Consider the following 42,189-nt stretch of genomic DNA (forward strand, 5'->3'; position numbering starts at 1 on the left):
GTAGGGTGGATAAACGCAGTGCATCCACCCAAAACAATCATTGAGCAACCAAATTAAAAATGGTGGGCACAAAACCAGTGCTCACACTACCGGCGGATGCTCTACACTTATCCTCCCTACATTGGCTGAGTCAGATACGTCAGGTTGCCAAATACTGGCAACCCAACACCGGTGAGTTGTTAGAGATACCGACAACGATCACCGCGTAAAAACCCCTGCCATTCCAAAGGTAGGCCGCGAGAGAAGCCAATCACCTTAAACAACTCACCCATTTCTGCCGTTGACAGCAGTTTTTGCACCGCGTTGGCGTGGGGTAAATAATGGGTAATGTCCTCGGGATTGAACTGCGCCAGCTGGTCGAGAATGCCCGCGTTGATCAAATACTGTGCTTGCGTGGTATAGCCTTGCAAATCCAGCCCATGTTGCAAACCAATCTCGGCTACCGTGGTGAAGTCAATATGCGTGGTGATGTCCTGCAACCCCGGCCATAAAAAAGGATCAGCATGGGCGTGATGGCGATAGTGGCACATCAATGTGCCTTGCCGCCGTTGTGGGTGGTAATACTCATCACGGGGAAAGCCATAATCAAACAACAAAATCGCGCCACATTGCAAACGCTCGGCCAAGGTATGCATAAAACCTGCCGCCGCCAGTTGAACTTCACTCAAATAATCCGGCCCGGGTTCCAATAAGGCCACAGCAGCCTGTAAGCGTGGGTCTTGAATTGGTCGATCAGCCCAGACAAAACCATCTTCTGACCACGCCACCCCACGCTGCCAAGGCTGTTGGGTTGGGTCCCAATACACCAACTCACAGGGTATGGCATCAAGCACTTCATTCCCGATCACCACGGCTTCAATCTGTTCTGGCAACGAACTGAGCCAAACCACCCGAGATAATAATTCTGGGCATTGTTGCGTTAAATAATCACGCTGTCGGGCGGCCAGATCGGCGGACACCTCGACAATGTAATAGTGAGTGGGTAGCGCCTGTTGTTGTGCCAATGCTTTTAATAAATCTGCTGCCAAACGGCCACTGCCTGCGCCAAATTCAATCACTGTATTACCACTCAACGGCAACAACGGGGCAATGTCGGCAGCGATGGTAGCGGCAAAGAGAGGGGTAATTTCTGGTGCGGTCACAAAATCACCGCTGCTGCCAAATTTATAGCTGTGACCACTGTAATAACCGAGTTGTGGGGTATAGAGCGCGGCTTGCATATAGTCGGCAAACGAGATCCAACCACCCCGCTCGGCAATGAGTTGTTGGATCTGTTGCATTAAACGTTGGGAACTTAACAGCGCATCGTGGTCAGGAATAGGTAAAGCACTCACAGCAATCTTTCTGTTAGCAATTGGGCAAAGGGTGCATTATTACATTGTTTTTCGCGCCTTTTCGCAGGCACAATCTGCCGACAATTTTTTCATGGTGATAGGGATTTCAGATGACAGTGATGCCACAGGAAACAGCCCCTGTTGTTCTCATCACAGGTGGAGCAAAACGGGTGGGCGCGGCGATTGCGCGTCAACTGCATCAAGTCGGTGCGCGGGTGATGTTGCACTATCGCGCTTCAGCAACCGCAGCAGAAGCCCTCGCGGCTGAACTGAATCAACAGCGTCCACACTCGGCAGCCTGTGTGCAGGCCGATTTATTAGAGACTGCGCGCTTGCCCGATATGATCCATCACACCCTCAATTGTTTTGGGCGTTTAGATGGTTTGGTGAATAACGCTTCCAGCTTTTTTCCAACCGCACTGGGCAATATTACCGAGGCCGATTGGCATGATTTGATTGGTAGCAACCTCAAAGCACCGCTGTTTTTATCACAAGCCGCTGCGCCCTATTTACGGGCAGCAGGTGGAGCAATTGTTGGCCTGATTGATATTCACGCAGAACGCCCGATGCCGGGGCATGTGGTGTATAACTTGGCCAAAGCAGGGCATGCACAGTTAATTCGTACCCTTGCGATTGAGCTGGCGCCACAGGTACGAGTCAATGGTGTGGCCCCCGGTGCCAATGTGTGGCCTGAGGGAGAGTCGGTATTTTCTGACCCTGTGCGGCAACGAATCGAAGACAGCATTCCTCTACAACGAGTGGGAACGCCAGAGGATTTAGCAAAAACGGTGGCGTTTTTGCTGTTTGATGCGCCGTATATTACGGGGCAGATTATTGCGGTCGATGGTGGAAGAAGCATTTATTTACCCTAATAAAACGGCATGAAACCGTTTTATATGCAGCAAATAGGCCATTTTCGATCATATCCTGTCATAATGACAAAATGCCGTCACGGGTAGTCAAATGACAAGCGGCATCTCCAGCCCTGCCAACGGGGTGAATTTATGCTCTAAATTGGTGCATTGCAGCATCTTGAATTGGCATGGGCTTCCCGTTATATTCGATGGTTGCCTCTTAAATTTTCTTTTCGTACAGGCCGAAGCGTCGAGAACGACACTCGGCTTTTTTCGTCACTGGTCGTGAAACACAGGCCAGGCAATTTTGAAGGAATGCGTGTGATGGAACCGGCAGTACCAGAACGGCAGGGGTTGTACGACCCCGCCAACGAGCACGACGCTTGCGGCGTGGGCTTTGTGGCCCATGTCAAGGGTCAAAAGTCCCATAATATCGTCGAACAGGGTTTGTTAATCCTGAAAAACCTCGATCACCGTGGCGCCGTGGGTGCCGATCCACTGCAAGGTGACGGTGCCGGTATCCTGATCCAAATTCCGGATCAGTTCTATCGCGAGGACATGGCGAAACAAGGTGTGGAGTTGCCTCCAGTTGGCGAATATGGCGTGGGGATGGTGTTCTTGCCCCAAGAAGCCGCTTCTCGCCACGCCTGTATGGAAGAGATTGAGCGTTCTATCGCTGCCGAAGGTCAACGGTTGTTGGGCTGGCGCGATGTGCCGGTCAATCGTGATATGCCGATGTCGCCCACGGTGCGCGCTAAAGAGCCAGTGATTAAACAGGTGTTTGTCGGACGCGGTCCAGATGTCTTTGTGACCGATGCCCTAGAACGCAAGCTATATATCATCCGTCGCCGTGCCGCGAATGCGATTAAAACGCTCAACTTAAAACACGGCCAAGAGTTTTATGTGCCTTCGTTCTCGGCTCGTACCGTGAACTACAAAGGCTTGTTATTAGCCGATCAGGTCGGTGTGTACTACCTCGACCTGCAAGACAAGCGCACTGTCTCGGCTTTGGCCTTGGTGCATCAACGCTTCTCGACCAATACGTTCCCGACTTGGGATTTGGCGCACCCCTTCCGTTACATTGCCCACAACGGTGAAATCAACACCGTACGCGGCAACGTCAACTGGTTTAAGGCGCGTGAACAAGCCATTTCTTCACCGATTCTCGGCGAAGATCTGAAGAAAATTTGGCCATTACACTACCCTGGTCAATCCGATTCCGCTTCGTTTGATAACGCACTGGAATTGTTGGTGATGGGCGGCGGCTATTCATTAGCCCATGCGGTGATGTTGATGATTCCAGAAGCGTGGGAAAAACACGCGCTGATGGACGAAAATCGCCGTGCTTTCTATGAATATCACGCTGCGATGATGGAACCGTGGGATGGCCCTGCGGCGGTGGCCTTTACCGATGGTCGTCAAATCGGTGCTACCCTCGACCGCAATGGCTTGCGTCCAGCCCGTTATTTGGTCACCGATGATGATTTAGTGGTGATGGCGTCGGAATCCGGTGTGTTGCCGATTCCCGAGAAGAAAATCGTCAAAAAATGGCGTTTGCAGCCCGGCAAAATGTTCCTGATCGACATGGAACAAGGCCGCATTATTGATGATAAAGAGCTGAAAGATTCGCTGGCGAATTCCAAGCCTTATCGTGAGTGGATCGAAAAAATCCGCATCAAACTCGATGAAGTGCCGGCGCCAGCAGAAAAAGCCCCGACCCCACAAGCCTCGTTACTCGACCGTCAGCAAGCTTTTGGCTACACCCAAGAAGACATCAAAGTGATCTTGGAGCCGATGCTGCAAAATGGTGAAGAAGCCACCGGTTCGATGGGTACCGACTCGGCGCTGCCGGTGTTGTCGAAGAAAAACAAAACCCTTTACACCTACTTCAAGCAACTGTTTGCCCAAGTGACCAACCCACCTATCGACCCGATTCGTGAAGAATTGGTGATGTCGTTGGTGTCGTTTATTGGCCCGAAACCCAACTTGCTGAATACCGCTGATATCAACCCACCGATCCGCTTAGAAGTGGCACAACCGGTGTTGTCGTTCGGCGATATGGAAAAACTGCGTAATATCGAGCAGTACACCTCCGGCAAATTCCGTTCCTTTGAACTTGATATTTGCTATCCGGTGGCATGGGGCAAAGAAGGGATTGAAGCACGTTTGGCCTCGCTGGCAGCAGATGCTGAAGACGCGGTGCGTTCTGGTGCCAATATCCTGATTGTGTCCGACCGTAAGGTGGATGCTGACAATGTGGCGATTCCAGCCCTGTTGGCTACCTCGGCCATCCATCAGCATTTGGTGAAAAAAGGCTTGCGTACTTCGGCGGGCTTGGTGGTGGAAACTGGCTCGGCGCGTGAAGTGCATCACTTTGCCTTGCTGGGTGGCTATGGTGCAGAAGCGGTGCATCCGTTCTTGGCGTTAGAAACCATCGAGAGCTTGGCCAAGGGCGATGCAGAAAAAGCCGAGAAATACACGAAAAACTTCATCAAAGCCGTGGGTAAAGGGCTGTGTAAAGTGATGTCCAAAATGGGCATCTCGACTTATATGTCCTACACCGGCGCGCAAATTTTTGAAGCGATTGGTCTGCAAAAAGACTTCGTTGAAAAATACTTCACCGGCACGCCCTCGAACATCGAGGGGATTGGTGTGTTTGAAGTGGCAGAAGAAGCGATTCGTCTGCACAGCGACGCTTTCTCGCCCGATCCTGTGTTAGCCAATATGTTGGATGCTGGTGGTGAATACGCCTTCCGTATTCGCGGCGAAGAACATATGTGGACGCCCGATTCTATTGCGAAGCTGCAGCACTCCACCCGTTCTGGTAAGTACGAAACTTACAAAGAATACGCCAAGCTGATTAACGACCAGACCAAGCGTCATCTGACCTTGCGCGGCTTGTTCGATTTCAAATTTGCTGCTGAGTCGATTCCGTTAGAGGAAGTCGAACCCGCAAAAGAAATCGTAAAACGCTTTGCGACGGGGGCGATGTCCTTAGGTTCGATCTCGACCGAAGCCCATACCACCTTGGCGATTGCGATGAACCGCATTGGCGGTAAGTCCAACACCGGTGAGGGTGGCGAAGATGCAAAACGCTTCTTGCCATTAAAAGCCGGTCAAAAATTGTCGGAAGTGGTCGGGGTGTCCCGTATTGAGCGCGATTATGTGTTCAAAGAAGGCGATTCCCTGCGTTCGGCGATTAAACAAGTGGCATCGGGTCGCTTTGGTGTGACCACGGAATATCTGGTCAATGCTGACCAAATTCAGATCAAGATGGCGCAAGGGGCAAAACCGGGCGAAGGCGGTCAATTGCCGGGGCATAAAGTCTCGGAATACATCGGCTTCTTGCGTCACTCGGTGCCGGGCGTCGGTTTGATTTCGCCACCTCCACACCACGATATCTATTCCATCGAAGACTTGGCACAGCTGATTCACGATTTGAAAAACGCCAACGACCGCGCTTCTATCTCGGTCAAACTGGTGTCTGAAGTCGGTGTCGGTACGGTGGCTGCCGGTGTAGCAAAAGCGAAAGCTGACCATGTAGTGATTGCTGGTTTTGACGGGGGGACGGGCGCTTCGCCAGTGTCGTCGATCAAACATGCTGGGACACCGTGGGAACTGGGTTTGGCTGAAACGCAACAGACCTTGGTGCTTAACCGTCTGCGTTCGCGGATCCGTGTGCAAGTTGATGGCCAAATGAAAACCGGCCGCGATGTGGTAATTGGTGCATTGTTAGGGGCGGATGAGTTTGGCTTTGCCACTGCGCCGTTGGTGGTCGAAGGCTGCATCATGATGCGTAAATGTCACCTCAACACCTGCCCAGTCGGCGTTGCGACACAAGACCCTGAATTGCGTAAGCGTTTCACCGGTCAGCCTGAGCATGTGGTGAACTACTTCTTCTTTGTGGCTGAAGAAGTGCGCGAATTGATGGCACAACTGGGGATTCGTAAGTTTGATGATCTGGTGGGCCGTGTCGATCTGCTGGAAACCCGTGCTGGTATTGAACATTGGAAAGCCAAAGGCTTAGATTTCTCGAAAATCTTCCATCAGCCTGCAGTGCCTGCCGATGTCTCGCGCCGTCATACCGAAGTGCAAGACCACGGTTTGGACAAAGCGTTGGATCACAAGCTGATTGAACAAGCGAAACCTGCGCTGGAAAAAGGCCAAAAAGTTCAAATCGAAACCGCTATTACCAACGTCAACCGCACCTGCGGCACGATGTTGTCGGGCGAGGTGGCACGTCGTTATGGCCATGCAGGTCTGCCAGATGACACCATCCACGTCAAATTGACTGGTACAGCAGGGCAAGCGTTTGGGGCTTTCTTGGCCAAAGGCGTGACCTTGGAACTGACCGGCGAGGGTAACGATTACGTCGGTAAAGGGTTGTCCGGTGGTCGCATCGTGATCAAACCTCACCCTGATTTCCGTGGTGACACGCAACAAAACATCATTGTGGGTAACACGGTGATGTATGGCGCGACTGAGGGCGAAGCTTTCTTGTCGGGCGTGGGTGGCGAACGTTTCTGCGTGCGTAACTCTGGCGCGACGGCGATTGTCGAAGGTGTGGGCGATCACGGTTGTGAATACATGACCGGTGGCACCGTGGTGGTGTTGGGCATGACTGGCCGTAACTTTGCGGCGGGGATGTCGGGCGGTATTGCCTATGTGTTGGATGAAGAAGGCACTTTCAAACACCGTTGCAATATGGCGCAAGTGGCATTGGAAAAAGTCTTGCCAGCCAACCGCCATGCCCCTAACGAGCCATTGCATCGCGGCCAAGCTGATGAGGTGTTGTTGAAAGAGTTAATCACTCGTCACGTTGAACACACCGGCAGTGCTGTTGCCAAGCGCATTCTGGCGGATTGGGAGCTGTATCGCGAAAAATTCGTCAAAGTGTATCCACATGAATACAAGCGCGCCCTCACCGAGTTGGCCGCTGCTGCACAGAAGGAGGCCGCATAAATGGGCAAGCCGACTGGTTTCATGGAGTTTGAACGCGTTGAAGAGGCCTACGAGCCAGTTGAAGCGCGTTTGAAACATTACAAAGAATTTGTGATTACCCTGTCCGACGACGAGGCCAAAACCCAAGGCGCCCGTTGTATGGACTGTGGCATTCCGTTCTGTAACAACGGCTGCCCTGTGAACAATATCATTCCAGACTGGAACGATTTGGTTTACAAGGGCAACTGGAAGCAGGCGTTGGATGTGTTGCACTCCACCAATAACTTCCCCGACTTTACCGGTCGCATTTGCCCTGCGCCATGCGAAGCCGCTTGTACCCTCGGTATTAACGCTGCACCGGTGGGAATTAAATCCATCGAGCACGCGATTATCGACAAGGGTTGGGACATGGGCTGGGTGGTGCCGCAGCCTGCTTCGGTGAAAACTGGTAAGAAAGTGGCGATTGTTGGCTCTGGCCCTGCTGGTTTGGCTGCAGCGCAGCAGCTGGCGCGTGTCGGCCATGATGTTACCGTGTTCGAGAAATCGAGCCGCCTCGGTGGTTTGTTGGGGTTTGGGATTCCCGACTTCAAATTAAATAAAACCGTGATTGATCGCCGTGTGTCGCAGATGCAGGCCGAGGGGGTGAATTTCCGTACCAAGGTCATCATCGGCGATAAGCATGTCCCTGCTGGTATCAATAACGATGCTACGACGGTGATTCCTGCCGAGCAGCTGAAGAAAGATTTTGATGCGGTGATTTTGGCGGCGGGTTCGGAAGTGCCTCGCGATTTACCTGTTCCGGGTCGTCAGTTGAAGGGCATCTATGCGGCGTTGGAGTTTTTGATTCCGCAAAATAAAGAAGTGCAACAAGGCCTTACCAATCCAATCAATGTGGAAGGTAAGCATGTGGTGGTGATTGGTGGCGGTGATACGGGTTCTGACTGTGTGGGTACCAGCTATCGTCAAGGTGCGGCATCGGTGACGCAGTTTGAATTGATGCCGGCGCCGCCCGAGCAGGAAGATAAGCCATTGGTTTGGCCTTATTGGCCGCTGAAAATGCGCACCTCGTCTTCGCATAAAGAAGGTGAGACCAAACGTGAATTTGCGGTTGCGACCAAAGAATTCATTGATGATGGCGAAGGCAATGTGAAAGCGTTGCGCGCTGTGCGTGTGGAATGGAAAGACGGCAAGATGATTGAAGTCGCGGGTAGTGAGTTCGAGATTCCTTGTGATGCGGCTTTCTTGGCAATGGGCTTTACCAATCCGGTGGGCAGTTTGTTGGATGCTTTTGGTGTGGAACGCGATGCGCGGAATAATGCCAAGGCAACAACCGATGGTGAAGGCTGTTATCACACCAACGTCAATGGCGTGTTTGCTGCTGGCGATGTGCGTCGTGGTCAGTCGTTGGTGGTGTGGGCTATCCGCGAGGGCCGTCAAGCAGCGCGTGAAGTCGATGCGTTCTTGATGGGCGACAGCATCCTCCCCCGCTAACTTCTAGCACGCAAAATCCCCCACTGTGTGATGCGGTGGGGGATTTTTTTTGGGTGGTTGTTTGACCTTCATTCTTGCAATGTCAATTTGACATACATGGTAAGCATCTTATTTCTAACTTATACTGTACGGAAATAATCCGTACAAATGAGGTGTATTATGGCCACTGCTCGTTTAGATCTACGCATTGACGAAGAGATCAAAGCCAAAGCTGAAAAAGCATCGGCATTACTTGGCTTGAAAAGCCTGACTGAATACGTTGTCAAATTAATGGATGAAGATGCCTCAAAAGTCATTGCAGAACACGAGAGCATGACTGTTAAAGATGATATTTTTGATCAGTTTATGGCTGCTTGCGAACACGCTAAACAACCCAACAGCTCACTGAAAGCAGCTTTGGATTTCACTCGTGAGCAAGGGGTCAAGTAATGTGGTCTGAACAGTTTGTTGAGCTTGATAGATCTGTTCACGACCGAGAGGGTTTTGATTGTGGTGAAGTAGAACTCAACACCTTTATCCGGCAATTCGCTGTAAAACATATGCAAGCTGGTATCAGTCGTACCATGGTCTTGCCGGCAATCACGCCTTTACCAAATAACAAATTAGCTATTTGTGCATTCTATACAGTCGCGCCAAGCTCAATCAGTAGAGAAACATTGCCGGCAAATTTAGCAAAAAAACTACCACACTACCCTATTCCTATATTTTTATTGGCGCAACTTGCGGTTAATTCTCATCATCAGAAGAGTGGATTAGGAAGAATTTCACTGATTAAAGCGCTTGAATATTTGTGGCAAATCAGTCGATATCTGTCAGCTTATGCTGTTATTGTTGATTGTTTGAACGAAAAAGCAGAGCTTTTCTACAGAAAATATGGTTTTGAGTTGTTGTGTGAAAATAATGGTCGAAAATGCATGTTTATACCAATGAAAACTGTTAATCAGCTATTCAGTAATTCGTAGCCAGCTTAGAGTGCATGAAGATTGTGCATTTATCCAATCATTAAGCCAGTAGCGTGGGCACCGATTTTTTGCCCATCATTTTTAATTTGGTTACTTAATGATTGTTTTGGGTGGATGCACTGCGTTTATCCACCCTACTGTACTATCCATCTCCCCCAGCCACGCCCAACCTAAGCAGCTATGGCACAATCGCTCTCTTTAGCAAAACAAAGGTAATGATTGTGAATGCAGTTGACCTCAGCTTGTATTGGGTTGTCGATCCTGACCAATGTGGTGGTGCGCGGGCGACGGTGAATTTACTGCACAAACTCCTGCCGCACGGCATCAGCGTGGTTCAACTTCGTGCCCCAACGTGGAAAAAACGCGAACTCTTAGCCCTTGCGCAAGAAATGCGAACCCTGACACGCGAAGCCAATATCCCCTTTATTATCAATGATCATCTCGACATTGCCCTCGGTTGCGAAGCCGATGGTTTACATGTCGGACAACAAGATTTACCGCTGGCGGTTGCGCGCCGCTGGATGGGTGAGAAAGCGATTTTGGGTTTATCCGCTAACCAACCTGCCCATTTCCAAGCCGATGATGTGCTCCTTGCCGATTACCTCGGTGTTGGGCCGGTGTTTGCCACCAGTACCAAAAGCGACGCCGCGTCACCGCTCGGCGTGGAAGGCTTAAAAAAGTGCCTTGGCCTGACACGGCGGCCAGTGGTGGCGATTGGTGGGATTACGGTTGAGAATGCCGAACAACTGCGAGACAGTGGGGTGGCAGGGCTGGCAGTGGTGTCAGCGCTATGCCGTGCGGCAGATCCGGTACAGGCCTGTCATCAACTCAATCGCGCCTTTTTCCCTGAAATCCGTTTGTTCTAATGAGAGATATCCCATGGTCTATCAGGTATTAACCATTGCCGGTTCTGATTCAAGCGGCGGTGCGGGGATTCAAGCTGATTTAAAAACTTTCTCAGCTTTGGGTGTCTATGGGGCGAGTGTGATTACCGCGCTTACCGCACAAAATACCCAAGGCGTCAGCGCCATTCATACCCCACCGGCCAGCTTTATTAGCGCACAATGCGATGCTGTGTTCAGCGATCTCAATATCCATGCGGTGAAACTCGGCATGCTGGCGAATGCAGAAATTATTTACGCCTGCGCCGATGCGCTACAGCGTTGGCAACCGCCGTATGTGGTACTCGATACGGTGATGATTTCTAAAAGCGGCCATGATTTGCTTGCACCAGAAGCGGTTTCTGCTTTGCGCGATACGCTGTTGCCCTGCGCCGATTTACTGACACCCAATCTGCCCGAAGCTGCCGCTTTGCTTGATACCGCACCCGCGACGACCGTCGATGACATGATGGCACAGGGAAAAGCGCTGTTAGATTTAGGCGCGAAAGCGGTGTTGATGAAAGGGGGACATTTAACTGGTTTGGAAAGTCCAGACTATTTAATCCAAGCCGAAGGCATACATTGTTTTACTGGCATGCGCCTACCCACCCACCACACCCACGGTACTGGCTGCACTTTGTCTGCGGCGTTAGCTGCCTTGCGACCACAGCATGATAATTGGGTGGATACTGTCGCGGTGGCAAAATCCTACCTCAATGGGGCTTTAGCACAAGCCGATTGTCTCGCGATTGGTCATGGCATTGGGCCGGTGCACCATTTCCACCGCTGGTGGCCGCTCGGTTAGGGCTTATGGGGGTGATTCTGGTAAAATTCTTCGGTTGTCGTTGCCTTCTCGACACGAGAAGCGACTGCCACACCCCGCCCTCACTGGCTTAATAACAATGGAGAACGCTGCGCCATGACCGTGATTCGTCAAGAAGACTTCATCCAAAGCATTGCGGATGCCTTCCAATACATCAGTTGTTATCACCCCAAAGATTATATTGATGCGCTGTATCAGGCCTATTTGCGTGAAGAAAGCCCTGCGGCTAAAGACGCCATGGCGCAAATTCTGATCAATAGCCGCATGTGTGCCGAAGGTCGCCGTCCCATCTGTCAAGACACCGGTATTGCCGTGGTGTTCTTAAAAGTGGGTATGAAGGTGCAATGGGATGCCACCTTAAGCGTACAAGAGATGATCAACGAAGGCGTACGCCGCGCCTATCTGCATCCAGATAACACCTTGCGCGCCTCGGTCTTACTCGACCCCGCCGGCAAACGCCAAAACAGCAAAGACAACACCCCCGCCGTCGTGCATTACGAAATTGTTGATGGCGATGGTGTGGAAGTGATCTGTGCGGCAAAAGGCGGTGGTTCGGAAAACAAATCCAAATTCTATGCGCTGAACCCGTCCGACAGCATTGTCGATTGGGTGTTAAAAACTGTTCCAACCATGGGTGCTGGCTGGTGTCCACCCGGCATTTTGGGGATTGGGATTGGTGGTACACCAGAAAAAGCGATGTTGTTGGCAAAAGAATCGTTGATGGATCACGTCAATATCCATGAGCTGAAAGACAAAGCCGCCAGCGGCGCCAGCTTAAGCCGTATCGAAGAATTGCGTCTTGAGCTGTACGAAAAAGTGAACGCCCTCGGTATTGGCGCCCAAGGTCTTGGCGGTTTGACCACCGTGTTGGATGTGAAAATCCTCGATTACCCAACCCACGCCGCCTCGTTACCTGTGGCGATGATTCCAAACTGTGCCGCTACCCGCCATATTCATTTCCACCTTGATGGTTCTGGCCCTGCGGTGTTGGAAACCCCGAAACTGGAAGACTGGCCAGAAATCACCTACGACAGCAGCAGCGGCAAACGTGTCAACCTCGACACCATCACGCCAGAAGAAGTTGCCAGTTGGAAACCTGGTGATGTGCTGTTGTTGAACGGTAAATTATTGACTGGCCGCGATGCAGCGCATAAGCGCATGGTGGATATGCTCAACAAGGGCGAAACCTTGCCGGTCGATTTCACCAATCGCTTTATCTACTACGTTGGCCCAGTTGATCCAGTGCGTGATGAAGTGGTTGGCCCAGCCGGCCCTACCACTGCGACACGGATGGATAAATTCACCCGTCAAATGTTAGAACAGACTGGTTTGTTGGGAATGGTAGGTAAAGCCGAGCGCGGCCCAACTGCTATCGAAGCCATCAAAGACAACAAAGCAGTTTACTTAATGGCGGTGGGTGGTTCGGCCTATTTGGTCTCCAAAGCCATCAAAGCCTCGAAAGTGGTGGCGTTTGGTGATTTGGGCATGGAAGCCATTTATGAATTTGAAGTGGAAGACATGCCAGTGACTGTCGCTGTCGATTCCTGTGGTACTTCGGTTCACAATACCGGTCCAGCAGAATGGCGTGTCAAAATCGGTAAAATTCCGGTTCAAACCGCGTAATTTTTTACCCTGAGCTGTTGTCCCTCGGTGTGACAAACCGCACCGAGGGCATTTTTTATGGAACAACCGCAATGAGCATTAAATCTGACCGTTGGATTCGCAAAATGGCCGAACAACACGGCATGATCGAACCCTTTGAACCCCAGCAAGTTAAAGAAGTGAATGGCGAAAAAGTCATTTCGTTTGGCACCTCAAGCTATGGTTATGATATTCGCTGTGCTGATGAATTTAAGGTGTTTACCAATATCAACAGCACCATTGTTGACCCGAAAAATTTTGATCCACAATCGTTTGTTGAAGTGTCTGGCAAAGGTTTTTGCCTGATTCCGCCTAATTCATTTGCCTTGGCACGGACAGTGGAATATTTCCGCATTCCGCGTAATGTGTTGACCGTGTGCTTAGGGAAATCGACTTATGCCCGTTGCGGCATCATCGTCAATGTCACCCCGTTTGAACCTGAGTGGGAAGGTTATGTCACGCTAGAGTTTTCGAATACCACACCACTGCCAGCCAAAATCTACGCCCATGAAGGGGTGGCACAGGTGTTATTTCTCGAAGCAGATGAAGATGATATCTGCGAGGTATCGTATCGCGACCGTGGCGGTAAATACCAAGGGCAACGCGGTGTTACGCTACCGCGCCCATAATCCAAGTTTCAAGCGGCTGTTAACTCGGTTTCATCTCGCTGTAAACAGACAACGGCATGATGTCGGCCATCCAAAGCAGGATACCCAGGCGAGGTCGGGTCAATGGCCTCGCACCACATCCCCCTTTCCCCCTGTATCACACTCACCACTGGCCTAGTACCAACTCGGAAACCACGTGCGCAATTTTTGTGTGGTGTGTTGTTTGATGTCATCAGTAATATAGGCACTCACCGTCGCCAACGCCGCCACCAACACCCCCACATCATCGGTATACCCCACCGCAGGTAACAGATCGGGCACGCTGTCGAATGGCAAAATAAAGTAGCTCAATGCGCCAACAATCACCGTCTTGGCCCATTTCGGGGTTTCTGGTTTTTGCAAAGCAAAATACAGCCACAGCACTTTTTCAATCACTTCCTTACCTGCCGCCGCTGCAAAATGCTTTACCTTCTCCCATAACTTTTCGTCAGAAAATGTATGTGATTTCATGACAGCTTTCATTTTCAATTAAGGGTTAATCGGTATCCTAGAGACATTAGATGATGTTTTTATTTTGGAGGGAATCATGCGAAAGCATATGGTGTTATTAGCAGCAATATCCAGTCTTGGCTTTGCCAGCCAGTTCGCCCATGCCGATGTCGATTTAACCACGCTTGACTATCGGGCCCTCGGCATTGTCAGTCCAGACAAAGCCAAGCAAGCAGCACTGAAGGCCAAACCGGGCGCGATTACTGAGGCAGATTTGGAAAAACGGCCTTTGCGCGATGGACTGCAATATGAGTTTGAGATTTTAGATGCCCAAGGCAATCAGTGGGACATTAAGGTCGATGCCAAAAATGGCGAGGTATTGAGCGTTAAAAAAGAAATTTTGTAGTAAATCAGTAAATCCGCCTTCTGAGTCCCAGAAGGCGGCAGGGGAATGGGGCTTATTCGGCCCGTTCCCACACTTGGGTACGGCCTAACAATGCGACCCCGAGAAAACCACGTACTTCTAACTTTCTCCCACCTTCAATCGGCTTAAACTTGACGCTGTAGGTTTTGCCTTCTTTCGGGTCAAAGATTTTGCCACCTTCGTAGCTATCACCCGATTTTTTCACGCCCCACAGGATAGTCATGCCCTGAATCGGTTTATTGGCGCGGTCGCCCTCACATTTGTCGCAGGTGGCTTCGGGGTTTTGAAATAACTTCACCACTTTGCCGCTAAATTCTCCACCTTGTTCGGCAATTTGTACCAACGATTTTGCCTGACCGGTTTTGTCATCAATGGTTTTCCATGTACCGACTGGCGAAGCATCTGCCCAGACTGCCGCCGACAACAGCGTGGTGGCAAAAACCATAGCTTTCATTGCGTGACGCATGATGTGTTCCTCACTCGTTTGTTATTTTCCATTCAAACGATGGTTTGAATTCAACACAGCATGCAGAATTTCGCTATCAGCTGTCAAGCCACCCGCGTGTTGTTCTAGGGTTTCACGAGCTGTAATGCCAACAACGCCAAGCGTTTTCCCTGCGCCATCGCCAAGCGGCGTTCTTCTTCGCTGAGGGTGGGTTTGTTCTCTTGCCCTGCGACATGGGTAACACCATAGGGCGTACCGCCGGTTTGGGTAGTCGATAAATCGGCTTCAGAATACGGCACACCACATAACAGCATGCCGTGATGTAACAACGGCAACATCATGCTTAATAGAGTCGATTCTTGACCACCGTGTTGGCTGCTACTGCTGGTAAAGACACAAGCTGGTTTACCAATCAAACTACCTTTCATCCACTCGCCACTGGTGGAATCTAAAAAATATTTCATTGGTGCTGCCATATTGCCAAAGCGAGTTGGGCTACCCAAGGCTAAACCGATACACTCTTGCAAATCGCTGGCTTCGACATAGGGTGCGCCGTCTTCTGGCACCGCCGGCGCAGTGGCCTCGCATACGGTTGACACCGCCGGTACGGTACGCAAACGCGCTTGTGCCCCCGGCACGCTGTCGATACCGCGTGCGATTGCCCGCGCCAGCTCACGTACCGCCCCGTGGCGGCTGTAATACAACACTAAAATATCAGCCATGAAACATTCCTTCTTGCACAAGAAAACTCAATGATAACGACAAACCGCTCTTTTCTGCCCTATCCCCTCGCCTTATGGTTGCGATGGCTGGAGATGATGGGATTTTTACGCTTTATTGGCCGGCGGTTGTTGGCCGATCGCTGTATTGAAGTCGCCGCTAGCCTGACCTTTACGACCTTGCTGTCATTTGTGCCACTGATTACGCTGACGCTGATTGTTGCCTCGGCTTTTCCGGTGTTCTCGGCCTATAGCGACAGCTTTAAGCAATTTTTACTGGAAAATCTAGTACCCGACTCAGCCACACGGATTATTACCGTCTACATGCGGCAATTTAGCGACAATGCCGGCAAATTAACCGCTGCCGGTTTGGCCATGCTGGCACTCACCGCCATCAGTTTAATGTTGACCATTGAACGGACATTTAATGCCATCTGGCGAGTAAAAAAATCACGCCCCCTAGCGCGGCAAATGTTGTTGTATTGGACGGTGTTAACCCTTGGGCCATTGCTGTTGGGCTTGGGTTTATCACTCACCAATGGTCTGAGTTCACCATTTACCGGTAAATGGCGTTGGATTGATGAGTGGTTGAGTTTAGCGGGATCGGCTTCGTTATCTGCGGTGGTGTTGCTGATTGTATATGGCCTGATTCCCAATCGCTTTGTGCCGTGGCCGCATGCGCTGATCGGGGCCATCACCACCGCCATCTTATTAACCCTCGCCAAACTTGGCTTTGCCCTATATGTCGAGATGGCACGTTCTTACCAACTGATTTACGGTGCGTTTGCCAGTTTTCCGATTTTGTTATTGTGGCTACAACTGATGTGGCTGTTGGTGCTGTTTGGGGCAGAGCTAACCGCTGGTTTGGGGTATTGGCAACATCGCGCATGGCAACGCCCTGGGGGGCACCAGCAACGGTTTCAAGATGCGCTTAATGCGTTGGTCTGTTTAGCTCAAGCACAACAACACGGCCATGAACTGAAACAAGCCGATTTCCGCGTCCATCTCCACACCGGCTATGATGAAATCGGTCATATTCTTGACTGTTTAGAACAGGCTAAATTGATTACCCGCACCCAAAACGAGGGCTGGGTTTTGTTGCGGCAACCCGATCATATCCAGCTCGATGCTCTATATGATGTGTTTATGATGCCAACTTTGCATAAAGAATCCTGTGCACACGATCAAGCTCTGCGGGTCCGTCTCAACCAAGCGCGGGCAGCGTTGGCTGTGTCCCTACAGCACTTTATCAGCGAGAGCTCACAAACCAGCCGCCCGCAATAAACTTTGGGTATAGGGATGTTGCGGCGTGTGAAATACCTGTTGGGCAGGGCCATATTCGACAATGTGGCCCTGTTTTAACACCAACACATGATGCGCCACTGCCCGCACCACTGGCAAATCATGGCTGATAAACAAATAGGCCAGTTGGTATTTTTGTTGTAGCTGCCGCAGCAAAGCCAACACTTGCGCCTGAATTGACATATCCAAGGCCGAAGTCGGTTCGTCTAACAACAGCAATTTAGGTTGTAACACCAAGGCCCGCGCAATCGCCAACCGCTGCCGCTGGCCTCCGGAAAATTCATGCGGATAACGCGATAACATATCTGCTGTCAGCCCAACATCTTGCAAAATCGCCACAATCCGCGCCAAGCGTTGCGATTCATCCAACTGCGGTTCGTGCAGTTGCAACCCCTCTTGCAGAATTTCGCTCATCGTCATGCGTGGTGACAGGCTGGAATAGGGATCTTGAAATACAATCTGGGCATGTCGCCTCCATTGTCGTAACGCCTGTTTGGACAGCGCAGACACGGTTTGCCCTTGCATCACTACTTCACCTTGTGCTGCTAAGAGCTGCAACACCGCCAAACCCAAAGTGGTTTTGCCCGAGCCAGATTCGCCAATAATGGCGAGGGTTTCCCCTTGCGGTAACTGAAAATCGACGCCCTGCAAAATCGGTACCGCCTCGCGCCGCCACCACCGCTGCCGCCGTGATACGGTTACAGTCAGTTGTTTTGCTGTCAATAGAATCGGCGCATTAGCCTGTGGCACGTCGTCCAGCGGTTGCGGTGTGCAGTTCAACAGATTTTTGGTGTAAGGATGTTGTGGATAGTGAAACAGATGTTCACAAGCTGCACTTTCGATTAACTCGCCCTGCTGCATCACTGCCACTCGATCAGCAAAACGCTGTACCAGCGAGAGATCGTGGGTAATCAACAACACCGCCATCCGCCGCTCGGCCTGTAGTTCGCTTAATAAGGCCATGATTTCACCGCGCATACTGACATCCAGCGCAGTGGTTGGCTCATCGGCAATCAATAATTCCGGCTCACCAGCCAACGCCATCGCAATCATCACCCGCTGCCGTTGACCACCCGATAATTGATGGGGATAGCGTTGGGCCAAGGTGGTTGGGTCGGGTAATTTCACCCGTTCTAATAATTCAATCGCTTGCGCCCACCCTTGGCGTGGAGATAAGCCGAGATGAATCCGTAACACTTCATAGATTTGCTCACCGACAGTATGCAAGGGATTGAGCGCAGTCATCGGCTCTTGAAACACCATCGCCACTCGTCGGCCACGAATTGTCCGCAATTGCGCTTCGTTGTAGCGCAACAAAGGTTCATCTTTTAAAAAAATCTCGCCTTCGTAACGGGCATCCGGTTGTAGCTTGAGAATCGCTTGTGCGGTTTGGGTTTTGCCAGATCCCGACTCACCAACCAAGGCCAATTTTTCACCCGCATACACACAAAGATTGACCGCTTTAACCACCTGCTGTTGGCCAAAAAATACCGATAGGTTGTCAATCCGCAGCAGCGGCAATTCAGCAAAACTCATCCTGCCGCCTTTCGGGTATCCAGCGCATCGCGCAGTCCTTCGCCAATAAAAATCAGCAGCAGCAAAGTGAAGGTCAACACCGCAAAAGTCGGCAAGGCAATCCACCACGCATCTAAGTTTTCTTTGCCTTGCGCCAGTAATTCACCCAAGCTCGGCGTTGAGGGCGGCACGCCCAAGCCTAAAAAGTCCAAGGACGTTAAAGCCAAAATAGCGCCGGAAATCCGAAACGGTAAAAAGGTAATCACTGGCGTTAATGAATTGGGTAACACATGGCGCCAGATAATTTGACGATGAGACAAACCCAAGGCACGGGCGGCAAGGACATATTCCATTTGGCGATTTTTCAAAAACTCTGCCCGCACATAGTCAGCCAAGCCCATCCAGCCAAACAGCGACAACAAGACAAATAACAACCACAGGCTAGGGGTAAACAGAGAGGCAAATAAAATCAGTAAATACAACTCTGGCAACGAGCCCCAAATCTCAATCAGACGTTGTAACCATAAATCCAAACGCCCAGCAAAATAACCCTGTATTGCGCCTGCCACAATGCCTAACAGTGTTCCAACCACAGTTAATGCCAAGGCAAACACCACACTGAGCCGAAAACCATATAACAAGCGCGCTGCAATATCGCGCCCCCGATCATCTGTCCCTAGCCAATGACGGGCATCGGGCGCGGCAGGGTTAGCGTATTCAGCATAATAATCAAGCGAATCAAAACGGTAGCGATTCGGCGGCCACAGTGCCCAATTATCGGCTTGCTGCAGCTGTTGTTGCACAAAAGGATCGTGATAGTCGGTGGGCGTGGCAAATTCACTGCCAAAAGTGGTTTCTGGATAGTCTTGCCACAGTGGGAAATACCATTGTTGTTGGTAATACACCACTAATGGCCGGTCATTCGACAGCCATTCAGCCCCTAGGCTGACCACAAACAACAGCATGAATAACCACAGGCTGTAATAGCCACGTTTATGTTGCCGAAAACGCAGCCAAGCACGGCGAGAAGGGGAAACAGAAAGCGGCAATTCACTCATCGGCCATGCCCCACCTGTTCAAATTGCACACGCGGATCGACCCAGACATAACAGAGATCAGATAACAACCGCGCCACCAGACCAATCAAGGTAAATAAGTACAGCGACCCCAGCACGACCGGATAATCACGCCGAATCACCGAGGTATAGGACAACAGCCCCAAACCATCGAGTGAAAACAGGGTTTCAATCAATAAGCTGCCGGTAAAAAATGCCCCTAAAAAAGCCGCTGGAAAACCAGTCACCAAGGGAATCATCGCATTGCGAAACACATGGCGATAAAGAATGGCATTTTCGGTCAGTCCTTTGGCGCGGGCAGTTAACACATATTGGCGGCGGATTTGTTCCTGAAAAGTGTGTTTGGTCAACAAAGTCATCACCGCCAAATTACCTACCACCGAAGCCGTAATCGGCAACACCATATGCCATAGGTAATCAACAATTTTGCCGCCCCAACTCAATTCTTCCCAATGGTCGGAGACCAAACCGCGCAACGGAAAAATCTGCCAAAAACTGCCACCACCAAACAACACCAACAACGCCAACCCCAATACAAACCCAGGGATGGCATAGCCAATCAAAATCACCGTGCTGCTGACCACATCAAACGCCGAGCCATCGCGTACCGCTTTGCGGATGCCGAGAGGAATGGAAATAAGATAAGTCAGAAAAAACGACCATAACCCCAAACTCATCGACACCGGCAATTTTGAAACGATCAATTCCCACACCGATTGGTGATGATAAAAGCTGTCGCCAAGGTCGAATTGCAGATACCGCCACACCATATCTAAAAAACGCTGTGGCGCTGGTTGGTCAAAACCATATAACGCTTTCAACGCCGCCAGTTTTTCTTCATCCAAGCCCCCTCGCGCCGAATATAGGCCGCTGCCGCCACTGTTGGCTTCACCTGCTGCGGCGCCTTTGAGTTCTTGCGCCAGTTGTTCAACTGGCCCACCCGGGACAAATTGGATAATGGCAAAGCTGAGCAATAAAATCCCCAACAACGTGGGGATCATCAACAGCAGCCGTTTGGCGATATAACGACCCAAGGACATGCGGTGTTATCCTGCAATGCGTGGGGTGGAAACCTGCACATCGCCACATTGGGCACGATGGCGCAAGGCATGATCGATTAACACCAAGGCCAGCATTGCCTCGGCAATCGGTGTTGCACGCAAACCAACACAAGGATCGTGGCGGCCGTGTGTTTCCATCAAAATCGGATTGCCTTGTTTATCAATCGAACGGCGAGGTTGAGCAATACTCGAGGTAGGCTTAATCGCCATCGACACTTCAATCGCCTGCCCAGTGGAAAGGCCACCCAAAATACCGCCGGCGTGGTTACTTAAAAAACCATCGGGGGTCAGTTCGTCGCCATGTTCGCTACCGCGTTGGGTCACCGAGGCAAACCCCGCGCCAATTTCCACCCCTTTGACAGCGTTAATGCTCATCATGGCGTAGGCAATATCAGCATCTAAACGATCAAACACTGGCTCACCCCATCCCACCGGCACCCCTTCCGCCACCACCCGCAAACACGCACCAATAGAATCTTGCGATTTACGGATGCTATCCATATACGCTTCCAGCTCAGGGACTTTGCTTTGGTCAGCGGCAAAGAAAGGATTATTCACCTCGTCCCACGAGACAAAAGGAATCTCAATGTCGCCGATTTGCGTGATATGACCACGAATCACGATACCGTATTGCTCGGCTAACCATTTCTTCGCAATCGCCCCCGCCGCCACTCGCACCGCCGTTTCCCGCGCCGAAGACCGCCCACCACCGCGAGGGTCGCGAATGCCGTATTTGTGCCAGTAGGTGTAATCAGCATGTCCGGGGCGGAAGGTATCAGCGATATTGCCATAGTCTTTGCTGCGTTGGTCGGTGTTACGAATCAGCAGGGCAATCGGGGTGCCGGTGGTTTTTCCTTCGTACACGCCGGATAAAATTTCTACGGTATCGGGTTCACGGCGTTGTGTGACATGGCGACTGGTGCCGGGTTTGCGGCGGTCGAGTTCGTGTTGAATATCCGCTTCGGACAAAGCCATGCCGGGAGGACAACCATCAACAACGCAACCAATCGCAGGGCCATGCGATTCGCCAAAACTGGTGACTGTGAACAATAAACCAAAGGTATTACCAGACATGGGGCACTTTCCGGAAATCAGAGATAGAAGACCGATTCTAACAAAGCCACCGCGACAACGGGGCAAAGTCCGGTGTGGATTCGAGTTGGGTTCAGGTGGTGGCTGAAGCAAATGCAAAACAGACTGCCTGTGTTAGGATTTATCGACGAAAAATTTTGGAGTTGTGAGATGGAGTGGGCAATCAGGGTGGTGTTTTTTTGAGATACAACTATTGTATTAACTATCCAAAACAAAAGTCATAACAAATTTAACTTGTAAAATCGGTGATTGTGAGATATCTTCTTTTCGACCGTAAATTACTGTTAAAACATATATTACGAATTAGGGTAAATTGCATAAATGAATCAACTCATTCAATCAATGTTGAGCTTCAGTTTCTCCAAATCAGGAAATATAATCTTGGATTCTCAAGAAATACTATATTTCAAGAAATACTATATTTTAATCTCGATCAAAAAAAAGCAGATCATGGATGGGTTTACATCTGGCTTGAGATAAATAAAGATGAAGTCAAGGTGGTTTACGTAGGTAAAGCTGGAAAAACCCTTCAACAACGTTGTCAAGAACATCGCAGGGGTTTCAAGAATAGCGTTACTGGCAAAGCTCATGCAGAACGTATTCGTGAAGGTATAAAAATGGGTAAGCATTACGAGCTGTGGTCGAGGAAAGCTCAGGTTACCACGCTTTTTGAAGAGGAAAATATTTCAATGGTTGAAATAGAGGAAAGAGCTTTCATTCAAAAATTCTGTCCTGCTTGGAATAAGATTTAACCAAGTACTGTGGTTGGATTGCTGGTTACTTAGCAACCTAACACCAACCCACAACGATAAAATAAATTTAGGCTTTGTAACCTAATCTACAAATTGCCACATATTCTCAATTTTCCGCGAAAAGCCGTTGCCAGCGGGATTTCGCCATATTGGGCATCACGAAAAAAAGGATGGTTGCACTTTAGCGACCATCCCAGTCAAATCAAGCCTGATTTGCAAACAACTGCTGTCGAATTCGCTCAGTAATTTCCTTTTCTACTTTTTCTCTCTCCTCTGGCGGCAGCGCCGCTAACTGATCTTCAGTGAGGCCCATTTCCCGCAAAATTTTTTCTCGCAAACGTTGCTCTGGCGATTTTTTTAAAAACTCAAACAACTCATCACGGGCGCTTTTTGTTGGCGCGGTGGGTGTAGTTGATGTGGTTTTTTGCGATGAGGACGTCGATTGCGTATCGCGCTGTGTTGTCGCCTGTGCCATCGCCTGTTGAAAAGTCGCTGCACTTTGTGCCGAAGTGGTTCGGCGTGACGCTGCAGCTGAATTCACCACAGATTGATTTTCAATTTTCATAGACCTGATCTCAGACAAAAAAACAATCTGTCCATTGCAATCAATATGCCAAGCCATTTAAGGTGTTTTCTTGCATAAAAGCGGCAAAAAATCCCGCAAAACTCCCGAAACGGCGGCATTTTTTGGCATGGATTGCCGCTACCTCAGCCCTGCTAACACATGATCTTAAGCAATCGCCGCTTGCAAACTCTGATTGGTTGCCAACAGACGCTGCGCCAACACCGTTGCCACCGTCTGATGCAAACAAATCGCCAACTGAGGCTGGTGTTGTTCTAGGGCAGCAATCGCCTGTGGAGATAAACACAACACCGTTAGCGCACTGTCTGCCACGACTGCGGCACTGGTCGGACGCTGCAAATAGTGGCTCATTTCGCCAATCACCGTTCCTTCGGTAAATCGCCGTAGCCGAATCGGTTTGCCCATCCGATCATGACTGCGCACCGACACACTGCCGTGTACGATAAAGTACAAACCAGAAGCCGCCTGTCCCTCTGCAATCAACACTGACTCTGCAGCCACCTCGCGCAATTTGCCATAAGGCAACAACGCTGCCGAAAGGCTAACCACCGGTTGTGGTGTAGTCGTGGGTGTGAATAGGGAGTGCTGTTGAAGATAACCGTCTTCTGCAGCTTCGAGCGCATGGTCTAAATCAAGGTAGATATGTTCAAAATCGGGCAGCGCACTGGCTAAGGCCTGTTGCACGTCTGGCGATAGACCCGCAAAAAAGACCGTGCCTTGCTGTTGTTGCACACGGCGAATGATTTTACGAAACACTGCTGCCGCTGACGCATCAATCCCTTGCACCCGTCTAAAATCCAAAATCAGATACGAAATATTGGCCTCGTTCTGTAAGGCAGTGATGACTTGTTTATCGACGCGATGTGCCGAGCCAAAAAAGATAAACCCTTCTAACTCCAAGCCCAGCAACCATTGCGGTTGTTGGGTTAACCGTTCCCGTTCAACTGCAGCACGATCAATACGCGATGGGGCATTCGCAGCATTAAATTGAATCTGTACCACCGGCAATAGACTGTAATCACGCAGAAAAATCACCACTGCCAGCACTACCCCGAACAAAGTGCCAACGCTGAAGCCAGCGACATTGATCGTCAAAACTGCGCGCTTTGCATGGCAAAGAAGAGGGGATAAATCATAGACAAAATTACCGCATATAGCAAGATTCAGAATGGCGGTACAATCCACAACATCGCCCCATTCCACAAGGTTCTTTGCCATGTTAATGCTGATTTCCCCCGCTAAAACCCTCGACCTCGATACTCCCTACCAACTGCCCCACCACACCGAGCCCGAGCTATTGCCACAAGCGGCAGAGCTGGTTGCCGTGTTACGACAAAAAACGCCGGCGGAATTGGCCGAGCTGATGCAGATCAGCGATAAATTAGCCTACCTAAACTTCACCCGCTACCACGATTGGCAACTGCCACAACCGCAAGACACCCGTGCCGCGCTGTATACCTTTATGGGTGATGTGTATGAAGGTCTGGATGCTGCCAGTTTAGACAGCGCAGGACAGTCATTTGCCCAACGCCACTTGCGTATCTTATCGGGCTTGTATGGTGTATTACGTCCGTTTGACCGGATGCAAGCCTATCGCTTGGAAATGGGCACACGGTTGCTCAATCCACGCGGGAAAAACTTGTATCAATTTTGGGGCGAACGCATCAGCACCACCTTGCACCACACCTTAACCGAGCTGAGCTCGCAGCAACTGATTAACCTCGCTTCTGAGGAATACTTCAAATCGGTAACACCTAATCCAGCTTTTGATGTCATCACGCCGGTGTTCGAAGAGCAAAAAAATGGGGGTTATAAAATCGTTGCTATCCACGCGAAACAGGCGCGGGGGCTGATGGTGCGCTTTGCTATTGACCACCGTATTCAAAACCCTGAACAGCTCAAACAATTTGACCGCGAAGGCTATCAATTTGCCCCTGATGCGTCTGATACCCGCCGTTGGGTGTTCCGTCGCTAACTTGTGTCTCATCAAGCAGACGAATCTCATTTATTGCTTCAGCATTCGTGCGAAAATGGTATGAGTTTCTAGGAGAATGCGATGTCTTATGCCCCTGCTGTCAGCCGTGCCCTTGGTCATAGCCACTACTTACGACGCTTGTTCGATTCTGCCCCAGATGTTGCACAAGATATTCTGCGCCATCACGACCAGCCTTTTACCCAAGAGGCAATGTTGGCGCGGTTACAAGACATTCCTGCACATGATGAGGACGCCTTAAAGCGCAGTTTGCGTAAATTGCGGCAGGCGGTGATGGCACGCTTGATTGTGCGTGATGTGGGTGGTTTGACTGATACCGATGAAGTCTTGACCACCATTAGCCTGCTGGCTGATGTTGCTGTCGATACCGCCCACCGCCATATTGAGGCCACCTTATTAGCGCAATATGGCCAACCGATTGGTAGTGACAGCAACACGCCTCAATCGATGATTGTGGTCGGCATGGGTAAGCTAGGTGGGTATGAGCTGAACGTCAGTTCGGATATTGATCTGATTTTTCTCTATCCAGAAAACGGCGAAACCAACGGCTCGCGCAGTCTCTCCAATCAAGAATTTTTCACCCGTTTGGGTAAGCGTCTGATTGCTGCGATTGCTGAACCAACTGGCGATGGCTTTGTGTTCCGTGTCGATATGCGGCTGCGGCCTTATGGCGATTCGGGGCCGTTGGTGATGAATTTCAATGCATTTGAAAATTATCTGCTCAGCCAAGGACGGGAATGGGAACGCTACGCTTGGATCAAAGGCCGGATTATCAGCGGTGAAGATCAAGGTCTATCCGATATTGTGCGACCTTTTGTCTATCGCAAATATCTCGATTACAACGCCTATGGTGCCATGCGTGATTTATATGCCCAAATCCAACGCGAAGTGGCGCGGCGTGATATGGCCGACAATATCAAACTCGGGCCCGGTGGTATCCGCGAGGTTGAGTTTATTGCCCAAGTATTTCAGTTGATTCGCGGTGGCCGTGAGCCTCGGTTACAGACACGTTCAACTCGCACCGCTTTGCAAGAATTAGCCAATTTGAAATTGTTGGAAACCGATACGGTTGATGAGTTACAACAAGCCTATCGTTTTCTGCGTGATTTAGAGCATCGCTTACAGTATTTAGACGATCAGCAAACACAGACCCTACCCACTCAAGCCGAGATGCAAACCCGAATTGCAGAAAGCATGGATTATCCGGGGTGGGATGGTTTTATTGCCTCGTTAAATCGCTTGCGTAACCAAGTCCACCGTCACTTTGAACAAGTCTTTGTCCTGCCATCGGATGACCATAGTTCACATCCGCTTACCAGCTTGTGGCAGGATGCCGGCGGCGAACCCAGTGATGAACAAGAAAACCGCTTGGCGATCTTGGGCTATCACCATGCGCGTGAAACCGCCCGCCATCTGACAACGCTGGCAAATAGCCAACGCTATCGTCAGTTGCCAGACACCAACCGCAAGCGTTTTGACAGTTTGATTCCTTCTCTTATTGAAGTGGCAGCAGGGTTTGCTAACCCCGATGAAACCTTGGTGCGTATTTTAAGTTTGATGGAAACCATCAGCCGGCGGGGGCCATATTTGGCTTTGCTAAATGAATATCCACAAACCCTGCGCCGCTTAGCTACCCTTTATTCTGCCAGCCCGTGGGTATCGAACTATCTCAACCGCCACCCGATTTTGCTGGATGAATTGCTCGATGCGCGAGTGCTATACGCTGAACCAAACTGGGAACAGTTAACTACTGAACTTGACGAAAAACTGACGGCCTGCGGTAAAGATGTGGAGGCGAAGATGGACACCCTGCGCCATTTCCAACATGCGCAGCAATTTCGTTTAGTGGCGCAGGATTTGGCAGGGATGTGGCCATTAGAGGCGCTGTCAGACCAAATTTCGCTGTTGGCTGATACCGTATTAGCTGCCACGCTGAAACATGCTTGGTTAGATATTTCAAAACGCCATATCGAGGTGCCGAAATTTACGATTGTCGGTTATGGAAAACTCGGCGGCAAAGAATTGGGCTATGTATCTGATTTAGATATTATTTTTCTGTATGATGATCACCACCCCGATGCAGCAGATTTGTATGCGCGGCTGGCGCGTAAACTGTCAACTTGGCTGACGGCAACCACCCCTGCCGGTGTGTTATATGACATTGATTTACGGCTGCGTCCAGATGGCGCATCTGGTTTGCTGGTCAGTACGGTAGAGGCATTCCGCAATTATCAACAGAAAAAAGCATGGCTATGGGAACACCAAGCGCTGACTCGTGCCCGTTTTGTGGCGGGGGATGTGCATATCGGCGATCAGTTTGAAAAAATCCGCTTTGAAGTCCTCGCCGCGCCACGCAACCGCGAAGTGCTCCGGCAAGAAGTATTGGGGATGCGGGAAAAAATGCGTGATAGCCACCCTGCTGTCGATCATGACATCAAACATGCCCACGGCGGCATCATCGATCTTGAATTTTTAGTGCAATATCTGGTGCTGGCGCATTCGCACTATTTCCCCGAACTAACGGGCAATATTGGCAATATTGCGCTGTTGGGATTGGCGGCGAATGCTGATTTAATCGACCGCGAGTTAGCCGAAGCAGGGCAAGCGGCTTATCGCCATTATCGCCGCTTACAGCATTCCAAACGCTTGAACGAAGCACCGAAAGTCGAAGTCGATCAGGTGTTACGGCAACACTATGCCGCAGTGCAAAAACTATGGGCTGAGGTTTTTGCGGTATGAAAATAGCTAACGGGCGCATTATCGCGCCCGTTTTTTATCAGTTCGACCGCTGGTTGACTTGATAAAAAAGAAAAGCCCCCCAATTCTGTGGGGCTTTCTTGAATTCTGGCTCCTCGACCTGGGCTCGAACCAGGGACCTACGGATTAACAGTCCGGCGCTCTACCGACTGAGCTATCGAGGAATCGTTGCAGTGCATCGATAGGTCGGCATAATAGACATCCAATCACCGTTTGTCAACAGCTTTCGGCTTCTTTTTCTGAAAAAAGCTTAATAAATGTTAACGGTATAACAGTTTTTTATTGACTACTGTTATACAGATCAGGCAGCCTTAGCGGCTCTCACAAAGAATGAGTGGAGAAATACCGTATGTTCAGTGAAGAACACTCATGGTGGGCTGGGGCGTTGACCTTGGATTCCTTGGGCGCCTTTGGTTTGGTGTTAGCGCTTGGCGTGCTCGGGGGACAATTGGTACATCGAGTGCTCCATCTTCCCGCCTTAACCGGCTATTTACTCACCGGATTATTGCTTGGCCCTGCTGGATTAAACCTATTATCACGAACGGTGTTGGGTGATATTCAGCTGTTTGTCGATTTGGCCCTTGGTTTGTTTTTATTCGAGCTAGGACGGCGTTTAGATGTGCGGTGGTTGCTGCATGATCGTGGCTTATTGTGGTCGAGCCTCCTCACTAGCACATTAGTCTTTGTTGCCCTGCTTGGGCTGATGATGGGATTGGGCTTGCCGTCTGGTTTAGCCAGCTTAGCGGCAGCAATGGGTAGCGCCAGCTCACCGCCGATTCTGTTACATCTGATTCGCGAGATGCGCGCCGAGGGGCAAGTCAGTGAGCGTACCTTAGTGTTTACGGCGGTCAATAATCTATTTGCTTTGGTGTTGTTCACCGCCGGCATCTCTGCTTTACAACTGGCTGGCGAATTTGCTATTGCCACCACCGCTTTCACTGATTTTCTACGGTTATTGGCCGGTTCGTTAGGGCTTGGCGTGGTGATGGCCTTGCTGTCGATTCCATTAAGCCGCTGGTTAGGGCGCGAAGCGATTACACAAAACGCCCTGTTATTGGCCTTAATCGCCTTAACCGTCGGTTTGTCAGTGAAGTTTTCTTTATCACCTTTGATTGCCGCATTGGCGTTGGGCTGTCTTAGCCGTGTGTTAGATCGCGGTTACAACATCATCGAGCCCAATTTAGAAGGCTTGGGTCATATTTTATTCTTGGTGTTTTTTGTCTATTCCGGTGCGGTGTTGGTCCCTGAACACTTTATTGCCATGTGGCCGGTGGCATTGGCTTTCTTGGGGTTACGGGCGGTGGTGTTGATGGGCAGCGGGGTGGCATTTTCACGTTGGAATGGCCTGTCATGGCGGCGCGGCGGCTGTTTGGGCTTGACCCTATTTCCGGTTTCCAGCAGTACGTTATTGCTGATGTTGCACATTGGCAGCTTATTCCCAGCGTTTGGTGCGCAATTGTCTGGTCTGATGTTGGCCTTGGTTTTGTGTTCAGATTTACTGGGCCCGATTGTGGCGCGGGTCGGTTTAATCGCATCAGGAGAAACCCGTGACTGATTTAACCCATACTGTGGCGATGTTGCCTTCTCTGACCGTTCCCACCGTTGACCCTGAACCGATGCTATTGTTTCAATCTTCATCACCCTTGACCATGGGCGTGGAATTGGAGCTGATGATTGTCAATGTCCGCGACTTTAATTTGACGCGGGGATCGGATGATTTGCTGCACTTAATTAACCGCAAGCCACATGGCTACGATATTAAGCCAGAGATCACCGAGGGCATGATTGAGATTGGTTCGGCGATTCATACCTCAACCGATGCTTTATTGGCCGAATTACGCGCTATTCGCTCGCTGTTGGTTGGGGCGGCAGAACGGTTGAATTTGGCGTTGGCCGGTGGCGGCGCACACCCGTTTCAACATTGGGATGACCAACGGATTTACCCAAAAGAGCGTTATCGTTTAGTCGGTGAATTGTATGGTTATCTGGCCAAACAATTTACGGTCTATGGTCAACACGTCCACATTGGGTGTCCAAACGGTGATTGGGCGGTGCATTTAACCCATTATTTATCGCGCTATATTCCGCACTTTATCGCCTTGAGCGCCTCCTCGCCTTTTTATCAAGGCGTCGATACCCGTTTCCAAACCTCACGCTTAACCAGCGTCAACGCCTTTCCGCTGTCGGGTTCGATGCCGTGTGTCAACGATTGGGACAGCTTTAATCAATATTTTCAAAACATGGCGAAGCTTGGCATTGTTGCCAGCATGAAAGACTTTTACTGGGACATTCGGCCAAAACCGGAATATGGCACAGTGGAAGTGCGGATTTGTGATACGCCACTGAGTATTGAAAATGCGGTGTTATTGGCCGGTTATATTCGCTTATTGGCGAAACATTGTTTTGCCCAGCCCATGCAGCCCACCGAGGCCCACAGCTATTTGACCTATACCTATAACCGTTTTCAAGCCTGCCGTTTTGGCTTTGAAGGGGTATTGGTCAAGCCATTAGAAGGCACACAAACTTCGGTGTTGGAAGATATTTTGGTCACGCTCGACCAACTGCGTGGGGTATCGGAATCGGTAGAAGAAGACTGTATTTTGGCTGCTTTGCGCGAACGCACGCTAGCGCGAGATTCTGATAGCGATTGGTTACGTCAAGCCTATGCTCGCACCCACTCGCTTAGCGATGTCGTGCGGCGACAGGCAGAACGCTGGATGTATGGTCGAGAGCGTGTTATTGGAAATAGGCGCTAGGATCAATCGGTTTGCCGCGATAGCGCAGCTCGAAATGCAACAGAGGTTTACCGCCGTGGCTGCCCATTTCGGCGATGGTTTGTCCGGTGCTGATGGTTTGCCCATCGCGGGCCAATAATTTGCTGTTGTGGGCATACACAGTCAGGTAATCTTTATTATGTTTAATAATCAACATATTACCGTATTGCCGGATGCCGCTGCCGGCATATACCACCTTGCCAGGGGCCGCCGCTAAAATCGGTGTCCCCACCGCCCCTGCAATATCCACCCCATTGGTTGTCGTATTGAAATTTCCGAGTTTGCCGCCGCTTACCGGCATGGCTAAGCGGATGCCCGCTTGTGCAGGGGCGGCAACAGGTTCTTTGGGTGTGGGACGTAATACTGGGGCACGGGGAGGAGTTGAGCTTGCTGCCGCTGTCGGCGGAACTACGCGCAACACCTGCCCCACTTCAATTTGGCTGGCGTCGGCAAGATTGTTCCACTTCACCAACGTGCTGACGCTCTGCCCCCAACGCCTTGCAATCCGAAATAAAGTATCACCTGCTTGAACGCGATAATAGCCCGGTTCAACCGGTGCGTTGATATCGACACCGGCAGAAGGCGTGGTTGAAGACGCACACCCATACAGCACAGTTAAGGCTAAGGTGGCAACGGCAAGGGGGCGGAGGAAATCAGCAGCAGTCATGGCGCCTGATTATACAGCTTCTTGCTCACCTTGGGCGGCAGCCGGCATTTCGGGTAAAAAGCGCGGGGTGAGTTCTTCTAATCCAAACTCTTGCAAAATGGCTAACAAACGTTGCCGCGCATTGCCGCGCCGTTGTCCGGTATAGCGGGCAATGATCAGCTCGTTTTTCATCGAGTGTTCCCAACCCACCAATTCGGTGACTGTAACTTGATAGCCATAGGCCTCTAATGCCAAACAGCGCAAAACATTGGTGAGATGGCTGCCAAATTCACGCGTGTGGATAGCATGTCGCCACATTTCGGACAATGAAGTTTGTCCCAACATTTTATTTTTATGTTGGCGTAACACAGCAGCGACCTCGGCCTGACAACACGGCACCAAGACAATAAAACGGGCTTTTTTATGCAAGGCAAAGCGGATGGCATCGTCAGTTGCCGTATTGCACGCATGTAACGCCGTCACCATGTCGATTTGCGCGGGCAAGTCAGGCGAAGTAATGGACGCTTCCACGCTGAGATTGAGAAAGCTCATCCGAGGGAATTGCAAATGCTCGGCTAATTCTTGCGACCGTTGTACTAGCTCTTGCCGTGTCTCAATCCCAAAAATATGGCCGATTTCACGCTGTTTGAAAAACAAATCGTACAGAATAAAACCGAGATACGACTTCCCTGCGCCGTGATCGGCAAGGGTACAAGGTGTGGCAGCGTCTGCCAGTTCTTGTAATAACGGCTCGATAAATTGATAGAGATGGTAAACCTGCTTCAGTTTACGGCGGCTGTCTTGGTTGAGCTGGCCGTCACGGGTCAGGATGTGCAAGGCTTTTAATAATTCAACCGATTGCCCTTCGCGGACTTCCGGCGGTAATACCGCTGGCCGATAGGGGGTATTTTTTTTCTTTTTGTCGCTCATGCCGAGGGTTTCCCTGTTGGAATGCCGAGTGCTTGCCAACCTGCCAAACCGAGGCTTTCCATGGTGGCGATATTGCGTTCAAAAATAGTATCGGGGTTGTCAATTTGACTCACCACCCGCGCAATACTTTCTTCGCGAATTAAATGCAGCGTGGGATAGGGCGAACGATTGGTGTAGTTGCTGATGTCGTCTGGCTCAGTGTCGGCAAACTGAAAATCGGGATGAAAACTGGCCACTTGAATCACCCCTTCTAAACCCTGATCGGCTGGCGCCGCTTCGGCGATTTGCAGCACATCGTTAAATTCTAAGAAATCAGGGAATAGCGTCGGGTGAATCAATAAGGTGGTATCGATGTCGCTGGCCGGTGTCGCTGCCAATAACGCTAATTCATCATCCAGCTCTTCTAAAAACTGGTCGAGATGTTGCGCTTGGCTGACCACAAAGCGAATTTGGTTTTTGACATACACCGCTTTAGCAAATGGGCACAGATTTAACCCAATCACTGCTTTTTCTAACCAAATTTTGGTTGCGGCAATCACTTCTTCAGGCGTAGACATGTGCAATTCCTGACAAAAGCACAAGTTTAACGCAACCAGCGGCAAGGGATTTAGCCAATCTCAGTCCGATTACGCCCAGAATGTTTGGCACGATATAAGGCTTGATCGGCGCGTTCTAACAAACTATCAGGGGCCAAGCCACCATCGGGCACCAACGAGGCTAAGCCAATGCTGGCGGTAATCATCGGCGCGGTGGGCGAGGTGTGATGCGGTATGGCGATTTCTGCTAAGGCTTGATGAATCTTAGCGGCAACCACCATCGCGTGTTCGGTATCGGTTTCGGATAACAGGACAGCAAATTCCTCACCACCATAGCGGGCGGCAAGATCACTGCTCCGTTGAATGGTTTGACTTAATAAATCACCAAAACGTTGCAATGCCTCGTCACCTGCTTGATGACCGTAATGGTCGTTATACAGCTTGAAATGATCCACATCTATTAGCATTAAACTGAGTGAACGTTGATTACGTTGACAACGTCGCCATTCACGTTGGTACTGTTCATCAAAACAGCGCCGGTTACCGATACCAGTTAAGCCGTCCGATAAGGTAAGTCTTCGTAATAGATCTGTTTGTCGTTTTAAAGTAAGGTGAGTACGTACCCGTGCTTGCACAATCGAGGGATTGACCGGTTTGCTGATGAAATCTACTGCACCGATATCCAGCGCACGTGTTTCGTCTTGAACATCAGTCAGTGCAGTAATAAAAATGATCGGAATATCTGCTGTCAAGGGGTCATGCTTAAGTTTAGTGCAGACAGTATAACCATCCATCTCGGGCATCACCGCATCCAATAAAATCAGGTCGGGGGCTCGAGTTTGCGCTAACTCAATTGCCTTATCTCCTTTCAGAGCAAACAGCACCTCGTGTTGTTCCTTCAAGATATTGTTCAACACCAGCACGTTTTCCATCATGTCATCCACAATCAGAATACGGCCGCGTAAAGGCAGGTCTGTCGAAAACGAAGTTGGCATCAGAAAGGCTCTCGGCAAGTCGGGTTAACAACAGATTACAATCAAGCAGCAGGAAGTTGATTCAGTGCAGTTTCAAAGTCCAGCGATTCCACCGCACCGAGCAAGGCTGCCGCAGCAGGTTTGCCTAATGTGGCTTCCCAGCGCGCTAAATCGTTGCGAATTATCTCTAGCGCGGCAAGATTATATTCCAGTAACAAAGCCCGTAAGGCATTTATTTCTGTGTGATTGAAAGTGGCATGAGTCTCATCATTTGCATGAGAGTTATTCTCATTTTTTAGCTGCTGTTGAATAAAGTGTGCTGATTGTACAACTTCTTCTAATGCCGTTCGCAAGCGGAAACAATCTTGGGCGCGAGGGAAAGGGGCGGCAGCTTTTGCAGCCGACTCCGCCTGTGCCACACACTCGGCAAGATGCACCGCCCCGAGGTTAGCCGCCGCACCGCGTAGGCGGTGCAAAATCTGTACGGTTTGCTCTTGGCGGCCGGCTTCCCAATGTTGGAGAGCATCTTCAATACTGTCTTGCTGTGTCTCAGCAAACCGCACCAGTAATTGCGCTAATAAACGGGCATCGCCAACCCGCGCCAGCGAGGCTGCGACATCAATGCCTGCCAATTTATCTGGTAGATGAAATTCGGTTTTGCTGGCGGTTGTTGCCACTGGCAGCAGGGGTTGTACTTGAAAGCCGGTGCTGTCCAATAGGGTTTGGAACAGAATATCCGCCTCCACCGGCTTGCTGACGTGAGCATTCATGCCGGCATCCAGTGCCTCTTGCCGATCGCTGACCATCGCGTTAGCGGTCATAGCAATAATCGGCAGCTCGGTTAAACCCAAACCCTGACGGATGGCGCGGGTGGCGGTGTAGCCATCCATCACCGGCATTTGCACATCCATTAACACCGCATCAAATGCGGTCGGTTTGCGTTTCAAACATTGCACTGCTTCACGGCCATTCTCTGCCACTTCCACCACCGCACCAGCACGGCCTAATAATTGGCAGGCGACCAATTGATTAATTTCGTTATCTTCAACCAATAAGACGTGCATACCTTGTAAGCGGCCTTCGAGCTGGCTGATTTTGGCTGGGGTATCGGGGCTGCGGAGATGTTGGTCTTGATTGCGCGCCCGAATCACGGCATCGAACACCATCGATGGGGTAACCGGTTTGGATAGCAGTCCGTTGAGTTCTAAATCGCCGGCGGCTTGTTCTAATTCTTCTAAATTGGCCGCCGTCAGCATCAAAATCACCGGCGGGAGTTGGTTCGGGTGATGATGTTTTGCATAGCGCATCATCTCGAGGCCATCCATCCCCGGCATCTGCCAATCTAAAAATAATAGGTCATAGCTTTGCTGTGCCTGATTGAGATAAGACAGCCCCTCTTCTGCCGAGGCTGCTAAATCGGCCAACCAACCAAACGAGCGACAGAGTTGTTGTAACACCATGCGCGAGGTTTCATTGTCATCGACAATCAACACTTTAAGATCGTGCATTTCATGGCGTGTTGGCGTGGGTTTAAGCGCGGCGCTCTCTGGTAAACGGCGGAATTGGGCGGTAAAGCGGAAAGTGCTGCCCTGACCAAGCTGGCTCTCTACCAAAATTTCGCCATCCATCATGTGTACCAGCCGTTGGCTAATCACCAACCCCAAACCGGTGCCACCAAAGCGGCGAGTGGTGGAGGCGTCGGCCTGACTAAAGGCATTAAACAGATTGCGTAATTGTTCGGGACTCATCCCAATACCAGTATCGCGGACGACAAAACCCAATTCGACCTTATTTCCTTCTTGCCGCAATAATTTGATACTGAGCACCACTTCACCGGCGTGGGTGAATTTAATCGCATTGCCGGTTAAGTTGATTAGCACCTGCTGCAAGCGCAGGGCATCACCTGCCAATTGTCGAGGCACATCGGGATCGATTTGAAAGATGGTTTCAATGCCTTTATCGCGGGCATTGGTGGACATAATCGCACTTAAATTGCGTAACAATTCATCCATCGCAAACGGCACATCTTCTAATTCCAAACGCCCCGCTTCGATTTTCGAGAAATCTAAAATATCGTTCAGAATGCCTAACAACGAACGAGCCGAGCGTTGAATTTTGTCGAGATAATCGCGCTCGCGTTGGCCTAGTTCGCCATCTTCCATCAACTGCGCCAAGCCCAAAATGGCATTCATCGGTGTGCGAATTTCATGGCTCATATTGGCTAAAAACTCGCCCTTGGCTTGACTAGCGCGTTCGGCATCTTCTTTAGCACGCAATAGTGCCGCTTCGTTATTACGCAATGCTCGTTCTTGTTCATCCCGTTGTGAGAGTTGCTTTTGCAGCAAATAGTGGGCAAGCCAAATCGAGATGATAAAAATCATCCAACCAAAACCGACAATCCACGCATTGCGCTGCCAGTTCTGCAAAATCACGTCTTTTTCACGGGTAACGTACATAAAGAACGGATAACGCTGGATGCGTTGCATGTGCGCCAACCGCACTTTGCCATCGAGTCCCTGATCCACTTCAAACTGCACGCTTTGGTGTTGAAACCAACTTTCTGGCCCGATAAGTGGTGTACCAATGCGTGATAACACCAGTGGTGTGCGGGTGACTAGGGTGCGATCGTGATGGGCTAATGCGACAGCGGCATCAGGCAAGCCGCGTAACTGATCGAGGCGATAGGCCAATTTAATGATGTCAATCGCCGCCACTACCACACCAGCAAACTCACCATCGCTGGTTTCTAAGCGCCGGCTAATGGTGAACACCTTAGCCCCAGGTCGTAAAGCAGAGTCAAAGACCGGACTGACATAGGGCTTAAACAGCGTATTTTTTTGGTGAAAAACAAAATAAGGGCGTTGCTGTAGATTGAGCTGTTGTTCTGCCAAGGCAGAGTTGCGAGCAAAACCATCGCGGTCAATCACGACAATATGTTGTAGATAGGGGGTTTGTTGTATCCGCACATCAATCGCGGTGCGAATCGCCTCGGTGACGTGCAACACATCTTGATTGCGAACATGGCGCTGGGTGATTTCTAACACGCTGTCGAGGCCATCGAATGATTGTTCGATAAAGGCCTGATAGGTGAGCGAAAGATTCGTCGCACCGGCATAGGCTTGGGCAATATCACGCTGGCGGCTACTGTAAAGCCACAGCCCATAGAGGACGGTGATAAATAGCGTCAGCACGATGGTGGCTAATGTAAGCCCACGCCGTAGGGAAAGAGTTCGTAGAGAAACAAGCATGCTAATACGCTGCTTAAATCGAAAAAGTAGACCGACAATTTACCATTATCACGGTGCCTTCTGCCATGCTTTTACAATTTAAGATACCTCCATTATGCCGTTTTATTCTTTTGTTCGATTAAATAAAACTTTTTCTGCAGCGTCATAACCCACTTTGCTTAGCGTGTTGGTATCGGTTGTGGCAACTTCAGCACATGGCGAATTTTGAGCTGTCTGTCAAGATTGTGTTGTCCCGCGCAACCCACTACAATTTGTGCCATTAAACAACGACACAACTATATGTTGTGTTTTTTTGTTGCGTTCTGCCGTATTAAAAACTGCGCTTGTACCTGAATTTTTGCGGTTTTTTTCCAGCTTAATTCCCCTTTTTCGCCTTTATTTCAGAGAGATCGCTGCATGTCCACGTCTGTTGCCGATTCCGCACGTCAATCGTATGCCAACTACAAAACCATTCGTCGCAATGGCGCAGTAGTTGATTTTGAACCTTCGAAAATTTCCGTTGCCATGAGCAAGGCCTTTCTTGCTGTCAGCGGTCAACGTGGGTTGAGCAGTGCCCGTATACGGGATGAAGTGGCTGTGTTAACCGAGCAGGTGGTCAGTGCACTCTTGCGTCGTAAGCCAGAAGGTGGCGCGATTCACATTGAAGAAATTCAAGACCAAGTTGAATTGGCGCTGATGCGTTCAGGAGAACACGAAGTGGCACGCGCCTATGTTTTGTATCGTGAAGAACGCTCACGTCAACGCGCCCAACAAAAAGCACAAGCCGCCGAACCCGTCGAGGTGCCGGTGTTGCATGTGGTGGATCGTCACGGGCAGAGCCAGCCATTGGATATGGCACAACTGCGCGCCCTGATTACGGCGGCGTGTGAAGGCTTAGAAACCGAAACCCAACCTGAACACATTCTCAGCGAAACGCTGAAGAACCTGTATGACGGGGTGTCAGTGGATGAGGTGAATAAATCCGCCATCTTGGCCGCGCGCGCCATGATTGAGCAAGATCCGGCCTATGACAAAGTCACTGCCCGTTTATTGCTGAACACCATCCGCCTCGATATTTTGGGTGAAACCATCAGCCCAAGCGACATGGCCGTGCGTTATCCCGATTATTTTGTGTCGTTTATCCGTCGTGGTATTGATGCCGAGCTGTTAGATGAACGCTTAGCCGAATATGACTTGCCACGCTTGGGCGAGGCATTACAACCAGAACGTGACAACCAATTTGGCTATCTCGGCCTACAAACCCTGTTTGATCGCTATTTCTTACACATCGACGGTCAGCGTATCGAAATGCCACAGGCGTTCTTTATGCGGGTGGCGATGGGGCTGGCGCTGAATGAAAGCGACCGGAATGCACGCGCAATTGAGTTCTATCAGGTGTTGTCCTCGTTTGACTTTATGTCCTCGACGCCCACCCTCTTTAACTCCGGCACCCGCCGCAGTCAGCTATCTAGCTGTTATCTGACAACGATTTCGGATGATCTCGATGGCATTTACGAAGGGATTAAAGAAAATGCGCTGTTGTCGAAATTTGCCGGTGGTTTGGGCAATGACTGGACAGCGGTACGCGCATTAGGCAGCCATATCAAAGGCACAAATGGTAAATCGCAAGGCGTGGTGCCGTTCTTAAAAGTGGTGAATGACACTGCGGTAGCGGTGAACCAAGGCGGCAAACGCCGTGGTGCGGTGTGTGCCTATTTAGAGACATGGCACTTAGACATTGAAGAATTCTTAGAGCTGCGTAAAAACACCGGCGATGACCGCCGCCGCACGCACGATATGAACACCGCCAACTGGATTCCCGACTTGTTTATGAAACGAGTGATGGAAAATGGCGAGTGGACGTTGTTCACCCCAAGCGAATGCCCAGATTTACACGACAAATACGGTAATGAATTTGAACAAGCCTATCTTGCCTACGAAGCGAAAGCGGCGCGTGGTGAGATGAAAATGTTCAAAAAGCTGCCGGCGGTAACGCTGTGGCGCAAAATGTTGTCGATGTTGTTTGAAACTGGCCACCCTTGGCTGACTTTCAAAGACCCTTGCAACCTGCGCAGCCCACAACAACACATGGGCGTGGTGCATAGTTCTAACCTGTGTACCGAAATCACACTGAACACCAATGAAGAAGAAATTGCGGTGTGTAATTTGGGTTCGGTGAACTTGGTCAATCACATGCGTGATGGTGAGCTCGATAGCGAGAAACTCAAACGCACCATCCGTACCGCGATGCGGATGTTGGACAATGTGATCGACATCAACTTCTATCCAGTACAAAAAGCCCGCAATGCCAACTTGAAACATCGTCCAGTCGGTTTGGGCATTATGGGTTTCCAAGATTGTCTGCACTTAAAGCGAGTGCCGTATGCCAGCCATGAAGCGGTTGAATTTGCCGACCGTTCGATGGAGTTGGTGGCCTATCATGCTTATTGGGCATCGACAGAGCTGGCGCAAGAACGGGGCCGTTATGCGTCCTATCCAAACAGCCTGTGGGATCGTGGCATTTTGCCGCAGGATTCGATTGGCTTATTGGCCGACACCCGTGGCCAATATTTGCAAATGGATCGCTCCAGCCACTTAGATTGGACAGAACTGCGGTCGCGGATTGCCGAATATGGAATGCGCAACTCCAATTGTTTGGCGATTGCCCCCACCGCCACCATTGCCAACATTATTGGCGTGTCTGCGTCGATTGAACCGACCTATCAAAACCTGTTTGTGAAATCGAACCTGTCCGGTGAATTCACGGTGGTGAATGAATATCTGGTGCGCGATTTGAAAGCGCGGGGGTTGTGGGATGAGGTGATGGTATCAGATTTGAAATACTTCGATGGCAGCCTTGGCCCGATTGACCGCGTTCCGGCCGACTTGCGTGCCGTATATGCCACCGCCTTTGAAATTGACCCACGCTGGTTAGTCGATGCCGCCAGCCGCCGGCAAAAATGGATTGACCAAGCACAGTCATTAAACATTTATATGGCCGGTGCCTCTGGTAAGAAATTGGATGAGTTGTATAAACATGCTTGGATTAGCGGTTTGAAAACGACTTATTACCTGCGCACGTTGGCGGCAACGGCAGCAGAAAAATCGACTGGGCGCGGTGGTGAGTTGAACGCAGTTCCTGCAGCAGCGTCTTATTCTGCTCCTGCAGTAGCCGAACCAGAATTGCCAGCAACCGATATGAAATTCTGCTCCATCGATAACCCTGATTGTGAGTCGTGCCAATAAACGCAGCGTAAAAAATCATTTGAATTTGGCGCGGAGTAATCTGCGCCAAATTCTTAAACAAATTGGAGAGTGATTGTGAGTTTAAGTTTTGATGATGTGGCAGTAGCCAGTCCAACAAGTGCCGAAGGTCGTGTGAATGCGGTTGATAAGCGGATTATCAACGGTAAAACCGACGTCAATCAATTAGTGCCATTTAAATACAAATGGGCATGGGAAAAATATCTCGCACAGTGTGCTAACCACTGGATGCCGCAAGAAGTCAATATGCAGCGCGATATTGAACAGTGGAAATCCGGCCAACTGTCTGCTGATGAAATGCGCGTGGTAAAACGCAACCTCGGCTTTTTTGTTACAGCCGATAGCCTTGCGGCAAATAATATTGTGTTGGGCACTTATCGCCAAATTACCGCGCCAGAATGCCGACAGTTTTTACTGCGCCAAGCGTTTGACGAAGCCATCCATACCCATGCTTATCAATATATTGTTGAGTCATTGGGTTTGGATGAAGGCGAAGTATTTAACGCCTATCACGAAATCCCATCGATTCGAAATAAAGATAATTTCTTAATTCCATTTATCGATGCTCTGACCAATCCAGAATTCAAAACCGGTACCTTAGAAAACGATCAAACTTTATTAAAATCATTGATTGTCTTTGCCTGCATTATGGAAGGTTTGTTCTTCTATGTGGGTTTTGTGCAAATTTTGGCATTAGGCCGACAAAATAAAATGACCGGTGCGGCGGAGCAATATCAATATATTTTGCGTGATGAGTCGATGCACTGCAATTTTGGTATTGATATGATTAACACCATTAAGCTGGAAAACCCTCATTTGTGGACTGAGGCTTTCCAAAAAGAGATTACTGAGCTATTTGAGCAGGCGGTTGATTTAGAATATGCCTATGCTGAAGACACCATGCCACGCGGTATTTTGGGTTTGAATGCGCCGATGTTTAAAGAATACCTACGCTTTATTTGTAACCGCCGGATGGTGCAAATTGGGTTGCCGGAGTTATTCCCAGGTGCAAACAATCCTTTCCCGTGGATGAGCGAGATGATTGATTTGAAGAAAGAGAAGAATTTCTTTGAAACGCGGGTAACGGAATATCAAACCGGTGGTGCGTTGAACTGGGATTGACCGTCGAAATCGACCGAGTGCAGGGTAAGAAATTGCCTGCATAAAAACCAAAGGCCAGCATGATGCTGACCTTTGGTGGCAGAAGGAAAATGTTGGTTACAAATCCCTACTACTCTTCTGGATGGGGATCGAGAAGGTACACTGAGAATAGATTTATCGCAACCGATAGTTTTCTTCTGAAATTTTTTAATCTTTCAGGAGAGTCTAATGACTACCTCAAAAAAAGTTGCTACCGCAGCTTCAAAAATACTTCGTAGTTCGTCTACTGGCATTCGTTCTAAAGCGTCTGCGGCAAGTGCCTTGTCTCAAACTAATGCTCCCAATAAACATACATCCAGTGCTGTAGCAAGTGCAGCATCTTCAGTTTTAACAGATGGACGTACAAGTAAAGCCTCCAAATCGGCTGCTGCTAGTGCGTTATCTCAGGTCAGACGTAAGAAATCTTAAAACTTAAGGCAACCTTGTAGGGTGGATAAGCGTAGCGCATCCGCCAGTAGTGTAGGCACCGGTTTTGTGCCCACCATTTTTAATTTGGTTGCTTAATGATTGTTTTGGGTGGATGCACTACGTTTATCCACCCTACAAAGTAAAAATAATTAAATTCGTTGGATTAGGGTGAATTCATTAGGTTTATTCACCTGATTGTTTAAGGCAACCTTGTAGGGCGGATAAGCGTAGCGCATCCGCCAGTAGTGTGGGCACCGATTTTGTGTCCATCATTTTTAATTTGGTTGCTTAATGATTGTTTTGGGTGGATGCACTCCGTTTATCCACCCTACAAAGTAAAAATAATTAAATCCGTTGGTTTAGGGTGAATTCATTAGGTTTATTCACCTGATTGTTTAAGGCAACCTTGTAGGGCGGATAAGCGTAGCGCATCCGCCAGTAGTGTGGGCACCAGTTTTGTGCCCATCATTTTTAATTTGGTTGTTCGATGATTGTTTTGGGTGGATGCACTGCATTTATCCACCCT

The 42,189-nt window shown here is 50.0% G+C and carries 34 protein-coding genes and 1 tRNA gene; 19 read left to right on the top strand and 16 right to left on the bottom strand.

Annotated elements, in window-relative coordinates; genetic code table 11:
- Window positions 1-179 precede the first annotated feature (179 nt).
- On the bottom strand, window positions 180-1,334 hold the full coding sequence (locus tag G465_RS0104940) for a class I SAM-dependent methyltransferase (protein ID WP_022653375.1): 1,155 nt from the start codon (window positions 1,332-1,334) through the stop codon (window positions 180-182).
- 110 nt (window positions 1,335-1,444) lie between these two features.
- Here G465_RS0104940 and G465_RS0104945 point away from each other — a divergent pair, with 110 nt between their 5' ends.
- The 9 genes from G465_RS0104945 (at window position 1,445) to dcd (ending at window position 13,556) form a co-directional block, all read left to right on the top strand.
- On the top strand, window positions 1,445-2,206 hold the full coding sequence (locus tag G465_RS0104945; RefSeq protein ID WP_027405179.1) for a pteridine reductase: 762 nt from the start codon (window positions 1,445-1,447) through the stop codon (window positions 2,204-2,206).
- 306 nt (window positions 2,207-2,512) lie between these two features.
- Entirely contained in the window at window positions 2,513-7,150 is a 4,638-nt protein-coding gene (locus G465_RS0104950) for a glutamate synthase-related protein (protein WP_027405180.1), read from the top strand.
- Window positions 7,151-8,620 carry a glutamate synthase subunit beta gene (locus tag G465_RS0104955; RefSeq protein WP_022653378.1) on the top strand — a complete coding sequence of 490 codons (1,470 nt, stop codon included), beginning with the start codon at window positions 7,151-7,153 and terminating at the stop codon, window positions 8,618-8,620.
- A 159-nt stretch (window positions 8,621-8,779) separates the two neighbouring features.
- Window positions 8,780-9,049 (top strand): type II toxin-antitoxin system TacA family antitoxin, encoded by a 270-nt coding sequence (locus tag G465_RS0104960; protein ID WP_022653379.1) that lies wholly within the window; start codon window positions 8,780-8,782, stop codon window positions 9,047-9,049.
- Window positions 9,049-9,582, top strand: a complete 534-nt coding sequence (locus G465_RS0104965; protein ID WP_022653380.1) for a GNAT family N-acetyltransferase — start codon at window positions 9,049-9,051, stop codon at window positions 9,580-9,582. Before G465_RS0104960 ends, G465_RS0104965 begins: the two co-directional genes overlap by 1 nt.
- 110 nt (window positions 9,583-9,692) lie before the next feature.
- Window positions 9,693-10,448, top strand: a complete 756-nt coding sequence (gene thiE / locus G465_RS0104970) for a thiamine phosphate synthase (protein ID WP_211213680.1) — start codon at window positions 9,693-9,695, stop codon at window positions 10,446-10,448.
- 13 nt (window positions 10,449-10,461) lie between these two features.
- On the top strand, window positions 10,462-11,268 hold the full coding sequence (gene thiD / locus G465_RS0104975; RefSeq protein ID WP_022653382.1) for a bifunctional hydroxymethylpyrimidine kinase/phosphomethylpyrimidine kinase: 807 nt from the start codon (window positions 10,462-10,464) through the stop codon (window positions 11,266-11,268).
- A 114-nt stretch (window positions 11,269-11,382) separates the two neighbouring features.
- Window positions 11,383-12,909, top strand: a complete 1,527-nt coding sequence (locus G465_RS0104980; RefSeq protein ID WP_022653383.1) for a fumarate hydratase — start codon at window positions 11,383-11,385, stop codon at window positions 12,907-12,909.
- A gap of 71 nt (window positions 12,910-12,980) precedes the next feature.
- Window positions 12,981-13,556 carry a dCTP deaminase gene (gene dcd / locus G465_RS0104985; RefSeq protein WP_022653384.1) on the top strand — a complete coding sequence of 192 codons (576 nt, stop codon included), beginning with the start codon at window positions 12,981-12,983 and terminating at the stop codon, window positions 13,554-13,556.
- A gap of 153 nt (window positions 13,557-13,709) precedes the next feature.
- Here the strand turns inward: dcd and G465_RS0104995 are convergent, their stop codons facing one another.
- On the bottom strand, window positions 13,710-14,045 hold the full coding sequence (locus G465_RS0104995) for a YkvA family protein (RefSeq protein ID WP_022653386.1): 336 nt from the start codon (window positions 14,043-14,045) through the stop codon (window positions 13,710-13,712).
- Between the two features lie 76 nt (window positions 14,046-14,121).
- On the opposite strand from G465_RS0104995, the gene G465_RS0105000 reads away from it, so the two are divergent.
- Window positions 14,122-14,430 (top strand): PepSY domain-containing protein, encoded by a 309-nt coding sequence (locus G465_RS0105000; protein ID WP_027405181.1) that lies wholly within the window; start codon window positions 14,122-14,124, stop codon window positions 14,428-14,430.
- A gap of 52 nt (window positions 14,431-14,482) precedes the next feature.
- Here the strand turns inward: G465_RS0105000 and G465_RS0105005 are convergent, their stop codons facing one another.
- Window positions 14,483-14,914, bottom strand: a complete 432-nt coding sequence (locus tag G465_RS0105005; RefSeq protein ID WP_022653388.1) for a DUF2147 domain-containing protein — start codon at window positions 14,912-14,914, stop codon at window positions 14,483-14,485.
- Window positions 14,915-15,018: 104 nt separating this feature from the next.
- Window positions 15,019-15,615, bottom strand: coding sequence for an NAD(P)H:quinone oxidoreductase (gene wrbA / locus G465_RS0105010; RefSeq protein WP_022653389.1), 597 nt, complete (start codon window positions 15,613-15,615; stop codon window positions 15,019-15,021).
- A gap of 30 nt (window positions 15,616-15,645) precedes the next feature.
- Between wrbA and G465_RS13590 the strand changes: the two genes are divergently transcribed.
- Window positions 15,646-16,896 (top strand): YihY family inner membrane protein, encoded by a 1,251-nt coding sequence (locus G465_RS13590; protein WP_022653390.1) that lies wholly within the window; start codon window positions 15,646-15,648, stop codon window positions 16,894-16,896.
- On the opposite strand, the gene G465_RS0105020 is transcribed toward G465_RS13590, so the two are convergent.
- Genes G465_RS0105020 through aroC form a run of 4 tightly spaced genes read right to left on the bottom strand, consistent with a single transcriptional unit; the run spans window position 16,873 to window position 21,640 of the window.
- Window positions 16,873-18,450: an ABC transporter ATP-binding protein gene (locus G465_RS0105020; RefSeq protein WP_022653391.1), complete on the bottom strand. Its 1,578-nt coding sequence runs from the start codon at window positions 18,448-18,450 to the stop codon at window positions 16,873-16,875. The genes G465_RS13590 and G465_RS0105020 overlap by 24 nt on opposite strands.
- Entirely contained in the window at window positions 18,447-19,487 is a 1,041-nt protein-coding gene (locus G465_RS0105025; RefSeq protein WP_022653392.1) for an ABC transporter permease, read from the bottom strand. The genes G465_RS0105020 and G465_RS0105025 overlap by 4 nt, the downstream gene beginning before the upstream one ends.
- Window positions 19,484-20,539, bottom strand: coding sequence for a microcin C ABC transporter permease YejB (locus G465_RS0105030; RefSeq protein ID WP_211213682.1), 1,056 nt, complete (start codon window positions 20,537-20,539; stop codon window positions 19,484-19,486). The genes G465_RS0105025 and G465_RS0105030 overlap by 4 nt, the downstream gene beginning before the upstream one ends.
- Before the next feature lie 12 nt (window positions 20,540-20,551).
- Entirely contained in the window at window positions 20,552-21,640 is a 1,089-nt protein-coding gene (aroC, locus tag G465_RS0105035; protein WP_022653394.1) for a chorismate synthase, read from the bottom strand.
- Between the two features lie 269 nt (window positions 21,641-21,909).
- On the opposite strand from aroC, the gene G465_RS0105040 reads away from it, so the two are divergent.
- Complete coding sequence (locus G465_RS0105040) at window positions 21,910-22,410, top strand: GIY-YIG nuclease family protein (RefSeq protein ID WP_155846493.1); 501 nt, start codon at window positions 21,910-21,912, stop codon at window positions 22,408-22,410.
- 202 nt (window positions 22,411-22,612) lie between these two features.
- Here G465_RS0105040 and G465_RS0105045 read toward each other — a convergent pair whose 3' ends face one another.
- The gene (locus G465_RS0105045) at window positions 22,613-22,975 is read right to left on the bottom strand and encodes a hypothetical protein (protein WP_155846494.1); all 363 of its coding nucleotides are present in this window, start codon (window positions 22,973-22,975) and stop codon (window positions 22,613-22,615) included.
- Window positions 22,976-23,140: 165 nt separating this feature from the next.
- Window positions 23,141-24,211 (bottom strand): cyclic nucleotide-binding domain-containing protein, encoded by a 1,071-nt coding sequence (locus G465_RS0105050; protein WP_022653397.1) that lies wholly within the window; start codon window positions 24,209-24,211, stop codon window positions 23,141-23,143.
- On the opposite strand from G465_RS0105050, the gene yaaA reads away from it, so the two are divergent.
- Both yaaA and glnE read left to right on the top strand, forming a co-directional pair.
- A complete protein-coding gene (yaaA, locus tag G465_RS0105055; protein ID WP_022653398.1) occupies window positions 24,210-24,968 on the top strand; it encodes a peroxide stress protein YaaA in 759 nt (252 codons plus the stop codon). The two genes, G465_RS0105050 and yaaA, sit on opposite strands and share 2 nt — an antisense overlap.
- A gap of 81 nt (window positions 24,969-25,049) precedes the next feature.
- On the top strand, window positions 25,050-27,725 hold the full coding sequence (gene glnE / locus G465_RS0105060) for a bifunctional [glutamate--ammonia ligase]-adenylyl-L-tyrosine phosphorylase/[glutamate--ammonia-ligase] adenylyltransferase (protein WP_022653399.1): 2,676 nt from the start codon (window positions 25,050-25,052) through the stop codon (window positions 27,723-27,725).
- A 106-nt stretch (window positions 27,726-27,831) separates the two neighbouring features.
- Here glnE and G465_RS0105065 read toward each other — a convergent pair.
- A tRNA-Asn gene (locus G465_RS0105065) sits at window positions 27,832-27,907 on the bottom strand.
- Between the two features lie 185 nt (window positions 27,908-28,092).
- Between G465_RS0105065 and G465_RS0105070 the strand changes: the two genes are divergently transcribed.
- A complete protein-coding gene (locus G465_RS0105070; RefSeq protein WP_022653400.1) occupies window positions 28,093-29,298 on the top strand; it encodes a cation:proton antiporter in 1,206 nt (401 codons plus the stop codon).
- On the top strand, window positions 29,291-30,499 hold the full coding sequence (locus G465_RS0105075) for a YbdK family carboxylate-amine ligase (protein ID WP_022653401.1): 1,209 nt from the start codon (window positions 29,291-29,293) through the stop codon (window positions 30,497-30,499). The genes G465_RS0105070 and G465_RS0105075 overlap by 8 nt, the downstream gene beginning before the upstream one ends.
- Here G465_RS0105075 and G465_RS0105080 read toward each other — a convergent pair.
- Genes G465_RS0105080 through G465_RS13600 form a run of 5 tightly spaced genes read right to left on the bottom strand, consistent with a single transcriptional unit; the run spans window position 30,480 to window position 36,851 of the window.
- Entirely contained in the window at window positions 30,480-31,184 is a 705-nt protein-coding gene (locus tag G465_RS0105080) for a peptidoglycan DD-metalloendopeptidase family protein (protein WP_022653402.1), read from the bottom strand. The genes G465_RS0105075 and G465_RS0105080 overlap by 20 nt on opposite strands.
- A 9-nt stretch (window positions 31,185-31,193) precedes the next feature.
- Window positions 31,194-32,093, bottom strand: coding sequence for a class I SAM-dependent methyltransferase (locus G465_RS13595; RefSeq protein ID WP_022653403.1), 900 nt, complete (start codon window positions 32,091-32,093; stop codon window positions 31,194-31,196).
- Window positions 32,090-32,650 carry a DUF1415 domain-containing protein gene (locus G465_RS0105090; RefSeq protein ID WP_022653404.1) on the bottom strand — a complete coding sequence of 187 codons (561 nt, stop codon included), beginning with the start codon at window positions 32,648-32,650 and terminating at the stop codon, window positions 32,090-32,092. The genes G465_RS13595 and G465_RS0105090 overlap by 4 nt, the downstream gene beginning before the upstream one ends.
- Before the next feature lie 50 nt (window positions 32,651-32,700).
- On the bottom strand, window positions 32,701-33,624 hold the full coding sequence (locus G465_RS0105095) for a diguanylate cyclase domain-containing protein (RefSeq protein WP_022653405.1): 924 nt from the start codon (window positions 33,622-33,624) through the stop codon (window positions 32,701-32,703).
- Between the two features lie 41 nt (window positions 33,625-33,665).
- A complete protein-coding gene (locus G465_RS13600; RefSeq protein WP_081642697.1) occupies window positions 33,666-36,851 on the bottom strand; it encodes a response regulator in 3,186 nt (1,061 codons plus the stop codon).
- A gap of 396 nt (window positions 36,852-37,247) precedes the next feature.
- Here G465_RS13600 and G465_RS0105105 point away from each other — a divergent pair, with 396 nt between their 5' ends.
- The 3 genes from G465_RS0105105 (at window position 37,248) to G465_RS15350 (ending at window position 41,663) form a co-directional block, all read left to right on the top strand.
- Entirely contained in the window at window positions 37,248-40,076 is a 2,829-nt protein-coding gene (locus tag G465_RS0105105; RefSeq protein WP_022653406.1) for a ribonucleoside-diphosphate reductase subunit alpha, read from the top strand.
- A gap of 75 nt (window positions 40,077-40,151) precedes the next feature.
- On the top strand, window positions 40,152-41,216 hold the full coding sequence (locus G465_RS0105110) for a ribonucleotide-diphosphate reductase subunit beta (protein WP_022653407.1): 1,065 nt from the start codon (window positions 40,152-40,154) through the stop codon (window positions 41,214-41,216).
- Window positions 41,217-41,423: 207 nt separating this feature from the next.
- Window positions 41,424-41,663, top strand: coding sequence for a hypothetical protein (locus G465_RS15350; protein WP_022653408.1), 240 nt, complete (start codon window positions 41,424-41,426; stop codon window positions 41,661-41,663).
- Window positions 41,664-42,189: the final 526 nt, after the last annotated feature.

It is taken from the genome of Aquaspirillum serpens DSM 68, assembly GCF_000420525.1.
GTDB classification, from domain to species: domain Bacteria; phylum Pseudomonadota; class Gammaproteobacteria; order Burkholderiales; family Aquaspirillaceae; genus Aquaspirillum; species Aquaspirillum serpens.

Bases quoted from the DNA above. Each gene is read 5' to 3' on its own strand.
- G465_RS0104945 (WP_027405179.1), top strand. From the start codon at position 1,445: ATGACAGTGATGCCACAGGAAACAGCCCCTGTTGTTCTCATCACAGGT.
- G465_RS0104950 (WP_027405180.1), top strand. From the start codon at position 2,513: ATGGAACCGGCAGTACCAGAACGGCAGGGGTTGTACGACCCCGCCAAC.
- G465_RS0104955 (WP_022653378.1), top strand. From the start codon at position 7,151: ATGGGCAAGCCGACTGGTTTCATGGAGTTTGAACGCGTTGAAGAGGCC.
- G465_RS0104960 (WP_022653379.1), top strand. From the start codon at position 8,780: ATGGCCACTGCTCGTTTAGATCTACGCATTGACGAAGAGATCAAAGCC.
- G465_RS0104965 (WP_022653380.1), top strand. From the start codon at position 9,049: ATGTGGTCTGAACAGTTTGTTGAGCTTGATAGATCTGTTCACGACCGA.
- thiD (WP_022653382.1), top strand. From the start codon at position 10,462: ATGGTCTATCAGGTATTAACCATTGCCGGTTCTGATTCAAGCGGCGGT.
- G465_RS0104980 (WP_022653383.1), top strand. From the start codon at position 11,383: ATGACCGTGATTCGTCAAGAAGACTTCATCCAAAGCATTGCGGATGCC.
- dcd (WP_022653384.1), top strand. From the start codon at position 12,981: ATGAGCATTAAATCTGACCGTTGGATTCGCAAAATGGCCGAACAACAC.
- G465_RS0104995 (WP_022653386.1), bottom strand. From the start codon at position 14,045: ATGAAATCACATACATTTTCTGACGAAAAGTTATGGGAGAAGGTAAAG.
- G465_RS0105000 (WP_027405181.1), top strand. From the start codon at position 14,122: ATGCGAAAGCATATGGTGTTATTAGCAGCAATATCCAGTCTTGGCTTT.
- G465_RS0105005 (WP_022653388.1), bottom strand. From the start codon at position 14,914: ATGCGTCACGCAATGAAAGCTATGGTTTTTGCCACCACGCTGTTGTCG.
- wrbA (WP_022653389.1), bottom strand. From the start codon at position 15,615: ATGGCTGATATTTTAGTGTTGTATTACAGCCGCCACGGGGCGGTACGT.
- G465_RS13590 (WP_022653390.1), top strand. From the start codon at position 15,646: ATGATAACGACAAACCGCTCTTTTCTGCCCTATCCCCTCGCCTTATGG.
- G465_RS0105020 (WP_022653391.1), bottom strand. From the start codon at position 18,450: ATGAGTTTTGCTGAATTGCCGCTGCTGCGGATTGACAACCTATCGGTA.
- G465_RS0105025 (WP_022653392.1), bottom strand. From the start codon at position 19,487: ATGAGTGAATTGCCGCTTTCTGTTTCCCCTTCTCGCCGTGCTTGGCTG.
- aroC (WP_022653394.1), bottom strand. From the start codon at position 21,640: ATGTCTGGTAATACCTTTGGTTTATTGTTCACAGTCACCAGTTTTGGC.
- G465_RS0105045 (WP_155846494.1), bottom strand. From the start codon at position 22,975: ATGAAAATTGAAAATCAATCTGTGGTGAATTCAGCTGCAGCGTCACGC.
- yaaA (WP_022653398.1), top strand. From the start codon at position 24,210: ATGTTAATGCTGATTTCCCCCGCTAAAACCCTCGACCTCGATACTCCC.
- G465_RS0105050 (WP_022653397.1), bottom strand. From the start codon at position 24,211: ATGGCAAAGAACCTTGTGGAATGGGGCGATGTTGTGGATTGTACCGCC.
- glnE (WP_022653399.1), top strand. From the start codon at position 25,050: ATGTCTTATGCCCCTGCTGTCAGCCGTGCCCTTGGTCATAGCCACTAC.
- G465_RS0105070 (WP_022653400.1), top strand. From the start codon at position 28,093: ATGTTCAGTGAAGAACACTCATGGTGGGCTGGGGCGTTGACCTTGGAT.
- G465_RS0105080 (WP_022653402.1), bottom strand. From the start codon at position 31,184: ATGACTGCTGCTGATTTCCTCCGCCCCCTTGCCGTTGCCACCTTAGCC.
- G465_RS13595 (WP_022653403.1), bottom strand. From the start codon at position 32,093: ATGAGCGACAAAAAGAAAAAAAATACCCCCTATCGGCCAGCGGTATTA.
- G465_RS0105090 (WP_022653404.1), bottom strand. From the start codon at position 32,650: ATGTCTACGCCTGAAGAAGTGATTGCCGCAACCAAAATTTGGTTAGAA.
- G465_RS0105095 (WP_022653405.1), bottom strand. From the start codon at position 33,624: ATGCCAACTTCGTTTTCGACAGACCTGCCTTTACGCGGCCGTATTCTG.
- G465_RS13600 (WP_081642697.1), bottom strand. From the start codon at position 36,851: ATGCTTGTTTCTCTACGAACTCTTTCCCTACGGCGTGGGCTTACATTA.
- G465_RS0105105 (WP_022653406.1), top strand. From the start codon at position 37,248: ATGTCCACGTCTGTTGCCGATTCCGCACGTCAATCGTATGCCAACTAC.
- G465_RS15350 (WP_022653408.1), top strand. From the start codon at position 41,424: ATGACTACCTCAAAAAAAGTTGCTACCGCAGCTTCAAAAATACTTCGT.